This is a genomic window from Bacteroidota bacterium (assembly GCA_016194975.1).
GTDB lineage: Bacteria > Bacteroidota > Bacteroidia > Palsa-965 > Palsa-965.
Window position 1 is genome coordinate 1 of record JACQAM010000001.1, and the last position, 57671, is coordinate 57671.

Sequence of the window (57671 nt, forward strand, 5' to 3'; positions counted from 1 at the left end):
TGGAATTGTATTGGTCAATAAACCGGAACCACTTATTATTCCAGTTCCAATTACTATAGAATTATTTGCAGACGATGAAGTATTTACTTTTTGCCCAATCGCAATTGAATTTTGTCCATAAGCGTAATCGCCAATGCTTCCGATACCAAGCCCGCGAATGGGAGTTCCGTTGGGCAAGTACGCGGTGTTCGAATAAATAATATTGTGCGAACTCAAAACAATGGAACTGTCGCCGAAATGGATTTCGCTGTCGCCTGGCAATGGAACAATCCTGTAAGAATAAATTTTCCCGTTCACTCTTTCATCTCCATTCACATCTAATTTGTAAACAGGGTTCACCAAACCAATTCCAACATTTCCGCTCGTGCCCGTATTCATAATGGTATTTCCATTCGCACCCGCGTGACTTTGCAAAAGCAGATCGCCGCTTTTTGTGCACACACCCGCGAGCGCGCCTCCATCCATGCACAATTTATTATCCACTTCCATTTCCACATTTCCTCTAATAGTATCGCCACGAAAATTCTGCACGCCGGTAATTCCTGAAACATTTAAAGTTCCGGTGATGATTGCATTTCCATTCACCGAAAGTTTTTCTGAGGGAGAATTTGTTCCTATTCCAACATTGCCGGAATTGATGTTGTACAAATTTGTTCCGGTGTAAGAATTTGCAAACGCCCATCCGCTAATCGAAGAAATATTTTTGAAAGTTCCGTCGCCGCTCAGCACTTGGTTGGTATCACCGGAAAAATTTGTACGCGCTAAGTTCCCATTCACGTCGAGCGAAACAAAACCGTTTCCCGCGCCTGCGAGATTGTTCACGCGTAACGTGCCCGCGCTCGTGAGCGTCATGCGCGCGAGATTGTTCGTGCGGAAACGAAGATCTGCCGAGTTGGTGGAACCGAAAAAATCTGTGGAGGAAACATTATTTCCGTTGTTGCTCCAGAAAGGAAGATTCTGCGAGAACATGTTTGTGCTGCTAATTGCGAGTGCAATTACCAATGAAATTTTGAGAAATGGGGGGGTATGTGTCATGAGTTGGAGTTTTGTAACTGCAAGTTAATGCGGAAATTTATTAATGTCAAGTATAGTTGGCTTAATTCGACCAAAAAAGAAATTGATACGATGAAATAGAATGATTTCATAATCCGGATCACACCTCTCAATCGGGAGTGCTCAATTCTCAACTCCTTTCATTCTCCTATTCTTCCGTGCTCGAAATTTTTCCAACAAAAAACCCGCCCACAATGAAATAAATTTCTACTTTGGACGAAGATCGATTACTAGTGACACCGTTAACTGAACACGCTTATGAAAAAAATATTTTTCTCTCACTTCCTGCTGCCGGCGGCTTTTTTTTCCTGCCAAAACAATGAAACAACTCACGAATCATCTTCATTCGATTCTGCAAAAAAGAATGAGCCCGTAATGGTTGTGGATGAAACTGCGCATGACTATTTCAACCGTATTTACGGGATATTGCAGAACAATGATTCTTTGCACTGGAAAGATCAGTTCTCGCCGGCAATGCAATCGCATTTTCCTGACAACAAAGATGTGATGAAGAATTTCGATTTCTATAAAGACTTCTTCACGAAAATGGTGAAGAATGATTTCAAAGGAGATCCTTCATTGGTAAATATCAGTATCACGAAGAATGGTATGATCGCTATCGTTGATACCCTGCAGGGAACAGATAGCATGAAATTAAAAGTTGTGCGCGTGAATGGAAAGATACTGATGGATGAGAAGTGAGGTGAGAGTACGAAATACGAAAAGTGTACTAAAAGCTCGGATGGATTTCGTAACCATGTGCATTTCGTAACTTTTAGTAAACTTTTCCCGAATTAATTCGGGATTTAGTATTTCATACTCAATAAGGCCAAGTGCCCCTCTTCTTCTTATGACATTTCCTGAGATTAATTATTTTTTTTCCATTGATGTAAAATGAACGATGCGGTACAGAATGTTGTTTTCTCGTATAGCAGCAACAATCTTCATAAACAACTCCTTCGTATTTTCCATTCACAAATCGCGCGCGGAATGTAAGCCCGCCGGAATAGCCGTTGTATTTTTTTTGAACGCCGGTTTGTTTTCCATCTTTATCATACGTTCCTTCTTCGAGAAGAAATCCGTTCTCGGAATATTCCCTGTATTTTCCTACCTGCACATTTACGTAATATGAATAATCCTGGTATTGACTTTTTCGCGCAACTTCCTCGTAATAACTTTCCGTCAGTAATTTTCCGGTGTTGGCAGAATACGAACAGGTTTTGTCCAGCCAGCCGGATTGCGTACGGAAACTGTGCCAGGTGACAATATTATTTCTCGTGATCCATTTTGTTTCGCCGGGTAAAGAAATATTCGTGTTCGGGTTCATGAACCATTTTCCATTGGGAAGTTTCACATAATCCATCGCGTATTCCGGGTTCTCCCATTTTTCAGGAACACATTTTTCATTGAGATAATCATACGTCTTAAGCCGGTACCCTGTTCCGCTTATCTGCGAAAGAATAAGTCTTCCGTGATCTCCGAAATATTTTACCGTATCACCCATCCAGATGCTGCTGTCGATCTTCGTGCATAATTTTATTCTTCCCGGCATAGGGTAAATGAATCCGGCTGAACCGTAATAATTGTTCTGGTAATATGAACGGAAATCATTCTCATTCTTCTTTGTATATAATTTCTCTTCCTCATAATTTTCTTCGAGAATATCGCCCTGCACAGAATTTATTTTTCTTTTTATGATCGTCCCTCCTCTCACGTGAAACTCATACGAAGGAGAATATCGTTCCCCGGCGAAAACAGGAAACTCATATTTATGTTCATCATTGTAATATTCCTTATTGTAATATTCCACACCTGTTATAGAAGAATTACCGTTGAAATAAATGAACTGGTACACATAACCGCCTTCAGCAGTATCCATGATCAATCCGTCTTCATCACTTTTTCCATTCTTGCGGAATTCCCTGCGGCTTTGGAACCGGGGCTCCCGATAGATCGTATCGAAGCGCGTGATCTGTTTTTCAATTTCAGCAGAACGTGTTCCATTTTCATAATAGAAATGATCGAGTGGTTTTCCGAGCGAATCGAACGTGAAAAATAATCCCTGGAGTTTATTATTCACGTAATAACCGAGCGAAGCCATTCTTCCATTGGAAAAATACGTTTGCCACAATCCTGTTTTACAGAACGTATCTTCGCCTGCGCGCAGGTAAAATCCTTTTTCTTTTACTTTCCACTCATATTCCGTCCCGGGATAAAGCGATTCATAAAATTTTATTTCATTGATGGAGCTAAACGGATAATTCCTGTCAATAAGAATTTTCCCGGTGGAATCTGTTCTCGCGTAACGGGAAACATTTCCATCCGCATCAAAAAAATAATCTTCCCGCAAGCGGCAACCGTAAACAGAAACAGGCAAATGATCCCAGCTGGAAACAGAAAATATCTTCCCATTTGCATTGAATAAAGTTCTCCGCGTGTACCAGCCGTAAGTGGTGGAATCGGATGATGGCAATCCATTCGCAAAAAATTTTTTCTGGCTATAGCCGTAAGCGCTTCTTACGATTTCACGTGAAAGCAATCCACCCGGGTAGAAATAATATTCCTGGAAATTACTGTCGCCCGTTTTCAATCGCACATACTTCGCTGTCGAATCAGGATAATAAGAAATGGAATCGTAGTAAACGGAATTATCGGGATAGGAATCGGAATAATTTCCTGTTCTGAAAGAAAAAATAACTGGCAGAAAAAATAAAAGTGGGAAAATATTTTTCATCGGGACAACGGGGAAATATTTTATTAATTTATTTATCGCGGATCACATGAAAAAATCCTTTCATTGGTTTTTCAATGTAAGGCCCGGAAAGCACATAATAGTAAACACCATCGTTCACATTCGGCTTCCAGTCGTTCTGGTAATTATTGCTTTCGTAAATAAGATTTCCCCATCGATTATACACCAAAAGCGATGAGTGCGGACGTTTGTCGAGATTGGTGAACACGAGCACATCATTCACATTATCTCCATTGGGCGTAACTACATTCGGCGCAATAACAGGAGGCAAAGGAATTTCTGTTTGCACAAGATATAACTGCGACAAAGAAGCCGTGCATCCGCTTCCGACAGAAACAGTAAGTGTAACCGTGTACAAACTATCTGTTGCGTAAGTGTGCGCAGGATTCTGCAACGTGGAAGTATTTCCATCGCCAAAATCCCAGAGCCAGCTTGTTGCGCCGGGAGTATTGTCAGTGAATGTTACGGTTACGCCTGCGGGTTGCACAGGCGGTGGCCACATCGTGAAACTGATTGATGGAAAAGAAATAATATCAACGATCACATTTGCAGTAGTAGTTGCCGGCGGAGATCCGTTATCGGTTCCGGTGAGTGTGATCGTGTTGTAACCGGTGTTCACTGCATTCGCAATAAGTGTTGCAGAAATTACCGCAGGATTTCCGCTGGTGTTTGAAGTGATGGTCAATCCTGAAATGCTGCTGGTAATATTCGCAACGGTAATTTGTCCGTTCTCCGGCGAAAGAAAACTTGCATCAATGGCAGTGGTATCGCCAATGCAGAGAATGATCGTGTCGCACACCTCCGCTGAATTTAAAATAGGCGGCAAATTATTTCCGGAACCATTATTACAAACATCAAAATAAAATGTTTGGTTGTCGAGCCAGCTCACACCATCGGGATTTCCGAAGGGGCCATCATAATTTGTTCCCGGAGAATCGAACTGGCCGATCTGTATAAAATCAGTTCCATTCCCGCGATTCACGCCGACAGTTGCAGGCGATCCGCCGAAACCATTATTTCCGGATGAAGCATCGCCCGTTGTCCATTGCATATCGCCATAACAGAAATTCACATTGTTTCCCGAAGGAAGAATAGGATCGCTTCCATTGGTAATGATCAATTGAAAATCATTGTAGAGCGGTTGGTGCGCAGCGTTCTCACTCGGATCGGAATCATAGTAATCCACATTTTGCCAGCGAACGACCATGTAGGTTGATGTGATCTTGTAATAAACAATTCCGCTTGCAGGATTGCGCGTATCCACATCGCCCCAGAACGGAGCGATCATGATGAACGTAGAATCAGGAAAAGAATTCGCCGTGAAAGTTCCGTACGAAAGTCCGAATGAAATATTGCCATTGTTGTTGATGTAACAATTATTCATCGTTTGCCCGTAAAAACAAAAATTAAAAGGAAGCGTGATCTGCGGCGATGAACCGTCATCATTCCTGTAATCGGGTGGAATGATCGTGCTGCTCGCATCAACAAAAGGAACAACACTGAACGAAGCATCGATCGGGATCATACAATTGCACAGCACACTCGACGCCGGAGAAGGCATGATCTTCGGTTTCATCTGCATACTCATTGCGTGGTGATTGATGAAGACCACAGGCCCGTGTGGAAGCTTGCCTTCTTTTTTAAGCAATTCATATTGCGGAGAACCGATGTCGGGAAGAGGAACGAGTGAATCCTGCGCACAGCTAATTCCGGAAATGAAAAAGAAAATAAAAATTAAAGGAAAATAATTTTTTCTTCTCACTCCGTCTCCCGTTTTATTTATCTCGTTCTTCATGGAGAAGGATACACCGAAAAAAATATCAGCGTATCAGGTTAATGTGTCCCACGTAAAGATGATCGACGCCATCGATTCCGGTGAGCGCTATCCTGTAAACATAAACACCGGCTTCCACTTTCATGTCTTTGAAATATCCGTCCCATCCTTTTACAGGATCATGCGTCTGGAAAACCAAATTTCCCCAGCGATCGAACACCATGAAATTATATTGGTTCACATAAGCAGGATCACTGAACACAGGGAAAAACCAGTCGTTCTTCGTATCACCATTCGGCGTAAATGCATTCGGGATCCAGATGAGCAATTCCGGAAGTACGATCACATTCTCGGTGATCGTATCGGGACAAGCGCCGCCTGCACCTGATGCAATGAGTGTAACCTGGTAAGTTCCGGTGTCGGGATAAATGAAAGAAGGATCCTGTTGCGTAGATGTTGCACTTCCTGTTCCGAAATCCCAATACCATTGCAGCGGCGTCGGTGAAGACTGATCGGAAAAATAAACAGTAGGATCTGCCATCGTAACTGTTGCGGGCGTCCACGTGAATGCAGCTTGCGGTCCGGGAATTACATCAATGAAATTGTGAATGGAATCGGTGTAAGAACATCCCTGTGCAGAAGTAACAGTGAGCACAACGCTGTACCATCCGTTTGCATTGTAACAGTAAGAAGGATTTTGCAATGTATCTGTTGCTCCTGTTCCGAAATGCCATTGCCATTGCGCAGGTGTACTTCCCTGCACCGTGCTCGCGTCTGTGAAATTCACACACAGTGGCGCGCAACCTGAAGTTGGTGTTGCAGTGAAATTCACTTGCGGCAAATAATAAACCTGCACATTCTGAATTGCAGTATCGCGGCATCCGTTCGTGTCGGTCACTAAAAGTGTAACCGCATAAACTCCCGGAGAATTGTAAACATAATTTGCAGGATCAACATTCGAAGTATCATTCGTCATTGCAGCAATTCCAAAATCCCAATGAAGCGAACTCATTGGTGCGGTAGTAAATGTTGACGTGTTGGAAAAAGGCATAGGTGTTCCCGGACAAACTCCTTGCGAAGTGAACGAAGCTGTTGGCGCCCTCACTACATTGATCACAATTATTCCTGTTGTAGTTGCTGAAGGAGTTCCATTGTCTGTTCCTGAAACAATAATTGTGTTGATGCCAATGTTGGAAGGAAGCCCTACAAAATCTGCTGAGTAGTCCGCAATATTTCCGGGAGTAGAATTCACATTCGTCAAACCTGTTCCCGATGCAGTTGCACTTGCGATTGTTGTTTGTCCGAGTTCCGGCGAAAGATATTGCGCAGTGATGAGCAACGTATCGTTTTCGCAGAGTTGTATTGTATCACAAACCAGATTGCAACTCATGATCGGTGGAATATTTCCTCCGCTGCTGAGCGAACATACGTTCAGAAAAAATTGTTTGTTGTCGAGCCAATCTACCTGGCTTGGCGGACCGAACGGGCCATTGTAAGTTGTACCCGGTGCATTAAATTGTCCGAATTGAATGTAGTTGATACCATCACCGAGATTTGCGCCCACTGTTGCAGGCGTTCCGCCGAATCCGCCAACACCGGAAGATGCATCACCGGTTGTCCACTGCATGTCGCCATAACTTATTCCTATATTACTTCCAACAGGAAGTATCGGATCTGTTCCGTCGGTGATCACGAGTTGAAAATCATTCACAAGATTCGCATGCTGAAAATAATATCCGACATTATTCCAGCGAACCACTACGTGATGTGCAGCAACGCGGTAATAAACAATTCCACTCGCTGGCGCGCGCGTATCCGCATCCGCCCAGAAAGGCGCGATCATTTCATACGCGTTACTCGGAAAACCGGTAGAGGTGAAACTTCCATAAGGCAATCCGAACGAAACATTTCCATTATTGTTCACATAAAGCCCGGTCCACGTTTGTCCGTAAAAACAAAAGTTAAAAGGAAAATTTATGATCGGCGATGAACCATCGTCATTGCGATAATCCGGAGGAGTGCCGCCGACAAACGGAACAACATTGAAAGTAGAATCAATAGGAATGAGCCCGGTGCAATTGAGCGGAACAATTGTTGGATTTACGATGGGTGAAGCAGCTACTGACTGCGCGCTGTTTCCGTTTCCTACATAGAAATAAGAATGATTGAGTTGCCCGCTTTGTTTGAGCTGATCGTGATTCTGCGGCGTTATCATTTGCGGCTGCAAAATATTCTGCGCAAACGATCCGAACGGAAAGATCACGACAGAAAAAACGAGTATGAACAAACTGCGTTTCAAGTCTCGGAATATTTTTGCAGGAGGGAAAATAAAACGTGTTTGCCGGCACGCAAAATCCTGCAATTGAGCATTATCTAACAAAATAACGAAAAAAACCACGAAGGGGTTTCAGCATTTCCATTCTCGTTTTTAGAGCTTTGATTGTCAGTAATTTATGTTTACCCCCGATTGTTCATTATCCGGTGTTTTCCAATGCTTTTATGCGATCTCTCCTTTTATCTTTGGCACCCGAATTATGAAAACGCTCTCCTGGAAAAAACATTTATTGCAAACACTTTTTCTTGCGTTGCCGGTTTGCCTGAGCAATGTCGGGCACATCGTGGTGGATCTTGCTGATAATTTTTTCATCGGAATGCTCCCGGAAAAAACTACAGGGCAAGCCGCAGTGAGTCTTGCAGCTGCGTTGTACACAGCCATACTCGTACTCGCGATCGGAATTTCTTATGGACTTACACCGATCGTTGCAGAAGCAGATGTGCAGAAAAATAAAACGAAGATCGTCTCGCATTTCCGCCACGCATTTCTGTTGAATATTTTTTCTTCCGTAATACTATTTTTTGTGCTGATGATGTGCGCGCCGCTTTTGCATCATGCCGATAAACCTGCAGCGGTAACAGATCTTGCTGTAAAATATCTTGATGTGATGATGCTCTCGATGATCCCGCTGAGTTTATTTTTCACGTGCAAGCAATTTGCAGAAGGAATGTCGGACACGCGCGCGTCCATGTACATCACGATCCTCGCGAACGTGATGAATATTTTTCTGAACTGGATTCTTGTCTTCGGGAAATTCGGATTTCCCCGTCTTGGTGTAATGGGTGCATGCTGGGCCACTTTCATTTCAAGATGTTTCATGGCCGTAGCGATTGTCTTTTACATTTATTTTATTCCGCGTTACCGGGAATTCCGGGAAGCTTTCCGTTTGAAAAATTTTTCGCTGGAACCGATCAAAGAACAACTGCGAATTGGAATTCCATCGGGGCTGATGTTCGTGATGGAAGTTGCTGCATTCGGAGTTCCCACACTTTTTATTCCGGGAACGGATCAGCTTGCTGCGCATCGTGTGTCGCTGAGTCTTGCGGCAATGACTTACATGATCTCGAGCGGGCTCGGTGCGGCGGCAACCATTCGTGTAGGAAATTTTCTCGGGAGGAAAGATGAAACCGGTTTGCGTCGTGCAGGATTCAGCGCAGTTATTCTCTCGTTCATTTTCATGTTTGTCGCGGCAATTATTTTTATTCTCTTCCGCTACCGGCTTCCGGAAATTTTCAATAACGATCCTGATGTTTTAAAATATGCCGGGCCACTTTTACTTGTTGCTGCGGCCTTCCAGTTGTTCGATGGATCGCAGGTCACTGCACAGGGAGCATTGCGCGGACTGAAAGACACGATCGTTCCCGGTTTTATTGCATTCTTCGCTTACTGGTGTGTGGGATTGCCGATGAGTTATTTTTTCTGCGTGAAAGAAGGGCTCGGTGCGCTGGGAGTATGGTACGGATTTGTATTGGGATTATCGGTTGCGTGCGCTGGATTTATTTCGCGGTTTTATTTTTTGTCTTCGAAAGGGAGATGGATTCAGAGGACAACAGTGAGATAAAGTTCTCTTAAAATTCTTTCGTTCGTGGGACATGGTGGTTATAATTCCATTCTATTCCACAAAACACTCCCCAAAACAAAATGGCCCCTGCTACAGATTTGCTACCTGAACCTGGAATTTGTCCTGGCGGAGGCGGATTAGAAATGGCAATTTCTATGTAATCTTTCGAAAATTTATAATCACAGAATATATCAGCAATGAAATTTAGCCGATCATTCAGTTGCTTGTTGTATTCAAGGCCTAAGCGCAGTGAATTTCCACTTCTGTATTTGACTGGTATTTCTTCGTAGGGCGGAATTGTATTGTTTTTATAATACAGGATGTAGCTGTAATTCCTCGGAATATTGAATAGCAAGCCCGTATTAAGAAATAAATTGTTATCCAGACTATTTAACTTAAATAATTTAATTTTAATTAAAATCGGAATGTTAAAGTAATTCAAACCGGAAATCCTCTTATCAAAAGGGCTTGCTGCATCATATTTAATATTGGAATTACCAGTGTAGAAAAAGATTCCCGTTGAAACTTTGAACGGTTTAAATTTTTCAGATACTTCACCCCCTATGCCATAATTAAATTTATTAAAATCAAGCGGCGGGTACGGATATAAAAAATAAATTTCGGAAGAAAGAACAGGGTTTGTTTTCCCGATATTTTCCTGTGCAATACAAGAACCGCATGAAAAGAGAGCAAGAAAAGCAACAAGTGTTACAATCTTCATCAGTTGTAAATAATTTTGTTTACAAAAGCAGTTTTGTTCTTAACGTCGATAATTTTTAGCTCATAGATTCCTTTTACAAACCCGGCCATATTTATTTCAATTTTATTTTCTGCTATTGGTTTTAATGTACCAAGATCACTTAATAAAACTGTTGATCCATTATTTGCACCATCGTCAGAAGGCACCCATTGACCGGGAACAACCCGTGCAACATTAAAACCAATGTACGCGTCACTGAAAGTATTTGCCACTCCTGGAGCTCCGCCGATTGTAACTTTCGAGAATGAATCCCCAACCTGGAAATCTCCCTGCGGATTTGCAGTTCCTACTCCAACTTTTCCGCTTGTGCTTGTTGTCGCTGCCGGCCCTACAAAAAAACTCGGTACCGTAGAATTGAATCCGATCATCAATGAATTTGAAATTCCGTTCACAAGAATTCCGGAATTGTTGAGTGGCCCGCTGCCGATGACGATTGCGTGATCTGCGTTTGATGCGGTTTGAAGATTTGTTCCAATTGCAACTGATCTTGATCCGTAAGCATTAGAGAACGGTGAACCAACTACCATTCCCTTCACAGCATTGTTGTTAAATATTTTTGAATTCACATAATTCAAATACAAAGTGCTGTCGCCGAATTTAATTATACTATCGCCGGGCAATCCCAGAATCCTGTCCACATAAAATTTTCCTGTCACCCGTTCATCTCCATTCACATCTAATTTATACAGCGGATTTAAATTTCCAATTCCAACTTTGCCGCTGTTGCCCGCATTAAGAATTGTATTTCCCTGCGTATAACTTGATGCGCTTTGAATTAAAAGATCATTTGAATTGGTGTAAAGCTCATTCTGCGCTCCGGCAGAAATTACAAGGTTGTTGTTAATGGAAATTTGACTCAGACTCCGGATCGTGTCGGCCTGCACTTTGGTGGTGAGCACGAGTCCCGATGCAAAAATATTTCCAGAGAAATGCGCGTCGCCATTTACATCAAGCAAATATCCTGAAGAAGGAGATGAAGTTCCTATGCCCACTGTTCCTGAATTTGAATTGTAAATATTATTCCCGGAAAATTTCCATCCGCCAATGGAAGAAATATTTTTAAATGTTCCGTCCCCGCTCAGCACTTCATTCGTGTCATTGGTAAAATTCGCACGTAACAAATTTCCATTCACGTCGAGCGAAACAAAACCGTTTCCTGCGCCTGCGAGATTGTTCACGCGCAATGTGCCCGCACTGGTGAGCGTCATGCGTGCGAGATTGTTCGTGCGGAAACGAAGATCTGCTGCGTTGGTGGAACCGAAAAAATCTGTGGAGGAAACATTATTTCCGTTGTTGCTCCAGAAGGGAAGATTCTGCGAGAACATAGGAATGCTGCTAATTGCGAGTGCAATTACCAATGAAATTTTGAGAAATGGGGGGGGGTATCTGTCATGAGTTGGAGTTTTGCAAATGCAAGCTAATGCGAAATTTTTTCAAAAGCAAATTTGAACGCGAAGATTCAGATGGCGATTTATTACTGATCAAGCACAAACAAAAAAATAACGCCTTAGCTTATATTTTTACTTTCTTTAAAAAAAATGAATCGAAAAAAAGCAACAAACTATCTTGCATTTGTTCAGATTGCTTGCGTTTAAATTATGACAAAACATTTTTCAGACGACTTCTAATTATTTTTTATGTCTTCTCTTTTTTTCAAAAACAACTAACGTAATTCCAGTTCCAATTAAAACGCCTCCCAGTACAAATGTTAGTGGTTTCTGGTAATAGTGCGAGGAAGGTGATGTCGTCTGATATACTATTTCAGTAGCCACAATTGTGATTCCAGCGCCAATAAGACTATATCCAAAAACTTCCAGCCGGGAATAAGTTATGCCTGTGACGGGGTCGGCAACAGCATGCTGCGCATTTGCACGAAGTGCGGTAAGCAACAAAATAAAAAGCATTACCCTGATCTGCATAAATGCGTTATTAGTTTTTGCAGAGGGAATTCACAATTCCCTAAAATTATAATCGGAAAGCTTAGCGAATATATTATATCCCGAAAAAAATTTCTCAGTAATTATTCTCCCAGGGATTTCACAAAACATCCGCAAGATAAACTTCTCTTAAAATTCTTTCGTGGTGAATGTGATGCCCGGCAATAATGTACACGAGTGCACGCACACTCACATCATGTTTGTTGGCGAAACCTTTGCGGTCGAGATCATTTTTATTCATGGATTTGAAAAGTGCGATGGTTGCTTCGCGCACGGCGCCGAATTCATGGCCGATATTCAGCAGTGATCTTCTATTGAAATCGGCGCTCAAGACATAATTATTCTGATCAAACCCGGGAAGCGGTTGTGCTTCTCCTCTTGCAATACTCAGCGCACGAAAACACATGATACGTTCGGTATCGGTAATGTGGCCGATGACTTCTTTCACGGTCCATTTTCCATCTGCATATCGGAATTCTTCTTTCTCCGAAGGAATTTCAGACATGAGCGCTTTAAAATCGAGCACCTGCGCTTCGAGCACACGAACAGGATCTTTATCGCCGACCATGTCTATGTATTTTCCGAAATACGGAGCAAAAGTTGAAGCGTCTGGTTTTTCGATCATGCGATTTGAAAATTAAAGTTGATTCAATTCTTCTTTCACGAAAGTTACGAGTTCCCGCACATACGCACGCGAAAAATTGAATTCAATTCCGGCAGCTTCATAAATTCTGCCAATCGGTTTTGTGTAACCGAGTTTCAGTGCAGCTTCATATCCGCCAAGAGCGGCCTGTGGATCTTTTTTATAATTTCTCCAGAGGGCAATGGCGCCGAGTTGTGCCATTCCGTATTCGATATAATAAAACGGAACTTCAAAAATATGAAGTTGTTTCTGCCAGCTGTTGTTTTTTATTTCTTCAAGTCCATTCCAATTCACCACATCACTTTCAAAACGATCGCGCGTTTTTTCCCATGCTGCTCTCCGTTCATCAGCACTGTGTCCGTTGTTTTCATAAATCCAATGCTGAAAAGAATCAACAGAAACAACCCAGGGCAATGTCGCGAGAATTTTTTCAAGCTGTTCGCGTTTCGCACGGCGCAGATCGTTTTCATCAGCATAAAAAACATTCCAGTGTTCCATTGAAATAAGTTCCATACTCATACTCGCAAGTTCACAAACTTCAGACGGAGGATTTTTCAGCGCATTGATCGGTAAATGATTTTCAAGAAAAGAGTGAATGGCATGCCCGCCTTCGTGCACCATGGTCACCACATCGCGCTGCGATCCTGCAGAATTCATGAAAATAAAAGGAACACCTGTTTCTGCCAATGAATAATTATATCCGCCAGGCGCTTTTCCTTTTCTCGAATCAAGATCGAAATGATCCATGCCACGCATGATGGAAATAAATTCAGCGTATTGAGGTTTGATGCGATAAAAACATGCAATCGTTTTTTCCAGCAACTCTTTTCCATTGGAGAAAGGCTGCAAAGCAGCAAGCCCACTGGTGTCCACTTCCAGATCCCACGGACGAAGATCATCAAGCGCTAATTCTTTTTTTCTTTTTTTCTCCAATTCGCCAATGAAGGGAATCACTTCTTTTTCCACTGCATCGTGCAGATCGAAACAATCTTTCACCGTGTAGTCGAACCGTCCGAGTTCGGCGAAAGAATAATCGCGGAAATTTTCAAAGCCGGCATTCTCCGCCACCTCGTTGCGCAAATGGCAGAGCTGATCGAAAAGTTCATCGAGGTGATTTTTATCCTCCAGTCGTCTTTTCCATATCGATCTAAAAGCTTCTTCTCTTTTTTTCCGGTCAGTATGTTTAAAATAATTCGATGCTTGTTGAATCGTAAGTTCTTTTTCATCAATGACCACCATCATTTCACCGGCGATCTTTCCGTACTTCTGGCTGAGCTGATCGATGCGAGTGAAAAGCGGAATATTTTTTTCGCGGAACAAACTGATCTCATTTCTCACTGAACGTAGAAAAATGGAATACAGAGATGGATCGAGTGAATCGCGGAAAGGAGAACTGTCGATCTTTCTATTCAGTTTATCATCCCATGGAGCAACTCTGGGTTCAATCTCCGAAACAAAATGATCGAATGATTTTTCAAAAGATTCATTCGTGGTATCGCAGGTTGTGCGGATATAACGCCACGCGTATTCTTCATCAAGTACTGTTTCCAGTTCATTCACATCAAGCAGCCAGCGATAGAATTCTTCAGTTGAACCAATACTCCGTTCATCGAGTTCAGCAAAAAGCGGTTCGATATTTTCCCAGTGATCGAACGACAGACCGGGCGGAAGAAATTTCCTGCCGGATCCTGTTCCGGCATTTGACTTCACAACATCCATTTTTTCAGAGCGGGAATGTTCGGGATTAATGAACGATCAGGCGGTTCCTGTTTTACGGACTCCCTGAACTTTTACATGAGGCGCATTGGTTTTCAAAGCGGATTTACCGCTGAGATCTTTCTTGCCTGCATTCAGATTTTTCTTTTCATTCTCACTGAGCGATAATTTTTCTTCTTCTGTCGGTTCTTCGGCGGTGAGCAAACCGGAATCATGAAGAAGATTATACCAGGTGAGTAATTTTTTCAGATCGGAAAGATGTACGCGTTCCTTATCATATTCCGGAAGAAAGGAAGAGATGTAATCGCGCAGACTTTTCTCATCTAGCGATTTTACATCCGGGCATTTTTCGCTTTTTTCTTTTTCCATCAGTTTTTTCAGCACCTCTTTCAAAGGCATGTCTTCTCCCGTGGTGTAGATGCTGATATCATCGAGCGAACTTATTTTACTCGAACCGAAAGCAGGAAAACGTTTTTTATCGGTGAGTGATTCGACGATCACTCCGCTTTTCGATTGCCCGATAACTTTGTAGAGTCCGGGCATCCCTGAAATTGAAATCACTTTGGTAATATCCATTTTTGATTTTTGTTTTAACAAAATTAATAAAAGACCTTTCTCTGTGAATCGGTCAATGTCAAAAAAGAACGTCCCTGCAATTGCTCACAGGGACGCGCCTTGTATTTTTCCTTTTAATGAGCAATCACGACCTTTCTTGTAGAAACATTTCCATCACTGATGAACTGGATGAAATAAATTCCGTCGGTGAGAGAAGCTGCATCGAAACGCTCGATGTATTCGCCGGGTTGTTTTGTTCCCGAAGCAATTTCACGCACCAGTCGTCCCGATGCATCCATCAACCGCAATTCAGTACTGCCGGCTGTTGCAACGGAATAATGAATTTCAGTTTGACCTGAGGTCGGATTCGGAAATAAATTCAGAAGAGATGAACCGGTTTGATCCACTTCAACTGAACTGAGAGGAATTCCGTCATACATTGTTTGTGCATCAACAGCGCCCGATTGAAGATCGGCGAGATTATCACCGACAATTAATGCGAAAGCAACTTTTACAGAATCACCGGCAGCGATCGTGTAGGGTCCTGCGGAAACCACATCGCATACGTCATTACCAGTTCCTGCTCCGCCAGCTGTAGCCCGCCCGGTTGAAAGTGTGGTATATTTTTCTGCTGTTGAATATCCGTCGTAGATATTAACTCCACCACCACCTCCGGTCACATTATCAATTCCATAATGAACAAACGGTGCAGAAGTAGTGAGCAATTTGATGCCGCAATAATATCCGCCGGGATTCGTGCAATAAGCATAACCCATTCTCAGAGCAAGATCCTCATTGATCTTATCGAGCGCGTACGTTGACGCATCAATATCCCAATCAGAAAATACTCCGACATAAACACCACTCATAGAAGTTGCGCCGGTATTTTTTACAATGTACTGGAAGATGACATATTTCTGATGAGGAAAAGTTCCCCACGCATACGTAGTATGATGAACAGTACACGGTAGCGGCGCAGGAGAAACAGCATCGCTGAATTTTCCATCCGTATCAAAATCTGAAACAGGAACAGCAACCAACCGGACATTAGAAGTAGAAGAAAAATCAGCATCCGTTTGTCCCGGTGTAGCGCCACGCACCATATCATCAACAGCTGATGAAGATTTTCCAACCATGAAACTTGATTCATACATGAGTGTTCCGGTAGGAATCGAATGATAATCGAATCCGAGCCCTTGCACCTGATTAGGCCCGTTGTAACCGATCAATCCTTTCGAGGTATTGGTGGTCCAAACATCATTCACGGTGATGTTGATGTAATCGACATTCACGATCAAAGAAAAATATTGGTTGGCAGAATAAGATCCATCAGTCATTGTCAATTTAAAATCGATCTGCTGATTGATAGGAGCCGTTGGAAGAATTTTTACCTGAAATGGATCAGGAACATGAGTTGCAGTTCCCATTGTAGCGAGCGCTCCAACAGTAGTTGATCCGTCGAGTACGCTCACATAAGTTCCACCGGTTACAACAGATAAAGTTGCTACGAGATTTGTTGTTGTAGCAAGATAATTTGTGAATAGCCCGGTAATGCGCACCGTATCATTGGCAACAAATGCTTCATCATTGTGATCATCAAAATTTATATTTGAATAGATCACCGAAGGAGTTGTAGTAGGATCAGTAAGCGCGCGGTAAAGATTGATGCGTCCTGTTCCGAGTTTATCAGCATAGGTTGGCCCGGTATTTCCTGCAACAGAATAAATATTATCTGCAGTTTGTTTCAATCGCTCGCCGGTTTGCATCGCATTGTAACCGGGATAAAACGAACGGACAATTGCAGCACAACCGGAAGTGATCGGTGAAGCCATCGAAGTTCCGCTGTTAGCAACTGTGCTGTTGCTCGTCCACGTACTCAGAATATTTACGCCGGGGGCATCCACATCCACCGTGTAATTCCAATTGGAGAATGATGCGCGTGAATCACCGTTCTGTGTTGCAGCAACACTGAGAACGTAATCATACGCCGCCGGATAAAATGCTTCGTCGAGTCCATCGTTTCCTGCCGCACAAACCACCAACGCATCTTTATTTACAGTTGCATAAGTAATGATACTTTGTCCGTAAGATCCGCCACCTGTTCCGCCCCATGAACAATTGATTACTCCGCAACCGTGATCGGCAGCGTAAGTGATTCCTTCGTAACCTGCGGTGAGCGCTCCTGTAGCATCCGCAATTTTCACCGGCATTATTTTGCAATTGAATCCGGGGCCGGCAACTTTATTATTATTATTCACCTGTGCATCTGCATCACCACAAACTGCAACGCCGTGCGCATTTCCCTGCCAGGTAGCATCGTTATCATTCAAAGCTACGTCCCATCCTGTATAATTGTCAACGTATCCATCCAGATCATCATCAACTCCATTCACAGGATCAGCAGCGTTGTGTGCAAATTGATTCACGAGATCGGAATGTGTGAGTTCAGTTCCTGTATCGACAATACCAATGATGACAGAAGTACTTCCGGTACTGATATCCCATCCGCTCTGCGTTGAACCTGCTGCGTGAACAGTGTACAGGTAATAGGATTGAGCCTGCGTTGCCTGCGGATCATTCGGAACGAGCGTACATTTCGGAATGTAATGCGGTTCTACATATTCGCAGTAACCAAGATTGAACATTTTGCCGATCGCTTTATCGAGATCAAGTGCGCTGGTGAAAGTAACCTGATAGATCAGTGTGATGTCCACCATTTTCTGTCCATACTTATTGAATTTTGTTTCCGGTTGTTTTTCATTCGGATAAATTTTCTTCACTTGTACCGCACCGATCATTGTAAAGAAATCATTCAGTTCGGGAATATTGATATGTTCGTTACTGCATACACTCCTGAATTCCGGGAGCATATTAAATATCATGGTATTTGCCATGTATTCATCCGGAGCCAGTTTAGACACCGGTGTATGATTCTGATGGGGAGTAACGCTTGGCGCATTTCCGTTCCTTGCAGAAAGAGAAGTTGCAACCGCGAATGTGGTGATGATGGTAAAGATCCTTTTCATGGAATTTGATTAGGTCAGTTTGTGTTGAGTGAATTGAGAACTGTGAACTACGAATGTACACATAACAATCTGGAATTCAAAGACGATTTACCCGATGAAATGCGATTGTGAAAAGATTGGGAATAAAATGAGAAAATTCCATAGGAAAAACTTCAAATATTCCACACGAGGCCGGATCTCAATGTGAATATAACTGAGAATAGGACGGAAGTTCGGGAAGAAAAATATAATTCGCTGTCGAGTGATCCGCCTGACAGCAGAAGTGTTTCATTCCATTGGTAAGCAAAAACAGATTGGCACCGAGTGTAAGATTGTATCTCGCTGCCTGGTCAAAAACTTCCTGCGTAATTTCCACTTCCGGCGATTTGCATTCCACGATGAGCACCGGTTTCATTTCGTGCGACCACGCAACAATGTCGCATCTTTTATTGAGCCCGTTCACGCTGATGGATTTTTCCACGGCAAGTAATGATGCAGGAAATTTTTTTTCATTCACGAGCCATTTCACGGCATGCTGTCTCACCCACTCTTCCGGCGTTAACACGATCCATTTTTTTCTCACTTCATCAAATAACTCTTGCTTCGTTCCTGCATTGCGAAGGCGAAAAATGTATTCCGGAAAATTCAGCGGCGGCAGCATTGCAGGACAAGATTATGAATATTTTACTGTCGCATCAGAATTGCTCTCGTTATATTTGACCGCATATTTTCAGAAATTGACACTCGAAAAACTTATTTGTCCGCAATGCGGTGGAAATGACCTGGAGGAAACCGGTGATCTCCACTACAAATGTAATTTCTGCGGAACAGCTTTTCGCGATGAAGAAGTGGAAATAAAAAAAGATCGCTCCCTGCGGTGGATATAAAAAAATCTTCGCAGGCATCAAAGCTCGCGGAATACCGGCAGGAAGTGGCGGATGAAGAAGACCTCGGAAAAAAAACCAAAGCCATTGTTCTTGTTCTTGCTTTGATACTTCTCGCCTGCATCGCGGTGCTCTTTACCTGGTGAACATCAGGCGTGTTTTTATAAAAAAGTATTTCCCGGCCAATATTCCCAATTGAAAAAAAAGAATTTGCAGAATACAACCGATCTGCTTTCTATCTTCGCTCCACAAAATCCATTCATGAAAACAAAAGAAGAGATCGTTGCCAACTGGTTGCCGCGCTACACGGGAGTTCCGCTGGAGAAATGGGGGGAATACATTCTGCTCACCAATTTTTCCAATTATGTGAACCTGTTTGCAAAACTGCATAAAGTGAAAGTGCAGGGTGTGAATAAACCAATGCCGAGCGCACACGCAGGAGGAATTTCCATCATCAATTTCGGAATGGGAAGCGCAACTGCTGCAACAATAATGGATCTGCTCAGCGCCATACAACCGAAAGCCTGTCTCTTCCTCGGGAAATGCGGAGGATTGAAAAGAAAAAATAATCTCGGCGATCTTATTCTTCCTATTGCGGCGATACGCGGCGATGGAACCAGCAACGATTATTTTCCACCGGAAGTTCCGGCGTTGCCTGCGTTCAGCCTGCAAAAAGCAATTTCAACCACGATCAGGAATCACAAAAAAGATTACTGGACGGGAACGGTTTACACTACGAACAGGCGCGTGTGGGAGCACGATGAAGAATTCAAAGAATACCTGCGATCGATCCGTGTGATGGCCATTGACATGGAAACTGCCACTATTTTTTCAGTTGGTTTTCATAATGAAATTCCAACAGGAGCGCTGCTGCTGGTTTCCGATCAGCCCATGGTGGCAGAAGGAATCAAAACAGAAAAAAGTGACCGAAAAGTGACCGACCGTTTTGTAGAGTCGCATCTTAAGATCGGAATCGATTCACTGAAAGAACTGATCAATAACGGCCTTACGGTGAAACATCTTCGCTTCTGAGATCGTGTGCAGAATAATGAATGAAAAATAATTGGCTATTTTCGTTTCGTTATGCCCCGTGCATTTTTTCTCCTCATTCCTTTTTTTATTTTTTTGCTGGCAGATTGCCGTGGAGAAAAAATCTGCAGCGGGCTCAATCCCGAACTGGCTACTTACAACACCACGAAACGTTTGCGCAAAGGCGGCAGATCGCTGCACAGTGAACCCGAACGCGAGGCGCATCGCCACCGGATGAAAACCATGAAGAAAAAAAGTAAAACGAAATCAACCGGAGCTTATTCGGGGCATGGATTCTTTCATTTGAATCTTCATCTTTTCGGCGGACATGCGCATGCGTCCGGGCAGGCAAACGTGCGTGCGAAGTCGTGAGCTTTTTTTCTGAACAATTTTTACAACTTCATTTTCTGCTTTCTGTCCGCGCTTAATTTTGCAGTATGGAATTCAACGCTATTCTTTCCGATCTCAAAAAGAAAAATTACAAACCGGTTTACGTGCTGAGTGGAGAGGAACCGTTTTACATTGACAAAATTTCGGATTACATCGAGAAGAATGTTCTTGATGATGCAGAAAAAGAATTCAACCAGACCATTCTTTACGGGCGTGATGTGGATGTGAATACGATCGTGAGTGAAGCGAAACGTTATCCCATGATGGCCGAGCGGCAGGTACTGATCGTGAAAGAAGCGCAGCATGTGGAAGAAATTGAAGAGCTCGAAAGTTACGTGCAACAACCGCTCAACTCCACGCTGCTGGTGATCTGTTACAAATACAAAACGCTCGACAAAAGAAAATCGTTCGCGAAGTCGGTTTCAAAGAATGGTGTGTTGTTTGAATCGGAAAAACTGCGCGATTATAAAATTCCTGACTGGATCGCAGGTTTCCTGAAAGAAAAAAAATATTCTGCCGGGCCGAAAGCGTTGCAGATGCTCACCGATTATCTCGGCACCGATCTCGGAAAGATCGTGAATGAGCTTGAAAAAATAATGATTATCATTCCGTCCGGCGCAGAGATCACTCCCGAACTGATCGAAGCGAATATCGGGATCAGCAAAGACTATAATTCATTCGAACTCACGAGCGCATTTGCAAAGAGAGACATCCTGAAAGCAAATCGTATTGTGAATTATTTCGCCGATAACCCGAAAGAACATCCCTTCCCGGTGACAATGAGCTTGCTGTTCAATTATTTTTCGAAACTCCTGCGGTATCATTTTCTTACTGATCATTCCCGCGAGAATGTTGCGAAGAGTCTGGGCATTCATCCGTTTTACGTGAATGAATACGTGACGGCGGCTAATGCTTATTCCGTAAAAAAGATCAAAGCAGTTTTTTCTTTTTTGCGTGAATATGATCTTCGCTGGAAAGGAGTGGATAATGTGAATGCCGATGAAGGAGAACTGCTGAAGGAACTGACGTGGAAGATCATTCATTGAAATTCCAAAAAAAAGAAAATCCAAATTCCAAAATTCCTGTCAGGGGCAGGCAGGCAACATTGTAGGGTTCAGATTTGAGATTTGGAGCTTGGAAAGTTATTTCTGTTTTCCGGGAACTACGCGTGCTTTGGGATCGAGTGAGCGATACTTGAAGGGAATATCCACGATCTCGGAAAAAGTTTCTCCGTGATCTTTCATTTCCTCGTCATCTGAAAAATATTCCCAAGTCACTTCGAGCGGAATCTGCTTCGTATCTTTCACCATGCGCATATAATCCAGAAATGCTTTTGAAGAAAGTGTGTTCATGTATTCGAGCCGGAAGGTAAAAGAGAATTTCTTCACTTTTTCAGGATCGAGCGATTCGATGTATTCTTCAAGATGTCGGAAAAAAACGTAGGCATTTTCAGGAATGGAAACCCCCGAAATCGTTATAGATCCTGCATTTTCATCAATGATAACGAGTGGCGTGTGCCGGGTGGGTTGTATACGCATAGTTTTCGCATGCGGGGGTATGCCGCTCCAAAATTAAAAAAGTAATCGAGCTACGAAACTTTAATTCATCTTTGTTTCACAAATTATCCAATGAACTACTTTCTTGTAAAATCAGAACCCTCCGCCTACTCGTGGGAACAATTCGCTAAAGACGGAAAAGCACGATGGGATGGCGTGCGCAATTACGCCGCGCGCAATCACCTGCGCGCAATGAAAAAAAACGATGAAGTGCTGTTCTATCACAGTAATGAAGGAATGGAAATTGTGGGCATTGCGAAAGTTGCCAATGAAGCATACCGGGATCCTACTGCCGGCGACGATGATCGCTGGTCGTGCGTGGATCTTGTTCCATTGAGAAAACTGAAAAAAGCAGTCCCGTTCACATCTATAAAAAAAGAACACGCTCTGAAAAATCTTCCGCTCGTGCGCATACCGCGCCTGTCCGTGATGCCGGTAACGAAAGAAGAACTCGCTGCTATTCTCAGCATGTCGGAATGAGCCGACTGTTCCTTTATTGGAACCTCCTGTCTTCTCACATCTACCGCCTGTTAATGTAACGTCGGATGAATAAGGTTAACCCTTATTTTTGCCCACTATAAAAAACGCCTATACTATGCGCAAATTTCTGGCCTGCGCCGCATTTACAATTCTAAGCCCCGTTTTTATCATTGCACAGAACGCCACCATTCGCGGAACTGTGACCAGCGCCAGTACCGGTGAAGCGGTTCTGTTCGGTACTGTATATCTCGATGGAACTTCCTATGGCGTTACTACAGATATAAACGGATTTTATTCGCTCACAAAAATTCCTCCGGGAACTTACACACTCATTGCGCAACAATCAAATTATGAAAGCGGAAGTCTTAGTGTTACAGTGAAAGCAGGTGATATCACCACCCAGAATATTCAGCTCAAGCCACGCGTGATGAAAGAGGTCGTTATTTCCGCACACAAACAGGAACAACAGGAAAATCCGGGTGTTGGACATACTTCCATGAATGCAAAAGATATTACACGTGTTGTTGCTGTGGGCGGTGTGGCCGACGTTGCACAATCTGTGCAGGTTCTTCCCGGCGTGGTAAGTTCCGGTGACCAGGGCGGGCAACTTTACATTCGTGGCGGAACTCCGGTGCAGAATAAAGTGCTGCTGGACGGAATGATCATTTACAATCCCTTTCACTCGATCGGATTATTTTCTGTTTTCGATACCGACATCATTAAAAATCTTGACGTGTACACCGGTGGATTCAATGCCGATTACGGCGGAAGAATTTCTTCGGTAATGGATATCACAACGCGCGATGGAAACCGGAAACGTTTCGGAGGAAAAATCACCTTGAGCCCGTTCGGATCCAAACTCATGTTCGAAGGGCCTATCGAGCGCATGGACACGAGCAATAGACATGGATCAATCTCTTATGTTTTATCAGTGAAGAATTCTTACCTGCGGCAGACCTCGAAATTTCTTTATCCCTATGTCGACAGCACAAATGGACTTCCATTCAACTTCAATGATTATTACGGAAAAGTTTCTTTCAACAGCATCAACGGAAGTAAACTGAATCTTTTCGGATTTCTTTTTGATGATACAGTTACCAATTTCAAATCGGCGGTGAGTCTCAAATGGAAAGCAATGGGATTCGGAAGTAATTTCCAGGTGATCCCGGGATCTTCCACTACGCTCATCAAAGGAAATTTCGCTTACTCGCGTTACGCTATTGGAATGACAGAAAATTATTTTCAGCCGAGAAACAGTTCGGTTGACGGATTCAACATGGGTTTGAATTTTACTTATTTCCAGCGCAAGAATGTGATTAACTACGGTCTTGAAGTGCTCGGTTATTCCACCGATTTCTTTTTTGAAAATTCGGTGCACCGGACGATCGATCAGAAAGACAATACCACGGAATTTGCCGCTTACATGAAATACAAATGGATCTCGAAGAATTGGGGAAAAGATTCTACAAAAACGCGGAACCTTGTCATTGAACCCGGTTTCCGTTTTCAGTATTATGCATCGCTCAATGAAATGTCGCCCGAACCACGTCTCGCTTTTAAGGTGAATGTGAATGATCATTTGCGGATCAAAGGCGCTGCCGGAATGTATTCGCAGAATCTGCTCAGCGCTGTTTCCGATCGTGATGTGGTAAATCTCTTCTACGGTTTTCTTTCCGGGTCTGATAATATTCCATCGCATTTCACGAATCCCGATGGAAGCGTAGTGGAGGTGAAATCAAAATTGCAGAAAGCAGAACATGCGATCCTCGGTGTGGAATATGATCCTATCGACTCCACGCAGAAATGGGGAAATCTCGAATTCACACTCGAAGGTTACCTGAAAGATTTCACGGAACTCACGAACCTGAACAGAAATAAACTTTATGATGATGATGCTTCGAATGCCGACAAACCGGATGAACTTAAAAAAGATTTCATTGTGGAAACCGGTAAGGCGTATGGCGCCGATTTTGTCTGCAAATATGAATTCAATGATATTTATTTGTGGACCGTTTATTCTCTTGGTTATGTTACCCGCTGGGATGGAATAGAAAGTTATCGTCCGAATTTCGATCGTCGTCATAATATTAACGTGGTCGCTTCTTATAATTTCGGCCCGAGAATTTCTCATCGTGATACATTGACCGGAAAAAAAGTGAAGAGTGATGTGCACAATAAATGCTGGGAGGTAGATGCGCGCTGGAATTTCGGGACCGGATTTCCTTTCACGCCTACGCAGGGATTTTACGAAAACCTCGCCTTTAACAGTATCACTTCGAATTACACTTCACAGAATGGAACTCTCGGTATTCTTTACGGCCAGTTGAATTCTCACCAGTTGCCAACTTATCATCGCCTTGACATAACAGTTAAGCGCGTCTGGGAATTCAGTGATATGAACAAACTGGAAGTTGCGGCAGGTTGTACGAACGTTTACAATCGCGCGAACGTCTTTTATTTCGACCGTGTAACTTACAAGCGGGTGAACCAGTTGCCGATCATGCCGAGCATCAGCATGAACTGGGCGTTTTGATGTGTAATTTTTTGCTAACAAATCACCTATCTTTTTAAGAGTTTACCAAAAAACTGCATTCTGCTGGCCGCTTACTGTATCATCTTCCTTACATTTGTATCCCGGTTATCAGTTCTATTCTCCTATGTCATCCACCAAGTATGTTTTTGTAACCGGCGGTGTTTCTTCCTCTTTAGGTAAAGGAATTGTCTCGTCTTCTCTCGCAAAATTATTGCAGGCTCGCGGCTATACAGTCACGATCCAGAAACTGGATCCTTATATCAATGTCGATCCCGGTACACTGAATCCGTATGAGCATGGTGAATGTTATGTGACGGATGATGGTGCAGAAACCGATCTTGATCTCGGTCATTACGAACGTTACCTGAATGTTCCTACTTCGCAAGCGAATAATGTTACCACCGGAAAAATTTACAAAACAGTAATTGAAAAAGAAAGGCGCGGAGACTACCTCGGAAAAACAGTTCAGATCATTCCGCATATTACCGATGAAATAAAACACCGCATTCGTTTGCTCGGCAACACGGGACAGTACAATGTGATCATCACCGAGATCGGTGGCACAGTTGGCGACATCGAATCATTGCCTTATGTGGAAGCTGTTCGCCAGTTGCGATGGGAAATGCCGAAAGATGTACTGGTTGTTCATCTCACGCTCGTTCCTTATCTCTCCGCTTCCGGCGAATTGAAAACAAAACCTACGCAGCATTCTGTAAAACTTTTGCAGGAATACGGCGTCACTGCTGATGTGCTGGTGTGCAGAACTGAACATCCCCTGAGCAATGAGCTCAAACGGAAAGTAGCACTCTTCTGCAATGTGGAAAGCAACGCGGTGATCGAAGCGATGGATGCAAAAAGTATTTATGAAGTTCCGCTACTCATGGAAAAAGAACAACTCGATTCAGTAGTTCTCCAGAAACTCGGACTCTCCATTGACAAACCTGCGGATCTTTCCGGTTGGAAAGAATTTGTGAATCGTTTGTATCATCCGAAAAGTGAAGTGAACATTGGTCTCGTGGGAAAATATATTGAACTGAAAGATTCCTACAAATCCATTGCAGAATCTTTTATTCATGCAGGCGTTGCAAACGATTGTAAAGTGAATCTTTCCTGGATCCATTCAGAAAGTATTACCGAAGAAAATGTGCATCAGAAATTATCGGGCCTCACCGGCATATTGGTCGCACCCGGATTCGGCCATCGCGGAATTGAAGGAAAAATTTCTGCCATAAAATTTGCACGTGAAAATCATGTTCCTTTTTTCGGAATTTGTCTCGGCATGCAGTGTGCGGTAATTGAATTTGCGAGAAATGTACTTGGTATGAAAGGAGCGCATTCCACCGAGATGGATGGAAATACTCCGTATCCTGTTATTGATCTTCTTGAAGCGCAGAAAAAGATCACGCACAAAGGAGGAACCATGCGTCTCGGCGCCTATCCCTGCCAGTTGAGTGAAGGTTCAATTGCTTCCAGGGTGTATGCGAAACATACGATCTATGAACGTCACCGCCATCGCTATGAATTCAACAATGAATACCTGAATGATTTTGAAAAAGCAGGAATGCATGCGTCAGGAATAAATCCTGAAGGCGGACTCGTTGAGATCGTTGAGTTGTCGGGCCATCCGTGGTTCCTCGGTGTGCAATTCCATCCTGAATACAAAAGCACAGTGGATAATCCGCAACCGCTATTCGTGAATTTTGTGAAAGCAGCGGTGACTATGCGCAATGAACGCCCGGTGGGAAGCCGCCTCGAAAAAAAGTGATCAGCTTTTTTTTTTCGTTTCAGAAATTTCTCTTTTGTGTTTCCATCGTTTGTGGCTCCACAACCAGTATTCCGGCTGAGCAATAATATCTTTCTCCAGCAGCCGCGTTACTTTTTCTGTGATCTCCCCGTACGCTGTTGATTTCGGATCATCAGTCACAAGAGTGAGATCAAGTGAATAATATCCCCTTCTCACTTTATTGATCCTTGCATAGAGAACCGGCTGCCCGGTTTCTTTCGAGAATTTTTCCGTTCCGAAAAGTATCCCGGTTTCCTGATTAAGGAATTTCATCCAGTAACAATTCTTATTGGAAGAAGGCGATTGATCGATCGCGAAAATAGTTGCGGTAGGTTCTTTTTGTTTTTCCGCGAAAAATTTTTTCACCTCTTTTGCCGGGAGCATGATGGTTCCGTGTTCACTTCTCGTTTCCCTGAGTTTTCGATCGAAGAATTTATTGGATAGCGGCTGGTAAATGATGTACACTTTGTGTTTCATAAAAGAATCGATGCCGGCCAGAAACATTTCCCAGCTGTTGTAATGGCCGATGGCAATGATCACACTTTTATTTTTTGCAAAATATTTTTCTGCCAATTCCGGATTACTCAAATGCAATCTCCGGTGAAGTGTTTTCTCTGAGATGGTAAATGATTTGAATCCTTCGAGCAGCAGGTCGCCGAGGAACAGGTAGAATTTCCGCGCAATTTCTTTTCGTTCTTTTTCACTCCGATCAGGAAATGCATTACACAGATTTTCTTTCACCACTTTTTTCCGGTAACCGAAAACGGGGTAAAGAAAAAAATACATCACGCGAGCTATTCCGTGAAGAAAGAAAAATGGCATGCACGAAACAGGAACAAGAACAAGATAATAAAGCAGGAAAGGAAAAATATTCATTCGTGAAATATCCGGGAGATTATTTTCAAAACAAAGTTCGCAAAGAAAATGTATTCGCGCATGGCTTTCACGCGAGGTACAAATTGCCAATCAACACGAATATACCAATCACCGATTTTTTACAGTCACTGCACAACTGTTAATAATGCCAAAGATCATTTGATTTCCCAATAAGATCACTTATGATACGCACCAATGACCAATAACTAATTTCTGTATATTTGTGAATACCCAAATGGGTTCCCGAAATTCTGCTGAAAATGAAAATACAAGAAGGAATAGTGAATTCCACCGGAATGGAATATAACACGGAGCAACCGTCGATGGTGATCGCCGAATACGGGCGCAGCGTTTCCCGAATGATCGAATATTGTCTTTCGCTCAAGGATAAAGAAGCACGCTCCTACTGCGCGCGTTCCATTGTACGCGTGATGGGCATTCTCAATCCGCAGATCAAAGAGATCGTCGACTACGAACATAAATTGTGGGATCATCTTCACATCATGGCCGATTACAAACTGGATGTTGAATCTCCATTCCCGAAACCTGAAAAATCAAAAATGGATTCCAAGCCGGATCGCGTTCCTTATCCGCAAAGCGATATCAAATTCAAACATTACGGAAAAATCCTCGAAGATCTCATCAAGAAAGCGATGATGGAAAAAGACGAGAAGAACCGGGAACTTTTCACCGACCAGCTCGCGCAGCTTATGAAAAAGCAATACCTGAACTGGAACCGTGATTCGGTGAACGACCAGCTCATTGTTGAACAACTTGAAAATCTTTCAGGGGGAAAACTCAAAGTGAGCGAACAATTCCGCTTCCTGCACACGAGTGAAATTCTTCCCAAGAACGCTATTCCGCAAAACCAGATGCAGCATCATTCGAACAAGAAAAAAATGATGAACAAGAAAAAGAAAAAAAGATAATTCCAGTTGTCAGCACCAGTTGTCAGTGTTAAGCTTCACTTAGTTCTGCAACTGAACACTGACAACCGACAACTGACAACTGAATGTCTTCATTTGAAATTACAGGCGGAAAAAAATTAAAAGGCGAGCTTATTCCACAAGGCGCCAAGAACGAAGCGTTACAGATACTCTCTGCTGTTCTGCTCACTCCCGAAAAAATTACGGTCAGCAATATTCCCGACATCGTTGATGTGAATAAACTCATCGATCTTCTCCGCGATCTCGGCGTGAAGATTGAAAAGACAGGCCGCGAAGAATATTCTTTCCGTGCCGATAATGTGAATATCGATTATATAAACTCCGAAAAATTCAGAAATAAAGGCGGCGCGCTGCGCGGTTCGATTATGATTGTAGGCCCGCTCCTCGCGCGATTCGGAAAAGGTTTTATTCCCAAACCTGGTGGCGACAAGATTGGCCGTCGTCGTCTCGACACACATTTTATCGGTTTCGAAAATCTCGGCGCTAAATTCACTTACGATACGCAGAATGAATTTTACACCGTAGAAGCAAAACGTCTCAAAGGCGCACACATGCTGCTGGAAGAAGCATCCGTTACAGGCACTGCAAATATCCTGATGGCCGCTGTCCTTGCCGAAGGAAAAACCACGATCTATAACGCAGCCTGCGAACCTTACGTGCAGCAACTCTGTAAAATGTTGAACAGGATGGGCGCAAAAATTTCCGGCATCGGTTCTAATCTTCTCACTGTGGAAGGCGTAGAAAAACTCGGAGGAACAACGCACCGCTTGCTACCCGACATGATCGAAGTGGGAAGTTTCATCGGCCTCGCTGCTATGACGCAATCGGAGATCACGATAAAAAATGTTGCGCATGATGAACTCGGAATGATTCCCGGAGTTTTTCAACGGCTCGGAATTAAAATGGAAAAGCGCGGAGACGATCTTTTTATTCCGGCACAGGAATCGTACGAGATCGAAACTTTTATCGATGGATCCATTCTTACTATTGCCGATGCACCGTGGCCGGGATTCACGCCTGATCTTCTCAGCGTCGTTCTTGTTGTTGCAACGCAAGCGAAAGGAAGTGTGCTCATTCACCAGAAAATGTTCGAGAGCCGTTTGTTCTTCGTCGATAAACTCATTGACATGGGCGCACAGATCATTCTTTGTGATCCACATCGCGCAACTGTGATCGGCCTCGGAAGAAATCATAAACTCCGCGGCGTGACCATGACCTCGCCCGATATACGCGCAGGCGTGTCGTTGCTGATTGCAGCACTTTCTGCCAACGGAAAAAGCATTATTCACAACATCGAACAGATCGATCGCGGTTACCAGGACATTGACGGGCGACTGAAAAAACTTGGTGCAGAAATTGTGAGAAAGAACTGAGCAAACATTTTTTTTAAAACTGAACTGAAAAGATCGTCAATACATTTTATCATGAAAAAATATTTCTTTATTCCTTTCCTGGTTTTTATCACCCCGCTTTTTTCACAGACCGGGAATATGATCGGGCTCAACGTCGGGAATATTGCACCGGAGATCGCTGAAAGAGATACGAGCGGAGTCGATACACTCCGGCTTTCTTCTCTCCGAGGGAAAATGGTGCTTATCGATTTCTGGGCATCCTGGTGCGGGCCCTGCCGGCACGAAAATCCCAATGTGAGAAAAACTTATCTCGCTTATAAAGATTCTACGTTCGTCAATGGAACTTCACTCGAGATCTTCAGCGTATCGCTCGATCGCGACCGTGCTTCGTGGATCGCTGCCATCAAACACGATAGTTTGTTCTGGCGTTATCATGTGAGCGATCTCGGATACTGGGGAAGCAAAGAAGCGCAGCTTTACCAGGTGAATTCAATTCCCACCAATGTTCTCATTGACGGAAACGGCGTCATCGTTGCTAAAAACCTTCATGGCGATGAATTGCCGAAAGCTTTAAGCACGCAAACCATTCACCAGAAAAAAGGAAAAGCACATCACAAAAAACCAAAAAAGAAAAAAGAACCCAATTCAGGATGGATCGATCAGCCGGGAATGCTGGAAGAGAATGATCTTTTCCACTGAGAAATATTTTTTTCAGGCAAACCCGTTTCCTACTGACAGGAACGGGTTTTTTTGTCGCTTTTCCCCAATAAAATTCTCGCTTTCTGTCAGTATGACGCATTATCTTTGCGCGGTCTGAAATTTGAACAACTGCATTAATGAAAGATTTTTTTAAACGGAAGAAAATGAGTGATGAAAAAAATGAAACGCCGGTAGAAAAACAGGAAGTTTCGCCGGAGCATACTAAGGCGGAAGTTCAGAAGGATCTTCCGGGCATTCCCACAGATGAAAAAGAAAAACGCATTGCCGAACTGGAAGAACAACTTGCAGCGATCAATGATAAATACATCCGTCTCTATTCCGAATTTGATAATTTCCGGAAACGCACAGCGAAAGAGCGCATAGAAATTCTGTCAATGGCCGGCGCCGATGTGATTAAAAACCTGCTTCCGGTAGTGGATGATCTCGATCGCGCTATTGCCAACAATGAAAAAACGGCTGATGCAAAAGCGATGAATGAAGGAATTGTCCTCATTGCACAGAAATTCAAAAGTATGCTGGGAAAGAACGGACTCGAACCGATGGACTCAAAAGGAAAAATTTTTGATTCCGAAATTCACGAGGCAGTGACGAATATTCCCGCACCTACTGAAGATCTGAAAGGAAAAGTGGTGGAAGAAATTGAAAAAGGTTATTTGCTCAATGGAAAAGTGATACGCTTTGCAAAAGTTATTGTCGGTTCCTGAATGTTCAAGGTTTAATGTTCAAGATTTTAAATTCAATAATTGGGAATCAATTTAAATAAAATAATATGGTTTCATTTCAATCATCCGGAGAAATTGAATAATGAGTAAAAGAGATTACTACGAAATTCTGGGAGTTGGCAAATCAGCTTCTGCCGAGGAGATAAAAAAAGCTTATCGCCAGATGGCTATTAAATTTCATCCCGATAAAAATCCCGGTGATAAAGCGGCGGAAGAAAAATTCAAGGAAGCAGCGGAAGCGTATGAAGTGCTGAGCAACGCCGAGAAAAAAGCAAAATACGATCAGTTCGGTCACGCAGGCGTAGGCAGCAGCGCTGCAGGCGGGCACGCTGGCGGATTTTCAATGGACGATATTTTTTCTCAGTTCGGTGATATTTTCGGCGGCGCATTCGGTGGCGGTGGTGGATTTGGCGGAGGAACAAGAGGCGGCCGGCGTGTAAGCCGCGGACAAAATCTCCGTGTGAAAGTGAAAGTTACTCTCGAAGAAGTAGCGAATGGCGTAGAAAAAAAATTAAAAGTTCCGAAATATGTAAGCTGCGATAAATGTCATGGCACCGGCGCTGCAAATGGTTCTTCCACGAATACTTGTCCTACTTGTAAGGGAAATGGCCATGTGGTACAATACATGAACACGATGCTCGGCCGAATGCAAACAACTACTATTTGTCCCACTTGTCACGGAGAAGGACAAACGATCACCGACAAATGCAAATCATGTCACGGAGATGGAGTGGTGCGCGGCGAAGAACAGATCTCGGTGAAAATTCCTCCTGGTGTGCACGATGGAATTCAATTGAGTGTAAGCGGAAAAGGAAATGCAGGTCCGCGCGGTGGAGTTCCCGGAGATTTAATTGTGCTCATTGAAGAAATTCCGCACGAACATTTTACACGCGATGGAAATAATATTTTTTACGAACATCACATCAGCATTCCCGATGCAGCACTCGGCACGAGCATTGAAATTCCTACGCTCGACGGAAAAGCGCGCGTGAAAGTAGATGCAGGAACACAAAGCGGAAAAATTCTGCGGCTGAAAGGAAAAGGGTTGCCCGATCTGAATGGTTATTCGCGCGGTGACCTGCTCGTGAGTGTGCAGGTGTGGACGCCTACGCACCTGAATTCCGAAGAGAAAAAACTGATGGAGAAACTCAAAGATTCTTCGAGCTTCAAACCGAATCCCGGAAAGAAAGAAAAAAATTTCTTCGACAGGATGCGGGAATATTTTGAATGAGTGGGGAGAATGGAGGGAGGAAATCAAAGATCATTTTAATAAAGAATAATTTAAGGCGCGTTTACTTAGAGGCTGTCTAAATTTCATCCTTCTGTTTTGAACTGCCGGGCCTGCTTATTGCCCCGTCTGCTACTGATTGCAATCGCATTCGTCGGGCAAGATTTTCCATTCTCCATTCTTAATTTTTCCCAACTCTCCGCCTTTATTAAAATTTCGGCGGACAGGCACACTCCCAACTCCCAACTAACAGTTATCTTCGTTACCAATGGGAAATTTGCTGGTCACGAAAAATATTGTGAAGCGTTATGCCAACCATCTTGCGCTCGACGATGTTAGCATTTCAGTTCCCGATGGAACAATTTTCGGATTGCTCGGGCCGAATGGCGCAGGAAAGACAACGCTCATTCGCATCATTAACCAGATCACCGGCCCCGACAGCGGACAAATTCTTTTCGATGATCGTTTGCTCGAACCACGGCATGTGCAGCAGATCGGTTATCTCCCGGAAGAGCGCGGACTCTATCGCAAAATGGAAGTGGGCGAACAGGCCATTTATCTTGCGCGGCTGAAAGGACTTTCAAAACAGGAAGCGAAAAAAAGAATTGAAGAATGGTTCGAACGTTTTGAAATGAAGGGTTGGTGGAAAAAAAAGGTGGAGGAACTTTCGAAAGGAATGCAGCAAAAAGTGCAGTTCATTGTTACCGTGCTGCACGAACCGCGTTTACTTATTCTCGATGAACCGTTCAGCGGATTCGATCCGATCAATGCGGCGCTTATCCGCGATGAAATTCTTCGATTGAAAAAAAATGGCGCCACCATCGTCCTTTCCACTCACAACATGGGATCGGTGGAAGAATTGTGCGACAACATTGCGCTTATCAATCGCGCGAAAAAAATTCTCGATGGCAATGTGAAAGAGATCCGCAAAACTTACGCATCGCGCACTTACGATATTCATTTCAAGGGAAACATGATGGGTTTCACCAATGCGTTGTGGACCGGATCAGAGCTGGTGGAAAAAGGAGAACACGGCGGAATGAATTTTGCGCGGGTGAAACTCATTGGAAATACAACACCGAACCAGTTGCTGGATTCTGTTCTCCCGGTGAGCGAGATCCATTCTTTCAATGAAGTATTGCCAACGATGAATGATATTTTCATTTCCAAGGTGCAGGAGAATTCGGGCGCGGAAGAATCGAAAACAATTTTCGGGACAAAAAGTAATTTCACGGAATAATGGGAAAGATCGGCATCATCATGCGCAGGGAATATTTCACAATGGTGAAAAACAAAACGTTCATCGTAATGTGTTTTCTTGCGCCTGTATTTTTTGCCGGCGTTATTCTTGTTCCTGCTTTTCTTGCCGGGAGAAGTGCGCCGAACAGGAAAGTGGTGGTCGTGGATGGATCTTACGAAGGTGCGAATTGCATTCACTTCATGAATTACCCGGTGGTGTTCAGGGATTCGCTCAATATTAAATTCGATATTGATCACGTTGCGAATAAAATTTCCGACATAAAAAAATTATACCACGATTCCTCCGACTGTTCCATTCTTTACATCTATCCGCATTTTCTCGGCGCGTGCGATTCGCTCGACCAGGGCGATTACGACCTGAAAACAGATCTCTATTCGAATACGGATCCGAATCAAACCGTGATTAATTATCTGAAAGCGCAACTCAATGGCGTTTACCGCGAGATGATCTTCCTGCACGATTCTGTTCCGGAAGATGTGATCCAGAATACAAAACGTGAAGTGGTGGTGAATAATGTGGTACGCGGGAAAGTGACGAATTCCGAAGTGAAAGGCGCAGCTGGTTTGATCTTCGGGCTCATCATTTACATTTACATTTTACTTTTCGGCGTGGTGGTGATGAAAAGTGTGGTGGAAGAAAAAAATACACGCATCGTGGAAGTGATCGTTTCTTCCGTGAGGCCGTTCCAACTGATGATGGGAAAAATTCTTGCCGTGATGCTCGTGGGACTGACTCAATTCGCAGCGTGGGTCATCATTTCATTTTTCATTATTACTCCTGTCATCAACAAAATTCACGACAAGCAACTCGACTTCACCAAAGCGCAACCGCACAACATGACCACTGCGGTGGTTGTACCAGAACACAACAGCATGCTGAACTTCGATGTGAATGAAGAAACCGAAACCACAGTGAACACGATCATGTCCATTCCCTGGGGAAATTTACTTCCCTCCTTCGTATTCTATTTTATTTTCGGTTACCTCATGTACGCTTCCATTTTCGCAGCGATCGGATCGGCGGTGGATACGGATGCCAATACGAGCCAGTTCACTGCGCCGGTCACGATCCCACTGGTCATCTCCGTCGCATCATTTGTTTCCATCGTGAATGATCCTGATGGCCCTATAGCAAAATGGCTTTCGATGATCCCGTTCACTTCGCCCGTGGTCATGCTCATGCGCATACCTTACGGGGGCGTGAAAACGTACGAGATCTATCTGTCAATGGCAATTCTCGTTGCTTCTTTCTTTTGCATGACCTGGATAGCAGGAAGAATTTACCGTGTGGGAATTCTCATGTACGGAAAAAAAGTTTCGTGGAAGGAATTAGGGAAATGGATTTTCTATAAAGCATAAAATTCAAAATTTCAGATTCAAGATTCAAAACATCTGATAATTTAAAGAATCGTGAATCCTTGAATATGAGAACAGCTATCATCGATCTCGGAACAAACACTTTTAATCTTCTTATTGCGGAGATCAAAGCAGATCATTCATTCGAAACATTGTACCATGAAAAACTTGCGGTGAAGCTTGGAGAAGGCGGAATAAATAAAGATCTGATAGCCGAAGCTGCATTCCTTCGCGGGCTTGAAGCAATGGAAAATTATTTTTCTGTGACAAAGCAATGGAACGTTGATAAAATCCTGGCATTCGCAACCTCCTCTATCCGCAATGCAACGAACGGAAAAGAATTTGTGGATGCGGTGAAAAGCAGAACAGGAATTGATATTGAAATTATTCCCGGAGAAAAAGAAGCAGAACTCATTGCAAAAGGTGTTAAGCTCGCCGTGAAATTATCGGATCATCCGTCGCTCATCATCGACATCGGAGGGGGCAGCACTGAATTCATTATCATGAACAATGAAAAAATTCTGTGGAAACAGAGTTTCGAGATCGGCGCATCGCGATTGCTGCAGAAATTCAATCCTTCGGACCTCATCACGGAAGAAGAAAGAAAAAAAATTTTCGATTATCTCATTGACGTGCTTCAACCACTCTGGATCGCGGGAAAAAAATATGGCGTGAATGAACTCATCGGCGCTTCCGGATCTTTCGAATCGCTTGCATCGATCGTAAATGCAAAACACGGTTTGTTTCCGGATATTGATGAGATCACCGAATGCGAATTTGAAATGGAACAATGCGCGGTGATACACGAAGAAATTCTCGCATCCACGCGCGCGCAACGTATGCAGATGAAAGGACTCATTGCCATGCGCGTCGATCTCATTGTGATTTCAGCGATACTCGTGGAAACGGTGGTCACACAACTTGAAATAAAAAAAATGCGTTACTCTGCTTATGCTTTGAAGGAAGGTGTTTTGTCTGAACTCCTGCAACAACAAAAAAATTCAGAACATTGACAGCACATTTTTTTTGCCAAAAAATTATTTACCATCTCTTAACTCAAAACCCAAAACTCAAAACCCATAACCCATAACCCATTACTTTTTAGTATTTTCGCACCCCTGAACAATTTTAATCTCTAACCAAAATGTCGCTTTCAAAGATCAAAGAAATTCTTGGGGCACAGGCTGACGGCCTCCTCAATCATTCCTGCAAAACGATCAGCAAAGATCAGCTTCATTTGCCGGGACCGGATTTTGTGGACAGGATTTTTGCGCCCAGCGATCGTTCTCCTCAAGTGCTGCGGAGTTTGAAGGCGATCTATGGAAACGGGCGGCTTGCAAATTCAGGATATGTTTCTATTCTTCCGGTTGATCAGGGAATCGAACATTCGGCAGGAGCATCTTTTGCACCGAACCCGATGTATTTCGACGGAGAGAATATTGTGAAGCTCGCTATCGAAGGAGGATGCAACGCAGTCGCCACCACTTATGGAATTCTCGGATCTGTTTCGAGAAAATATGCTCATAAAATTCCTTTCATCGTAAAAATAAATCACAACGAGTTTCTGAGTTACCCGAATAAATTTGACCAAATCATGTTTGGCTCTGTGCAGGAAGCGTGGAATCTGGGAGCAGTTGCAGTGGGAGCGACAATTTATTTCGGATCTGCAGAGTCGGCGCGTCAGATTGTAGAAGTTGCGCAGGCATTCGAGCGCGCACATGAACTCGGAATGACAACTGTGCTCTGGTGTTACCTGCGTAATCCCGGTTTCAAAAAAGACGGAGTGGATTATCATTCTGCTGCTGATCTTACCGGCCAGGCAAATCATCTTGGCGTTACCATCAAAGCAGATATCATCAAACAAAAACTTCCCTCTAATAACGGAGGATATACTGCAACCGGCCACGGAAAAACAAATCCGAAAGTTTATTCTGAATTATCATCTGATCACCCGATCGATCTTTGTCGCTACCAGGTTGCAAATTGTTACATGGGAAGAATGGGATTGATCAATTCGGGAGGAGAATCGAAAGGAGCATCCGATCTTTCTGAAGCAGTTGCGACAGCAGTGATCAACAAACGCGCCGGCGGGCAAGGACTCATCTCGGGAAGAAAAGCATTTCAGAAACCAATGAAGGATGGCGTGCAGTTACTCAACGCAATTCAGGACGTTTACCTTTCAAAAGAGATCACAATCGCGTAAACAGTTGTCAGTGGCAGTTGTCAGTGGCAGTTGTCAGGTTTGAACTGACGACGCGAAACTGAAACTGACAACTGAAACTGACAACTGAAACTGACAACTGAAAAATGAGCTGGTTCAAGAGAATTAAAGAAGGCATCACCACTTCCACCAAGGAAAAAAAAGAAACTCCTGAAGGGCTGTGGCATAAATGTCCATCGTGTAAAAAAGTTTTCCCTTCTCAAGAGCATACCGCGAATTTTTATGTCTGCCAGAATTGCGGCCACCACGATCGTATCGGGTCTGCAGAATATTTTTCCATTCTCTTCGATGAGAATCAATTTGAAGAACTCGATCCGAATCTTATTTCCGGCGATCCGCTCGAATTCGAAGACACAAAAAAATATCCTGATCGTCTTTCTGATTCCATAAAAAAAACAGGTTTGCACGATGCCCTGAGATCGGCGCACGGAAAATGCAATGGGAATGATCTTGTAGTTTGCTGCATGGATTTTACTTTCATCGGTGGTTCGATGGGGTCTGTGGTGGGAGAAAAAATTTCACGCGCCATTAATTTTTGTATTGCCAATAAATTTCCGTTGCTTATTATTTCCAAATCGGGTGGTGCGAGAATGATGGAAGCTGCGCATTCACTGATGCAGATGGCGAAAACTTCAGCGAAACTTTCTTTGCTTGCTGATGCAAAACTTCCGTTCATTTCTTTGCTCACTGATCCGACAACAGGTGGAGTAACTGCTTCTTATGCTATGCTTGGCGATGTGAATATTGCAGAACCCGGCGCACTCATCGGTTTCGCAGGCCCGCGCGTAGTAAAAGAAACGATCAAAAAAGATCTCCCCAAAGGATTCCAGACTTCTGAATTCGTTCTTGATCATGGATTTCTCGATGCCATTATTAATCGGGGTGAATTGAAAACCACCCTTTCCCGCCTCATCGAAATGATGAAAATTTAAGCTTTTTCATAGGGAAAAACGCTTATCTTTGCCGTCCCTGTTAATAGAGGGAAAATCAATAAAAATTAACTTAATCCACAAACAGCCGTTATGTACCTGACGTCGGAAATTAAGAAAGACATCTTCAAGAAATTCGGAAAATCGGATAAAGACACCGGTTCTGCCGAAGGACAGATCGCTCTCTTCACCCATCGCATCAATCACCTCACCGGACATCTTAAACTGAAACCGAAAGATAAAAGTTCAGAGCGTTCATTGGTTCTCCTCGTTGGAAAACGCAAAGCACAACTCGACTTCCTGAAGAAAAATGATATCGTCCGTTACCGCGAGATCATCAAGAAGCTCGACATCCGCAAATAAAATGCGAAGAATAAAAATTTACGGAAGGCATCCCTTAAAGTCAGCAGGGATGCTTTCTTAATTTTAAGCAACCCGCTGACTCACGAAGAAGATCATGCTGATTTCTTCGCGCAATCAAAAGCAGCAGAAAAAAGAAAAACAAAAACAAAAAAATGAAACCAATTACAAAAACATTTGACATCGGCGACGGTCGCACTATTTCGCTTGAAACCGGAAAACTCGCTAAGCAAGCCGATGGATCAGTAGTATTGAAATTCGGAAACACCATGTTGCTCGCAACGGTTGTTTCAAATCCTGAAGCGAAACCCGGCGTGGATTTTATGCCACTCACCGTTGATTATCGTGAAATGTTTTCCTCGACAGGAAAAATTCCAGGAAGCTTCTTCAAACGCGAAGCAAAACTTTCCGATCTCGAAGTGCTCAACTCAAGAATCGTAGATCGTGCGCTTCGCCCATTATTCCCTGATGATTATCATGCCGACACACAAGTCCTCATATACCTCATCTCATCCGACAAAACTATTCTTCCCGATTGCCTCGCTGGCCTTGCAGCTTCTGCGGCACTCGCTGTTTCTGACATTCCGTTCAACGGACCGATCTCAGAAGTACGTGTTGGACGTGTAGACGGAAAATTCATCGTGAATCCTACCATTGAGCAAATGGCTCTTTCCGACATTGATATGATCGTTGCCGCAAGCGCGAAAGATATTTTGATGGTGGAAGGTGAGATGAAAGAAGTGAGTGAAGCAGATATGCTCGAAGCGATAAAATTCGCGCATGAGAAAATCAAACTCGCGATCAACGCGATCAATCAACTCGCAGCTGAAGTAGAGAAATCAAAAACAAAACGCGTTTACTGCCACGAAGTGCACAACGAAGATCTCCGTGAAAAAGTAAAAAAGGAATGTTACGACAAAGCGATCGCTGTAGCGAGAAAAGGAAATCCGAATAAACACGAACGCGCTGCTGCATTCAAAGCGGTGTTTGAAGAATTCTGGAATTCACTTCCTGAAGAAGAAAAAACAGATGAGAAACTCGCGCACGCGAAAATTTATTATCACGATGTGGAAAGAGATGCTGTGCGCAACATGGTACTCGCTGACAAAAAACGTCTCGATGGCCGCAGCACAACTGATATTCGCCCAATCTGGAGTGAAGTGGATTATCTTCCAATGGCGCACGGATCTGCAGTATTCACACGCGGCGAAACACAATCACTGACCACCGTTACACTCGGAACAAAAATGGATCAGCAGTTGATTGACACTGCGATCATCGCAGGCGATGTGAATTTTATGCTGCATTATAATTTCCCTCCATTCTCCACCGGCGAAGCGCGTCCAATGCGCGGAACAGGCCGTCGTGAAGTAGGACATGGAAATCTTGCATTGCGCGCATTGAAAAATCAGTTGCCTGATGGAAATCCTTACACGATCCGAATTGTTTCTGATATTCTCGAATCAAATGGTTCTTCATCCATGGCGACAGTTTGCGCAGGAACACTTGCGCTGCTTGATTGCGGTGTGAAGATCAAAAAACCTGTTTCCGGAATTGCGATGGGATTGATCACTGACAACAGTGGAAAATTCGCAGTGCTTTCTGATATTCTCGGCGATGAAGATCACCTCGGCGATATGGATTTCAAAGTGTGCGGAACAAAAGACGGTATCACCGCTGTACAAATGGATCTGAAAGTGGATGGACTTCCTTACGAAGTAATGATGCAGGCGATGGAACAAGCGAAAGCAGGCCGCGCGCACATACTCGGAGAAATGATGAAAACACTTTCCGAGCCGCGTGCCGAATTCAAACCACACGCACCACGCCTCGTTCAACTTACTATTCCGCGCGAATTCATTGGCGCTGTTATCGGACCTGGTGGAAAAATTATCCAGGAAATGCAGCGTGAGACAAATACAAAGATCATGATCGAAGAGGTTGGCGAATTCGGAATCATCGACATCGCATCTGCGAATAAAGATGACATTGATCGCGCAGTTGCACGCATAAAAGGAATTACCACGATGCCGGAAGTTGGTGAAGTGTATGATGGAAAAGTAAAAAGCATAATGCCATTCGGCGCATTCGTTGAATTCCTTCCGGGAAAAGACGGGCTGCTTCACATTTCTGAAATTGACTGGAAACGTATCGAAACGATGGACGGAGTTTTCAAAGAAGGAGATGCAGTGAAAGTGAAACTCATCGAAGTGGATGAGAAGACCGGAAAATTCCGCTTGTCGAGAAAAGTGCTGATGGAAAAACCGGAAGGTTATGTAGAGCGTCCGTCACGTCCTCCGGGGCCGCCACGCAGAGAGCATACAGAAAGAAAATAATTTTTTGTTTTTTAGAAATAAAGATCCCGTTCGCAAGAGCGGGATTTTTTTGTTTTTGCATTTTCAAATCCGAAAACTATCCGTTTTGAAACGCTTAACAACCGATTAGTGGAATTGCAGCAAGAGAATTTATAACTTTCCTTAAAACTAACGGCATGACACTCCCCGGGTTTCACACTTACCATTTTTACAGTAAGGCGATCGGAACGATCTGCTTTACTGTCCTGCTGTTCTTCACTTCCCTGGACGCGCAGCGCGATACGTGCGCGATAAAACTCCGATCTGTTCAGGCGGATTATGGTTTCAACATCTACGCGGTTCCAAATCTGAACATAGAAGAACAACAAAGTATAACACCGGGTTCTTCGCTGTTGCGCCAGAATTTCGGAACCTACAGCTACCATCTTAGTGGAACAGACTTTTTTTCTGCGCATGTTTTTTCTGCAGGAACGGAATTCAACTTCTATAACAGGAAGAAAAATAAATACGGGGAAAGGTTTTCAGCCGGTATGAATTTTTCTTACGAAAATTTTTCACCGGGAGATTACGGAAGTTTTATCAAAACGACCGGCGGAAGATCAGACACGACTTATTCTACTGTTTATGATGGCATGGGAAATCCTCATCCTGATACCATCGTCCACGATACGCTCTCGCAATATTTCCGTCGTTTTGCGTGGAAGGAATCTATTTGCACTATTGGTATTCATGTTTCATTTCACACAGAGGAGAATCAAATCCTTTCCGCCGGAACTGGTTTGGGAATTCAATTTGGTTTGGGCCTCGCAGGAAAAACGGATATCTATTCTTCAGTAAGTCCATGGACATTTGATTCGTCTATTGTCACACGATCGCACACACTTCATGATGACGGCTCTACAGTTTCCATCACATCAGAAAGTTTCAAAACGAAACCAAATATTATGATGTCAGCCATCATTCCATTATATCTGCAATTACGATTTCCGGAAAAATGGGATCTCCTGCACAGATTCGCCTTCACCATTGCCGTGCACCAGGGACTTTATTTTATTACGATCCCCGGAGTAAGCACACATATTTTTTCGCAACCCGGAGCTTCGGCTGGATTGAAATTCTATTTCGAATAGTGTGAGAAACACTTGTGGGTAAAACTATTCATACATCATTCAAACTTATTTTCCCAATGAAAAATCCCGCATCCTTCGACTTCGCTCAGGACGGGATTTTTTTTAGCACACTTCTTGATGAGAAGAACTGAAACCGTTCTTATAAGAGTTTTCAACAAGAAATCCAACACCATGTAACCTTTTCCATTGCTATCCGTAGACGTACAGAATTCCACACACATTATAGAATTTGTATTAACCCTTTAGCATAACCCATGATGCGTCAACTAAAAATTTCAAAACAGGTCACCAACAGGGAAACCGCTTCACTCGACAAATATTTACAGGAGATAGGCCGTGTGGACCTGATCACCGCAGAAGAAGAAGTGGATCTCGCCCGCAAGATCAAGCAGGGCGATCAATTTGCATTGGCAAAAATGGTGAATGCCAATCTCCGTTTCGTCGTATCCGTTTCCAAACAATACCAGAATCAGGGATTGAGTTTGCCCGATCTTATCAATGAAGGCAATCTTGGTTTGATCAAAGCTGCACAGCGTTTTGATGAAACACGTGGTTTCAAATTCATTTCCTACGCTGTATGGTGGATACGCCAGAGCATTCTGCAGGCATTGGCAGAGCAATCACGAATTGTGCGTTTGCCGCTCAATAAAATCGGCTCCATCAATAAAATAAATAAAACTTTCGCACGTCTTGAGCAGGAATATGAGCGTGAGCCGAGCGCCGACGAAATAGGTGCTGCACTGGATCTTTCTCCGGAAGATATTAAAGAAGCGATGCGAAATACCGGCCGTCACGTGTCGATGGATGCACCGCTCGCTACCGGCGATGAGAACACAAGCAATATGTACGACGTGATGCAGAGTGAGGATACGCCGAGCCCCGAGAATTCTCTCATCAGCGAATCATTGCGCAAAGAAATCGAACGCGCATTGTGTACGCTCACTGCACGCGAAGCTGATGTGGTTCGTCTCTATTTCGGATTAAGCGGAACACATGCATTGACGCTCGAAGAGATCGGCGAAAAATTCGATCTCACCCGCGAGCGCGTGCGCCAGATAAAAGAAAAAGCTATCCGCAGGTTGAAACACACGTCACGCAGCCGTCTGCTGAAAACATACCTCGGATAATTTTGCAAACCATGTATAGAAAGAAAACCAGTCGCGAGGCTGGTTTTTTTATTTTTTACCAATGAGAGTTCCCTATTCCTCATAGGTAAACATTTCCCTGAAATACGATTTTCCCAATGAAAATGCATTTCGCCAGTGAAAAACGTCATTCTCCCAATGAAAAAAAGGGCAAGGCATACCTAAAATGGCGTTTTCTCCAATGAAAAAAGAGCTTTCCCCAATGGAAAAAGAACTTAAAAATGAGTTCCCCCAATGAAAAAAGCAGGTTGAAACAGCCAAAAAGCCGATTTTCCCAATGAAAAGACGAGTTTTCAACAATGGTGGATTTTCGCATTACTGGATTTCTTCTTGTTTTTCCCCAATGAAAAAAGTGATTTCCCCAATGAAAAAACGAATTTTTGAGCTCATTTTCCCAATGAAAACCGGAAGCGTCAAAAAAGCGACTTATTGACAATTCGTGAATTTTCCCAATGAAATTTGTCGGGCGTATGTTTATAGTATTACTTTTGGGTCACTCAATTAATTGAACAACCAATAATAAAAATCAAACATGGCTAAAAAAGCAAAAGCGAAAGCAAAGAAAGCGGCTCCTAAAAAAGCTGCAAAGAAAAAAACAGCACGCAAACCAAATGCTGCATTCATGAAACCTCTCATGCCGAGCGCTACTCTCGCTGAAGTGGTTGGCAACAAAGCAATGCCACGCACTGAGATCGTGAAAAAAATCTGGGATTATATCAAGAAGAACGGTCTCCAGGACAAAAAGAACCGCCGCATGATCAACGCGGATGCGAAACTCAAAACAGTATTCGGAGGAAAAGGACAGATCTCTATGTTCGAACTCGCGAAAGTTGTTTCTAAACACGTAAAATAATTCTTACGTTTTTCGCAAAAGAAAAAAAGGTCTCCGCCAGGGGGCCTTTTTTTATTGGGGGAATTTATCAGTCATAATGAGGAAATATTGCCACCAATTCTCACTGATTAACACTGATTATTTTTTACTGTCAATTGGCCATTGGCAATCGGCAATTTTACCTCGCGGCTTTCGGTATCAGCACAAAGTTCATCTTCTGGTTTTTCCTGTCCACATTCACGATCAATCGCATTCCGGAAGCAGAGGCATCCAACTGCGTGCACTGGTTGAGCGGTTTTCCCTTGCATCCGAGCTTATGAAAAGTTTTCTGCAATTGGCTCAACGCCGAATCGATACTATTATTCCCGCTCACATCAATGAAAACATATTCCAGTTCGCCGTCGCAGAATTCATATTGAATGGACGAGGCCGTAAAACCAGTCAACTGCATCTCCTGCGTTCTCCTGAAATAAGTCTGGCATCGCGTGTTGCGCATGTAAACCGCCGTGTCTTTGTAAGCGGAAGTGGAATCGAGAATGACTGTTTTGTCAGGCATGTCGGCCGATTTCATTCCGAAAGAAATTCCTTTGAGACCGATGAAATCAAGTTTCTGCGCGTGCGAAGAAGTAAAAATGAAAATGAAAAATATACACTGGAAAAAAATGCGTCGCATCGTTGGCGAAGTTACGGACTTTAGCGCTTTCACTTTGAGTTGAGGCCGATGAGATGAAGGAATGCTTTATTGTTCGGTTCGCGCCCGAGAAAATCAGTGACCAGGTTGATCGCATCATCGCTTCCTCCTTTCGCCAGCACTTTTTCCCTGTAACGTTTTCCTGTTTCAGGATCGAGCGGAGAAGTTTTTTCAAATTCAGAAAACATATCAGCAGCATACACAAGCGACCACAGGTAACCGTAATAACGCGATCCGTAACCGGTGAGATGCCCGAATGTTCCTGCAAAATGTGTTCCTTCCACCCAGGGATAAAACGTGATGCTGTTCTGCAGTTCTTTTGTCTTCGCCACAATATCGGCTGATGAAGCAGGTGCAAACCCGTCGTTGAAAGTGAAATCAAGCGTTCCGTAAAAAACCTGTTGCAACGTGAGCAAACCTGAATTAAGATTTCTCGCAGCGATCATATTATTCAGCAATGAATCGGGGATCACATTTCTATTCTTGTAATGTTTCGCAAAAAGCGAAAGCACATTTTTCTGCCACGCCCAGTTCTCCATGATCTGCGACGGCGCTTCCACGAAATCAGTTGCCACATTCGTTCCTGCATCGTACGAAAGTTCTGTTTCCGAAAGCATATTGTGAATGAGATGTCCGAACTCGTGAAAAAAAGTGACCACCTGCGAATGAGGAAGCAGTGAAGGATGATCTTTGGTTGACGGAGGAAAATTACAAACGAGTGCGGCCGAATGAAGTTGCGAAGTTCCATCGGGATAAGTTTTGGAACCGGTGATGCTGAAACATCCGAAGTGATTGTATTTATTTTCTCTCGGGTAAAGATCGAGATAGAAATAACCGATGCGCGTTTTTTTAGCATTATCAAAAACCGTGTACGCTTTTACATCGCTGTTCCAAACGGAGGGAGATTTATCCTCTACAAAACTGATATTGTAAAGTTTCTGGTACACCTGGAAAATTCCGCCGATCACATTATTCATCTCGAAATATTCCTTCACCTTTTCCGGATCCACATTGTATTTTGATTTCAGCACTTCATTGGCATAAAATAAATTTTCATAAGGAAAAATAGAGCTGGCGGCTGTTCCGGTCATTTTAGTTTTCATGGCCAGCATAACATCCAGGTCCGCCTGCGCCTTAGGACGAAGATCAGCAGCAAGCCCTTTCTCGAATTTCCACACGGTCTCCGTATTTTTCGACATGATGTCGCTGGTAGAATATTCAGAATAAGTTTTGAATCCGAGCAGTTGTGCTTTCTGCGTACGGAGTTTAATGATCGTGACGAGTAATTTTTCATTCGCACCTCCCCCAACATTCATTTTTGCGAGATACATTTTTTTTCTCGATTCGGTATTCGTGCACTCAGTCATGAATTCGTTGTAAGTGGGCGTTGAAAGATCAAAGGAATAAATTTTCATCGGCGGATTATTATGATCATCCGGTGCGGCATAAACACAAAAGTTTTTTAAAAAATTATCAGGCAGCCCGGCTAATTCCTCCATATACAAAAATTCACCTTCAAACCTGACTTTCGTGGTATCACTGGCAATATTTTTTCCGAATGCAACACCAAGATCATTGAGGCGGTTATTGATCGAGATGAGTGTATCACGGTCTGTTTTTTTGAGCATCATCCCGTTCAACTGGAATTCCTTTAGAATACGATCTACGAAATGAAATCTTTCCCCGGTAAGTTTATTCGCTTCATCGGTCACCGCAAAATCGTTTACTGCTTTATAAAGTTTTTCATTTTGCAGGAGTTCATCAGTTTCCGAGGTGAATTTTCCAAGCATAGCTCCGGAAAGATCACGGATATTTTTGTCGGTGGAAGTTTCCATCATCAACTCATCCACAGAAGTTGCTTTCTGCAACACATTGTAAACTTCATCGAGCGGAAGCATGGTATTCTCAAATGATCTTTTTCCATCAGCAACAGCAAAAATCTTTTCGAGTATTTCGTTCACATTTTTCTCTGCTGCCACGCTTGCATTTTTTATCGCATTCGTATCCACGTGCGCAAAATCATAAAGTTCGCCTGGCCCCGGCTGAAGTGCGCCATGCGTTGAGAGCGGCGGCTTATCAGTTGCCATTATTCCCGGATCAAAACCGACAGCAACGTTCCGGTTTGAAAGTGAAATGCAGAGCAGGATGAAAGCCGGGAAAATAAAACGGAAGTTGTTTTTCATAGGGGAAAGCTTTGATGCAATATAGGAAAATGTAATCAGAAGTCATCTTATTAAATCCAACGGCGTCAAAAACAAACTATAAATGAAAAAGGCCTCCGGACTGAAGACCTTTTTCACTGATAAATTTTCTATTTACGCTTTCACACGGAAAGCGTGGATAGTTCCGATGATGGAAAATGTAAGCGAGATCACTCCGAATAAAACGTACAACGCTCCCACTTCGTCGAATGAACAAGCCGAAGGTGAAGAGATGGGAACGAAAGAAAAGAAAACAAGCAGGGTGGTCAATGCCATCCCGATGATGGAAAGAATTTTCATGGTCTTCGTTTTTATTTTCAGTAAGGAAAGCAGGAAGAACACGTCGATGATCGCGAGCATCACCATGCAGAAGAGTGTACCTGCCATTGTTCCATCTGCTGCTTTGCCGCGATACAGATCATAAGAAGAATTTTCTACGTCTGATGTACGGGGTGAACTGTACGTATTCAGTGAATCGCCGTACCCGCCTGAAGAATACGAATTGGAAGAATACGAATTGTCGCTGTAGGACGATATGAGTTCGAGTGAAGCCATCGACCGGTAAGAAGAAACGCTCATGATAAAAATGGCGGATCCGATGATGAGAACAAGACTGAACACAATTGCTATTATGGAAATTACGCGCATCATGGTTTTTTGGGTTTTAGTCCCGATAGCTATCGGGATTGTTTATTTTTTTTGTTGATCATGAATTGATCCGTAAGATCTGCATCATGATTTTTATTTTCCACCGAAATGGAAGATGTAATATTTCCCGAGGTAAACTTCGTCGTCATTCATTGCTTTTTCTGCTTCGTCTTCCGCGGAATGAAATTGTGCTGCAATTGCTTTTGTATTTTCATACTCGCCGATGAGTTTTCCCTCGATGGAAAATACGATCAGTTCCGGGGGTTTATGCTTTTCTTTCTGCGTCATGGGTTTTGATTTTTTCTTTCTTTTCATTTCAGGTTCATGATCCTTTTATTCTTGTGAAAATTGTTTGCTTTATTCCATTTGAACAGGACAAATATGCGCCTCTTCACTATTCAAGTCAAATTGAAATTCCGGCTTTCGTAGAAACCGGTTTCAGCACCCGTTTGAATGGCCTTTTCCGTATTTTCCCAATGAAAAATGTCATTTACATCGTATATTGACGGGCTCCAAACGTAGGAACCGATGACCCCGAAAGACGACCTTTTCCGGCTTATAAAATCACTTTCACGGAATGAAAAAGGATATTTCCGTAAAGATTCGCAGGCCACTGCAGGAACATCGGGAAGTAATTACCTGCGTCTTTTTGATGCGATCGATCTGCAGGATGAATATGATGAAGCTGCATTACGGAAAAAATTCAGCGGTGAAAAATTCGTGAAACAATTCCACGTCGCCAAGAATTATCTGTTCAATCTTATCCTGAAAAGTTTAGAATCCTATCATTCCAGTGTCGATTCGGAATTACAGAGCCAACTGCACCGTATCGAAATACTTTATGAAAAAGGATTCTTCGATATGTGCGCCGATCTTCTTCCGCGCCTGAGGGAAAAAGCGATCACGCACGAGCGATTTGCATACCTGCTCAATTGCTTTGAGTGGGAAAGAAGAATCCTCCTCACGGGTGGCAGGTCCCAGATAAAAAAAGAAGAACTGGAAGAGATCCTTGAGCAGGGAAATGCAGCGTTGCGGAAAATGGTGAATCACCACGAATATCAATCCATCTACAACCGGCTTTTCTTTTTCATTATGCGCACGGGCCGCCTTCGCACGAAGGAACATCAGAAAGAATTTGAACTACTTTCTTCCTCTCCCCTGCTGGAGAACGAAGCCCTCGCACTTTCTCACCGCACGCGATTGCTTTTCAACAGCATTCATTATTTCTGCAGTTTCTATTCGCACAATGAAACAGGAGTGAATGCCGGAATAAAATTTCAACTCAGGCGATTGCAGCTCATCGAAACGCATCCTGCCGGTATCCGCGAAAATCCGAAAGAGTATATCATTATTCTCTGTGATCTGCTCGCACACTTTGGCGATCAGTGCCACGATGATTTTTTTATTTACCTGGAAAAAATCCGTTCCGTGGAAAAAGATTATGAGATAAAACTCCCGCCGGAACTCCGCGCAAAGATTTTCTTTTGCGCCTATTCTGCAGAATTGAATTACTATTCTCTTTGCGGTGAATTTTCAAAACTGGCCACGCTCCTGCCGGAAATTGAAAAAGGGATCAGCAGCTTTGATAAATTCTATTTCAGCCCGACCAAACTCTCGCTTCACTTCAACATTGCTTATTGTCATTTCGGTTGCGGCGAATATCGCGCGGCAATGAAATGGCTCAATTACATGGTGAATGATACAACAAAAGGTATTCGTCCCGATCATCATTGCATCCCCAGGATCGTCCTGCTTATCGTGCATTACGAACTCGGAAATACCGATCTTCTCAGCTATGCGATCTCTTCTACGGAAAGATATTTCTTAAAGAACAAACGCATGTACAAAGGAGAATCATTGTTGCTTGAACTTTTCAGGAAAACACTGAAAGCAAAATCGGGCGCCGATGAAAAAAAACTTTTTATTTCCATGAAAGTAAAACTGGAAGAGCTGATGAAGGATCCGTACGAACGCAACGGAATTTATTATTTCGATTTTCTTTGCTGGCTGGAAAGCCGGATCACCGGCAAACCATTCTCAGCATTGGTAAAAATGAAACACGCTGCTAAAACGCAAACTGCATTTTGACAATCAGATTCATTTGGCTAAATTGCTGAATCATTAACCCCACTCTCATGAAAAACCCTGTTTCTTTTTTGTTTGTCTTTCTCTTTCCATTCGTGATCAACGCGCAGAATACATTCACGAAAGAATACGAGATCTGGAATGAATTTTCCATGAATAATTTTCAGCAGACCAGTGATGGCGGATATATTCTCTGTACCGATGCCGATCCTGAAATGGATACTGCCACTTCACTCGACCAGGGTTATCTCATTAAAATGAATGTGCAGGGCACTACAGAGTGGATAAAAAAATATGCCAAGTCCACGATCAGCATCAAAGCCAATGACGGAAATTCTGTTTTCCAAACCGCCGACGGAGGTTACATCGTTGCTACAGTTTATTATTATAATTCCAGTGTCGGTACCATTCATCTAATGAAAACTGACAATGTCGGAAATATTTCCTGGGAAAAACTTTACCCGGCTTACCAGTTGAGCAGTGCTTTCTGCGTGAAGCAAACTTCAGATCTCGGTTACATTATTTGCGGTGGGACTACAGATACTTTATCTATGTTTCCGTATTACACGCTCCTGCTGAAAACAGATAATTTGGGAAACGTACAATGGGGAAAAAAATTTCTTGAAACTTCCATCGGGCAATCCGGCCCCGCTTTTTGCGTGAACCAGTCGGCCGACGGAGGATATATTCTTTGTTGCACCTCCGGAACAGGAACAGCAATCATCAAAACCGATGCAACCGGAAATATTCAGTGGAACAAAATCATTTCTACTAATGGCTATGATGGGTTTTACGACGTTCATCAAACAACAGACGGAGGATACATTGCAACTGGGTATTCTCTTGATGCGGTCACCTCTTATGGTTATGCTTTTCTTTTAAAACTAAATGCGTCCGGAAATTTTCAGTGGGGAAAAAAATACCAGGACCCAACAAATTACCTGACCGGATTTTCCACCAGGCAGACTTCCGACGGAGGTTACATTATTTCTTCCGGTGACGCCAATTATTTTTCCTCATTGATAAAAACGGATAGTACCGGAATCCTGCAATGGGTTCGCGATTACAATCCATTAGTATGTTTTAATACATCGGAGGTAACGCTCACTTCCGATCATGGTTATGCTTTTGTAACCGGATGGGCAAGCGGCACGTGGTCGGATTGGCGTGTAGCTATTGTGAAAACAGATAGTCTTGGGCACACAGCAACCTGTGGTGAAGCGAGTCCGAATTATTATACGCTTAATTATTCACCGGCCTTTACTTCCGGATTTTCAACCGATACTGCAACAGTCACGCTTGGTGTTGCCACAACTTTTGGAATTTCCAATGTGGCGGAATATCTTCCTTGTTATTCTTTTTCGGAATCGGGTGTGATAGAAAATCAAATGGAAAATAACGGCATCAGTATTTTCCCGAATCCTTCTTCCGGAAAATTCACCGTGCTGCTTCCTTCAGGAAATTGTTCGCTACTAATTTATGATGTGACCGGGAAACTGATCAGGAAAAAATTTCTGAATGAAAAGAAGAACGACATCGATCTTAGCAGCGAAGCTCCGGGAATGTATTTTTACCGGATCGCGAATGAAGAAAAAATTTCAGCGCAGGGAAAAATCATCATCGAATAATAAATCATTCCTTTCAATAAAATATTATGCTGCTCAAAAACGGATCTACAGGCGAAGAAGTAAAAACAATTCAGAAAATACTGGGATTAAATCCTGATGGAATTTTCGGCGGAGCGACTAAGCGCGCTGTGCAGGACTGGCAAAAGAAAAACGGGCTCGGCGCCGATGGAATTGTGGGTGACAAAACGTGGAATGCGTTGACAAAAATTTCTTCCGCCGCAACTTCGCCGGCGATCCCCGCTCCTGCTCCAACAACAATTTCTTCCCCGATGAATTTCGAAAATGTGGTTTCGCTGGTGATCGATCATCTCGAAGGAGGATACTATCATCCGAAAATGCTGCTCGACGGAAGAATGCGCACCGATCGGCCGGATCTTTTTACGACTTCGGGTGAAACGATGTTCGGCCTCGACCGGACTGCAGGCCACGATCTTTTTTATTCTACACCGCAGAAAAAAAACATAACGGTGAAAGATGATGTGGCGCTTATAGAGGCGCGTGCCTACGCGTACAAGAGCGATGCTGCGAAAAAATTCTGGAATGTGATGGATAATGCAAATGCGAAGATCAACTGGAAATGGAATTATCGCGGAGGAGAACAGGAAGCGGATCTTCGTGCGCTGACCATCGTAATCATGAAACCCTATTTCGACAATTTGTGCGCACACTATCTCGGGCAGAATTCTACTTTGGTACTCGCAGATCCGCGTCTCACTTTTCATTTTGCTTATGCCTGCTGGAATGGAGCAGGATGGTTTAAAAAATTCGCGGAGAAAATAAATACGGCCATCGCTTCCGGAAATACAAATGTGAATGAACTCGTGCAGGTGGCTATTGATTCGAGAATGAGTGAAGGATTCAAACGCGGAAGCAAACCGAATGAACTCATTGCAAAAGGCGGAAAAAAAATCCAGGAACTGTTCAAAGGAATGAACGGCTGATCAGATCAACCGGTCTTCAGCCTGAAGCTATCTCAAAATATATTTCCCTTTCCGATCTGTTTTCTCGGCACGGTACATTCTATAAATACGATCTCAAAATATTTTCGTTTCATCATTTACCTGTAACCTTTTCAGACATTATCACCGGGACTGTGATCCACAGCAGGTTATAAGTTATTATTCATGCATAAGATTTTTATGAACCGTTTCTCATTGGTGAAAACGGTTATTCAGGTGGAGAAATAAGTGAACAGTTTCTGCATCGGTTTCGTTGAATATTATAAACACTACGGAATGGAGCTACACCATGAAAACGAAACTACTCGCACTCCTCCTCCCCTTACTGCTGATGGCAAACGGGATGAAAGCAAGAACCGGCGCACTTGAGATTTCCTGCTCCTTATCGGAAAAAGACGTTCCGGTAAAAGATTACACGATCATGATCCTGCGCAACGGGCATTTGTTCGATTCTGTTTTTGCAGAAAAAGCGCTGCCCATTTTTATCATGATGGATGTGAACACAGATTATTCTCTGCGCTTCATCAAAAAAGATTTCCGCGACCGAATCGTGATCGTGGAAACAAAAGTTCCGGTAGGAAAAGAAAAACAACATTACTCTTACGATTTCGATATCGAGATGATCCGGAAAGATTCTGCACCGAATACCATGGCCGATCTTCCGATCGCATTCATCAGCTACGACACGATCACAGGAGGATTCGAATACAGCGCAACTTATGCAGCCAGCATCGCGCACATGCCCGCGTCACCCGACGTGAGCGCCGCAAAAAATAATACCAACGCGCAGTCGGCAGAAACTGCTAAACGGAATTCGAGGAAGAAAGTGCGGAAGGGGATTTGAGAGTGAATTTGAAAAAACCTTACGGATTTGCGACGAAAGAAGAAGTACGCAAACTTGGAAAAAATATTCAGACGCTGCCCCTGTAATTTGAAAAACTGAAAACGGAATTACATATAAAGCTGGTGAAGGCGAAAAAGAAATAATCCTGAAGTTTTTATTTACCCTCTCTTATTTTTTCCAACTCAATAATGTCCTGCATATCCTTCGGTCTTCCCAAAGTTTTCTTTTCTTCAATGAGATCATTGATGTGCAGAAATTTTACTGGAATACCACTGACGATCGCAACGGGAGCAATCCGGTAACATTCCTCAAAAGATTCCGAAGGAAATCCTTTCAACGACGACATAAGGTCGAGTTCAAATCCGGATTCGAGCAGAATAGTTGACCGGCCCGGAACAAACTGCATCGTTTCAATTCCCTCTATCTCTCCCAAGCCGATTTGCGTCAATGCTTTTTGCAGATTTTTTCTATTGGAGAGTTCATCCTTTATCCAGAGATCGAGATCTCCTGTAAATCTTGAATAACCATTGAAGTAAACTGCAAATCCACCCACAAGAATATACATTACATTATTCTCGAGAAGCGTTTTCCACAACGCAAGAATTTCCTGGTCTTCAGAATCCACCAATAGGTTTTAAGAATTTTTCTCCGGGTAAATGATCTTCGCCCTGCTCATCATTTTCCCAATTCTGATCAAACGCATTAGAAAATGAAATCGTTCCTCCGGACTGCGCTTCATCGCGATCCTCCGCTTATCATCCTCAGAAAGAGATAAAACTTTTTTCTTTTCCACGAGCAACTTTTTGAATCTGTAATTTGTAATCTAACAATCTGTAATCCCTTTACGCTTTCACCACCCCGATCTTCTTCTTGATCCCTTCGGTAGTGATGGAGCCCGGGCGTTCTATCGGGTGGCCAAGTGCACGATCCCAGATGAGTGATGCGAGTACACCCAACGCACGCGACACGCCGAAGAGTACGGTGTAAAAATCAAATTCTTTAATTCCGAAATGCATGAGCAGCGCGCCGCTGTGTGCATCCACATTCGGCCACGGATTTTTTATTTTCCCTGTTGACTCAAGGATCGGCGGCGCCACTTTGTAGATCATCTGCACGATCTCGCACAGCGGATCAACTCCTTTTACATTTTTGATATAACGATTATAAAAATCCTGTTGCGCCACAAATCGCGGATCGGTTTTTCTCAACACGGCGTGGCCGTATCCCGGAACAACTCTTCCATCAGCAAGCGTTTTTTTAATGTAATCTTCAATTTGTTTTTCACTCGGAAGATCAGTTCCTATTTCTTTGCGCATGTTCAGTATCCACTGGATCACTTCCTGATTTGCGAGTCCATGCAGTGGGCCGGCGAGTCCGTTCATTCCTGCAGCGTAAGCGAGATAAGGATCGCTCAATGCAGAACCGACAAGATGCGTAGTGTGCGCTGAAACATTTCCCCCTTCGTGATCCACGTGAATCGTCATGTACAAACGCATCAAACGTTTCACATCGAATTCATCGTAACCGAGCATGTGTGCAATATTCGCAGCCCAGTCAAGTTTCGGATCGGGTTCAATGTGTTCGTTGTTCTTGTATTTTTTCCGGTAGATGTAGCAGGCAATTCGCGGCAAACGCGCAATGAGATTCATGGAATCTTCATACGTATAATCCCAATACTCTTTTTTGTTTATTCCTTCGCGGTAAGCTTTTGCAAAAAGAGATTCTGTTTGCATCGCCATCACTGCAATGCTGAACATCGTCATGGGGTGCGTGGATGCAGGAAGTTTATCAATGGTATCGAAAACATGTTTGGGAACGATCGCTCTTCTCGCCCAGTTATTACTGATGTTGTACACTTCTTCGGTAGTTGGCAAATCACCCACGAGCATGAGATAAAAAATTCCTTCGGGAAGCGGCTCTGTACCGTTCGGCGCTTTCGGAAGTTTTTCCCGCAATTCAGGAATGGAATATCCGCGGAAACGAATTCCTTCATCCGGATCGAGCTTCGAAGTTTCCGTTACAAGTCCTGTTATACTTTTCATTCCCTGGTAAACCTGCGCAACGGTGTACTCTCCTAATTTTTTATCACCATGTTCTTTGATGATGGCTTTCACTTCTGCTGCCATCGGCTTTGCCTTCGCAATGAATTTTTCCTTGAGCGTATCCATAATTTTATTTTTTATTGCCGTGCTTTTTCACAGCGGGAGTCATTTAAATCTTGTCTTGCTCTAAATTAGGAAGTTTTCAGCTTGTAAAATAAAAGTTGCGCAAGAATAATAAACGTGATCAGGAGCGCACCGTTCAGCGCTTCGAATCCTCTCCTGTTCCGCTGCACCCCGAGTGCCCGGGTCACATTCGGCTAATGATGTTACGGCTGCGCAATAAATCCACACGAGAACAGATGTGCCCTGCTAATATTTTTTCAAAATATTTTTACTTGCCATTTCGGAAATTCTTTCCGTGAAATCTGGCGGATGCTCCCAGTTGTTCTTCAATTCTGAGGAGCTGGTTATATTTTGCGATCCTGTCTGAGCGCGAAGCCGATCCTGTTTTTATTTGTCCGCATTGCAGCGCCACAGCAAGATCAGCAATCGTGGTGTCTTCCGTTTCTCCGCTTCGGTGACTCATTACACTTGTGTATGCATTCGTATGCGCCAGCGTCACCGCGTTTATCGTTTCCGTAAGTGTGCCGATCTGGTTCACTTTTATGAGAATGGAATTTGCAATATTATTTTTTATTCCTTTCGAAAGCCGATCCGTGTTGGTCACAAAAAGATCATCGCCCACGAGCTGAACTTTGTCGCCACATTTCTTCGTGAGTTTTTCCCAACCACTCCAGTCATCTTCCGCAAGTCCGTCTTCAATGGAAACAATCGGATATTTTTTTATCCACGAAGCCCAGTAGTCCACCATCTCCTCGCTGTTTAATTTTTTTCCATCCGATTTTTTGAAAAAATATTTTTTTGTTTTCGCGTCGTAGAATTCCGATGCCGCCGCATCCATCGCAATGGAAATATCACTTCCGGGTTTGTAACCTGCATCTTCGATCGCTTTCAAAACATATTCTATTGCTTCTTCATTGTTTTTTATATTCGGAGCGAATCCGCCTTCGTCACCCACGTTTGTAGCAAGCCCTTTTTCCTTGAGCACTTTTTTCAATTGGTGAAAAACTTCTGCGCCCATGCGCAGCGCCTCTGAGAATGCATGCGCGCCTATGGGCATGATCATGAATTCCTGGAAATCAATTCCGTTATCGGCATGCGCTCCTCCATTGAGAATATTCATCATTGGCACAGGAAGCAACGTTGCATTCACTCCACCCACATAACGATAAAGCGGCTGACTCGCTTCCTCTGCTGCAGCTTTTGCACAGGCGAGCGAAACACCGAGAATTGCATTCGCACCAAGATTTCCTTTGTTAGCTGTACCATCGAGTTCTATCATCTTCGTATCGATAGCGCTCTGATCGAAAACATAGGCGCCATTCAGTTCTTCGCGTATCGTTGTGTTCACATTATTCACTGCCTTCAACACTCCTTTCCCCAGATAACGTTTCTTGTCGCCGTCGCGCAATTCCATTGCTTCATGCGTACCTGTAGATGCGCCGGAGGGAACGGCAGCGCGCCCGAGTGTTCCGGAATTGGTAATGACGTCAACTTCTATTGTAGGATTTCCTCTCGAATCGAGAATTTGCCGTGCCTGGATCTGTGCGATGAATGACATAGAAAAAAATTTGAATGTTGATTTTAGATTGTTGATTTTCAAAACATGATTGTCAATTCAACAATCAAAATTCAACAACCAAAAATTATTTATACTGATACTTTCTTTTTTACCGAATTCATCATCTTCATAAAATCATCGAACAGGTAACGCGAATCATGCGGGCCGGCCGAAGCTTCAGGGTGATATTGAACCGAAAAAATATTTTTCACTTTGTGACGGATACCTTCGATCGTTTTATCATTGAGGTTGACGTGTGTCACTTCTATTTCATTATTCTTTTCCACATCTTCTGCTTTTACCGAGAAGCCATGATTCTGTGAAGTGATCTCGCTTTTTCCGGTGATAATATTTTTCACCGGATGATTTATGCCGCGATGTCCGTTGTGCATTTTGTAAGTAGAAATTCCGAATGATTCTGCCAATAACTGATGCCCGAGACAAATTCCGAAAACAGGAACATTGGTAGTTGTGAGTTGTTTCACTGTTTCAATTTCATCTTTCATCACGGAAGGATCGCCGGGGCCGTTGGATAACATGATGCCATCGGGTTTCCATGCGAGGATTTCTTTTGCCGGAGTTTTCTGCGGAAATATTTTTACATAACAACCACGTTCAACAAGGCATCGGATGATATTTTTCTTCACGCCTACATCAATGAGTGCAACTTTTTTTTCTGCATTCGGATCACCCACTGAATAAGATTCTTTCGTGGAAACTTTCGATGACAACTCGAGTCCGGCCATAGAAGGA

Annotated in this window: 51 protein-coding genes (1 of these 51 running past the window's edge); 29 read left to right on the forward strand and 22 right to left on the reverse strand. The window is 43.4% G+C overall.

Annotated elements, in window-relative coordinates:
* Window positions 1-1035, reverse strand: a 1035-nt coding sequence (locus HY064_00005; protein MBI3509014.1) for a hypothetical protein, incomplete at its 3' end; no start/stop codon positions are given.
* Between the two features lie 276 nt (window positions 1036-1311).
* On the opposite strand from HY064_00005, the gene HY064_00010 reads away from it, so the two are divergent.
* Window positions 1312-1755, forward strand: coding sequence for a hypothetical protein (locus tag HY064_00010; GenBank protein ID MBI3509015.1), 444 nt, complete (start codon window positions 1312-1314; stop codon window positions 1753-1755).
* A 118-nt stretch (window positions 1756-1873) separates the two neighbouring features.
* Here HY064_00010 and HY064_00015 read toward each other — a convergent pair whose 3' ends face one another.
* From HY064_00015 to HY064_00025, 3 genes are read right to left on the reverse strand one after another with little or no spacing between them, the layout of a single operon-like run.
* Window positions 1874-3787: a hypothetical protein gene (locus HY064_00015; GenBank protein ID MBI3509016.1), complete on the reverse strand. Its 1914-nt coding sequence runs from the start codon at window positions 3785-3787 to the stop codon at window positions 1874-1876.
* A 28-nt stretch (window positions 3788-3815) separates the two neighbouring features.
* Entirely contained in the window at window positions 3816-5600 is a 1785-nt protein-coding gene (locus HY064_00020; protein ID MBI3509017.1) for a gliding motility-associated C-terminal domain-containing protein, read from the reverse strand.
* 25 nt (window positions 5601-5625) lie between these two features.
* Window positions 5626-7878 carry a gliding motility-associated C-terminal domain-containing protein gene (locus HY064_00025; GenBank protein MBI3509018.1) on the reverse strand — a complete coding sequence of 751 codons (2253 nt, stop codon included), beginning with the start codon at window positions 7876-7878 and terminating at the stop codon, window positions 5626-5628.
* A 235-nt stretch (window positions 7879-8113) separates the two neighbouring features.
* On the opposite strand from HY064_00025, the gene HY064_00030 reads away from it, so the two are divergent.
* Entirely contained in the window at window positions 8114-9475 is a 1362-nt protein-coding gene (locus tag HY064_00030) for an MATE family efflux transporter (GenBank protein ID MBI3509019.1), read from the forward strand.
* A gap of 7 nt (window positions 9476-9482) precedes the next feature.
* On the opposite strand, the gene HY064_00035 is transcribed toward HY064_00030, so the two are convergent.
* From HY064_00035 to HY064_00070, 8 genes are all read right to left on the reverse strand, one after another.
* Window positions 9483-10196: a hypothetical protein gene (locus tag HY064_00035; protein MBI3509020.1), complete on the reverse strand. Its 714-nt coding sequence runs from the start codon at window positions 10194-10196 to the stop codon at window positions 9483-9485.
* The gene (locus tag HY064_00040) at window positions 10196-11560 is read right to left on the reverse strand and encodes a hypothetical protein (protein MBI3509021.1); all 1365 of its coding nucleotides are present in this window, start codon (window positions 11558-11560) and stop codon (window positions 10196-10198) included. The genes HY064_00035 and HY064_00040 overlap by 1 nt, the downstream gene beginning before the upstream one ends.
* Window positions 11561-11863: 303 nt before the next feature.
* Complete coding sequence (locus tag HY064_00045) at window positions 11864-12154, reverse strand: hypothetical protein (protein MBI3509022.1); 291 nt, start codon at window positions 12152-12154, stop codon at window positions 11864-11866.
* 118 nt (window positions 12155-12272) lie between these two features.
* Window positions 12273-12797 (reverse strand): DinB family protein, encoded by a 525-nt coding sequence (locus HY064_00050; protein MBI3509023.1) that lies wholly within the window; start codon window positions 12795-12797, stop codon window positions 12273-12275.
* A 12-nt stretch (window positions 12798-12809) separates the two neighbouring features.
* Window positions 12810-14534: a M3 family oligoendopeptidase gene (locus HY064_00055; protein MBI3509024.1), complete on the reverse strand. Its 1725-nt coding sequence runs from the start codon at window positions 14532-14534 to the stop codon at window positions 12810-12812.
* A gap of 36 nt (window positions 14535-14570) precedes the next feature.
* Entirely contained in the window at window positions 14571-15107 is a 537-nt protein-coding gene (locus HY064_00060; protein ID MBI3509025.1) for a DUF5606 domain-containing protein, read from the reverse strand.
* A gap of 113 nt (window positions 15108-15220) precedes the next feature.
* Window positions 15221-18112 carry a S8 family peptidase gene (locus HY064_00065; protein ID MBI3509026.1) on the reverse strand — a complete coding sequence of 964 codons (2892 nt, stop codon included), beginning with the start codon at window positions 18110-18112 and terminating at the stop codon, window positions 15221-15223.
* A 178-nt stretch (window positions 18113-18290) separates the two neighbouring features.
* A complete protein-coding gene (locus HY064_00070; protein ID MBI3509027.1) occupies window positions 18291-18749 on the reverse strand; it encodes a type I restriction enzyme HsdR N-terminal domain-containing protein in 459 nt (152 codons plus the stop codon).
* A 79-nt stretch (window positions 18750-18828) separates the two neighbouring features.
* Here HY064_00070 and HY064_00075 point away from each other — a divergent pair, with 79 nt between their 5' ends.
* The 5 genes from HY064_00075 (at window position 18829) to holA (ending at window position 21440) form a co-directional block, all read left to right on the forward strand.
* The gene (locus tag HY064_00075) at window positions 18829-18978 is read left to right on the forward strand and encodes a hypothetical protein (protein MBI3509028.1); all 150 of its coding nucleotides are present in this window, start codon (window positions 18829-18831) and stop codon (window positions 18976-18978) included.
* Complete coding sequence (locus HY064_00080; protein MBI3509029.1) at window positions 18969-19121, forward strand: hypothetical protein; 153 nt, start codon at window positions 18969-18971, stop codon at window positions 19119-19121. The genes HY064_00075 and HY064_00080 overlap by 10 nt, the downstream gene beginning before the upstream one ends.
* Before the next feature lie 115 nt (window positions 19122-19236).
* On the forward strand, window positions 19237-20007 hold the full coding sequence (locus tag HY064_00085) for an AMP nucleosidase (GenBank protein ID MBI3509030.1): 771 nt from the start codon (window positions 19237-19239) through the stop codon (window positions 20005-20007).
* 51 nt (window positions 20008-20058) lie between these two features.
* Complete coding sequence (locus HY064_00090) at window positions 20059-20376, forward strand: hypothetical protein (GenBank protein MBI3509031.1); 318 nt, start codon at window positions 20059-20061, stop codon at window positions 20374-20376.
* Window positions 20377-20441: 65 nt separating this feature from the next.
* Window positions 20442-21440 (forward strand): DNA polymerase III subunit delta, encoded by a 999-nt coding sequence (gene holA / locus HY064_00095; GenBank protein MBI3509032.1) that lies wholly within the window; start codon window positions 20442-20444, stop codon window positions 21438-21440.
* 96 nt (window positions 21441-21536) lie between these two features.
* On the opposite strand, the gene HY064_00100 is transcribed toward holA, so the two are convergent.
* Entirely contained in the window at window positions 21537-21932 is a 396-nt protein-coding gene (locus HY064_00100) for a DUF1987 domain-containing protein (GenBank protein ID MBI3509033.1), read from the reverse strand.
* A 90-nt stretch (window positions 21933-22022) separates the two neighbouring features.
* Between HY064_00100 and HY064_00105 the strand changes: the two genes are divergently transcribed.
* From HY064_00105 to HY064_00115, 3 genes are all read left to right on the forward strand, one after another.
* Window positions 22023-22430, forward strand: a complete 408-nt coding sequence (locus HY064_00105) for an EVE domain-containing protein (protein ID MBI3509034.1) — start codon at window positions 22023-22025, stop codon at window positions 22428-22430.
* 115 nt (window positions 22431-22545) lie between these two features.
* The gene (locus HY064_00110) at window positions 22546-24963 is read left to right on the forward strand and encodes a carboxypeptidase-like regulatory domain-containing protein (GenBank protein ID MBI3509035.1); all 2418 of its coding nucleotides are present in this window, start codon (window positions 22546-22548) and stop codon (window positions 24961-24963) included.
* A 124-nt stretch (window positions 24964-25087) separates the two neighbouring features.
* Window positions 25088-26728, forward strand: coding sequence for a CTP synthase (locus HY064_00115; GenBank protein MBI3509036.1), 1641 nt, complete (start codon window positions 25088-25090; stop codon window positions 26726-26728).
* Here the strand turns inward: HY064_00115 and HY064_00120 are convergent, their stop codons facing one another.
* Window positions 26729-27622, reverse strand: coding sequence for a lysophospholipid acyltransferase family protein (locus HY064_00120; GenBank protein MBI3509037.1), 894 nt, complete (start codon window positions 27620-27622; stop codon window positions 26729-26731). It abuts the gene before it with no gap.
* A gap of 260 nt (window positions 27623-27882) precedes the next feature.
* Here HY064_00120 and HY064_00125 point away from each other — a divergent pair, with 260 nt between their 5' ends.
* The 15 genes from HY064_00125 to HY064_00195 all read left to right on the forward strand — a co-directional run bounded on the left by HY064_00125 (window position 27883) and on the right by HY064_00195 (window position 44160).
* On the forward strand, window positions 27883-28551 hold the full coding sequence (locus HY064_00125; protein ID MBI3509038.1) for a DUF4290 domain-containing protein: 669 nt from the start codon (window positions 27883-27885) through the stop codon (window positions 28549-28551).
* Window positions 28552-28634: 83 nt separating this feature from the next.
* On the forward strand, window positions 28635-29942 hold the full coding sequence (gene murA / locus HY064_00130; protein MBI3509039.1) for a UDP-N-acetylglucosamine 1-carboxyvinyltransferase: 1308 nt from the start codon (window positions 28635-28637) through the stop codon (window positions 29940-29942).
* Between the two features lie 51 nt (window positions 29943-29993).
* Entirely contained in the window at window positions 29994-30620 is a 627-nt protein-coding gene (locus HY064_00135; GenBank protein ID MBI3509040.1) for a TlpA family protein disulfide reductase, read from the forward strand.
* 137 nt (window positions 30621-30757) lie between these two features.
* Entirely contained in the window at window positions 30758-31345 is a 588-nt protein-coding gene (locus tag HY064_00140; protein MBI3509041.1) for a nucleotide exchange factor GrpE, read from the forward strand.
* A gap of 100 nt (window positions 31346-31445) precedes the next feature.
* Complete coding sequence (gene dnaJ / locus HY064_00145) at window positions 31446-32594, forward strand: molecular chaperone DnaJ (protein MBI3509042.1); 1149 nt, start codon at window positions 31446-31448, stop codon at window positions 32592-32594.
* A 265-nt stretch (window positions 32595-32859) separates the two neighbouring features.
* Window positions 32860-33831, forward strand: a complete 972-nt coding sequence (locus tag HY064_00150; protein ID MBI3509043.1) for an ABC transporter ATP-binding protein — start codon at window positions 32860-32862, stop codon at window positions 33829-33831.
* On the forward strand, window positions 33831-35210 hold the full coding sequence (locus HY064_00155; protein MBI3509044.1) for an ABC transporter permease: 1380 nt from the start codon (window positions 33831-33833) through the stop codon (window positions 35208-35210). Before HY064_00150 ends, HY064_00155 begins: the two co-directional genes overlap by 1 nt.
* Window positions 35211-35275: 65 nt before the next feature.
* The gene (locus tag HY064_00160; protein MBI3509045.1) at window positions 35276-36220 is read left to right on the forward strand and encodes a phosphatase; all 945 of its coding nucleotides are present in this window, start codon (window positions 35276-35278) and stop codon (window positions 36218-36220) included.
* Window positions 36221-36351: 131 nt separating this feature from the next.
* Complete coding sequence (locus tag HY064_00165; protein MBI3509046.1) at window positions 36352-37410, forward strand: class I fructose-bisphosphate aldolase; 1059 nt, start codon at window positions 36352-36354, stop codon at window positions 37408-37410.
* Between the two features lie 104 nt (window positions 37411-37514).
* A complete protein-coding gene (locus HY064_00170; protein MBI3509047.1) occupies window positions 37515-38360 on the forward strand; it encodes an acetyl-CoA carboxylase carboxyltransferase subunit beta in 846 nt (281 codons plus the stop codon).
* A gap of 90 nt (window positions 38361-38450) precedes the next feature.
* Window positions 38451-38720 carry a 30S ribosomal protein S15 gene (gene rpsO, locus HY064_00175; protein MBI3509048.1) on the forward strand — a complete coding sequence of 90 codons (270 nt, stop codon included), beginning with the start codon at window positions 38451-38453 and terminating at the stop codon, window positions 38718-38720.
* Between the two features lie 152 nt (window positions 38721-38872).
* Window positions 38873-41053 (forward strand): polyribonucleotide nucleotidyltransferase, encoded by a 2181-nt coding sequence (pnp, locus tag HY064_00180; GenBank protein ID MBI3509049.1) that lies wholly within the window; start codon window positions 38873-38875, stop codon window positions 41051-41053.
* Between the two features lie 155 nt (window positions 41054-41208).
* On the forward strand, window positions 41209-42162 hold the full coding sequence (locus tag HY064_00185; GenBank protein ID MBI3509050.1) for a hypothetical protein: 954 nt from the start codon (window positions 41209-41211) through the stop codon (window positions 42160-42162).
* A 257-nt stretch (window positions 42163-42419) separates the two neighbouring features.
* On the forward strand, window positions 42420-43289 hold the full coding sequence (locus HY064_00190) for a sigma-70 family RNA polymerase sigma factor (protein MBI3509051.1): 870 nt from the start codon (window positions 42420-42422) through the stop codon (window positions 43287-43289).
* Window positions 43290-43839: 550 nt separating this feature from the next.
* Window positions 43840-44160 (forward strand): SWIB/MDM2 domain-containing protein, encoded by a 321-nt coding sequence (locus tag HY064_00195; protein ID MBI3509052.1) that lies wholly within the window; start codon window positions 43840-43842, stop codon window positions 44158-44160.
* Between the two features lie 157 nt (window positions 44161-44317).
* Here HY064_00195 and HY064_00200 read toward each other — a convergent pair whose 3' ends face one another.
* From HY064_00200 to HY064_00215, 4 genes are all read right to left on the reverse strand, one after another.
* A complete protein-coding gene (locus tag HY064_00200) occupies window positions 44318-44812 on the reverse strand; it encodes a hypothetical protein (GenBank protein ID MBI3509053.1) in 495 nt (164 codons plus the stop codon).
* Between the two features lie 29 nt (window positions 44813-44841).
* The gene (locus tag HY064_00205) at window positions 44842-47013 is read right to left on the reverse strand and encodes a Zn-dependent oligopeptidase (GenBank protein ID MBI3509054.1); all 2172 of its coding nucleotides are present in this window, start codon (window positions 47011-47013) and stop codon (window positions 44842-44844) included.
* A 132-nt stretch (window positions 47014-47145) separates the two neighbouring features.
* Entirely contained in the window at window positions 47146-47682 is a 537-nt protein-coding gene (locus tag HY064_00210; protein ID MBI3509055.1) for a hypothetical protein, read from the reverse strand.
* A gap of 90 nt (window positions 47683-47772) precedes the next feature.
* Entirely contained in the window at window positions 47773-47994 is a 222-nt protein-coding gene (locus HY064_00215; GenBank protein ID MBI3509056.1) for a hypothetical protein, read from the reverse strand.
* A 213-nt stretch (window positions 47995-48207) separates the two neighbouring features.
* Here HY064_00215 and HY064_00220 point away from each other — a divergent pair, with 213 nt between their 5' ends.
* The 4 genes from HY064_00220 to HY064_00235 all read left to right on the forward strand — a co-directional run bounded on the left by HY064_00220 (window position 48208) and on the right by HY064_00235 (window position 53195).
* Entirely contained in the window at window positions 48208-49767 is a 1560-nt protein-coding gene (locus tag HY064_00220) for a hypothetical protein (protein MBI3509057.1), read from the forward strand.
* 47 nt (window positions 49768-49814) lie between these two features.
* Complete coding sequence (locus tag HY064_00225; protein MBI3509058.1) at window positions 49815-51392, forward strand: T9SS type A sorting domain-containing protein; 1578 nt, start codon at window positions 49815-49817, stop codon at window positions 51390-51392.
* Window positions 51393-51418: 26 nt separating this feature from the next.
* Window positions 51419-52333, forward strand: coding sequence for a peptidoglycan-binding protein (locus HY064_00230; GenBank protein ID MBI3509059.1), 915 nt, complete (start codon window positions 51419-51421; stop codon window positions 52331-52333).
* Between the two features lie 307 nt (window positions 52334-52640).
* Complete coding sequence (locus HY064_00235) at window positions 52641-53195, forward strand: hypothetical protein (GenBank protein MBI3509060.1); 555 nt, start codon at window positions 52641-52643, stop codon at window positions 53193-53195.
* A 154-nt stretch (window positions 53196-53349) separates the two neighbouring features.
* Here HY064_00235 and HY064_00240 read toward each other — a convergent pair whose 3' ends face one another.
* The 4 genes from HY064_00240 to carA all read right to left on the reverse strand — a co-directional run.
* On the reverse strand, window positions 53350-53820 hold the full coding sequence (locus tag HY064_00240; protein MBI3509061.1) for a hypothetical protein: 471 nt from the start codon (window positions 53818-53820) through the stop codon (window positions 53350-53352).
* Window positions 53821-54037: 217 nt separating this feature from the next.
* A complete protein-coding gene (locus HY064_00245) occupies window positions 54038-55363 on the reverse strand; it encodes a citrate (Si)-synthase, eukaryotic (protein ID MBI3509062.1) in 1326 nt (441 codons plus the stop codon).
* 265 nt (window positions 55364-55628) lie between these two features.
* Window positions 55629-56918 (reverse strand): phosphopyruvate hydratase, encoded by a 1290-nt coding sequence (gene eno, locus HY064_00250; protein ID MBI3509063.1) that lies wholly within the window; start codon window positions 56916-56918, stop codon window positions 55629-55631.
* A gap of 89 nt (window positions 56919-57007) precedes the next feature.
* Window positions 57008-57671: the 3' portion of a glutamine-hydrolyzing carbamoyl-phosphate synthase small subunit gene (carA, locus tag HY064_00255; protein MBI3509064.1), read on the reverse strand. The gene runs 488 nt beyond the window's last position; the window shows 664 of its 1152 coding nt (coding positions 489-1152); its start codon lies off the right edge, out of view — the gene reads right to left on this strand; it ends in the stop codon at window positions 57008-57010.

Bases quoted from the DNA above. Each gene is read 5' to 3' on its own strand.
- eno (MBI3509063.1), bottom strand. From the start codon at position 56,918: ATGTCATTCATCGCACAGATCCAGGCACGGCAAATTCTCGATTCGAGA.
- HY064_00190 (MBI3509051.1), top strand. From the start codon at position 42,420: ATGCGTCAACTAAAAATTTCAAAACAGGTCACCAACAGGGAAACCGCT.
- HY064_00105 (MBI3509034.1), top strand. From the start codon at position 22,023: ATGAACTACTTTCTTGTAAAATCAGAACCCTCCGCCTACTCGTGGGAA.
- HY064_00185 (MBI3509050.1), top strand. From the start codon at position 41,209: ATGACACTCCCCGGGTTTCACACTTACCATTTTTACAGTAAGGCGATC.
- HY064_00215 (MBI3509056.1), bottom strand. From the start codon at position 47,994: ATGAAAAGAAAGAAAAAATCAAAACCCATGACGCAGAAAGAAAAGCAT.
- HY064_00010 (MBI3509015.1), top strand. From the start codon at position 1,312: ATGAAAAAAATATTTTTCTCTCACTTCCTGCTGCCGGCGGCTTTTTTT.
- HY064_00140 (MBI3509041.1), top strand. From the start codon at position 30,758: ATGAAAGATTTTTTTAAACGGAAGAAAATGAGTGATGAAAAAAATGAA.
- HY064_00040 (MBI3509021.1), bottom strand. From the start codon at position 11,560: ATGTTCTCGCAGAATCTTCCCTTCTGGAGCAACAACGGAAATAATGTT.
- holA (MBI3509032.1), top strand. From the start codon at position 20,442: ATGGAATTCAACGCTATTCTTTCCGATCTCAAAAAGAAAAATTACAAA.
- HY064_00170 (MBI3509047.1), top strand. From the start codon at position 37,515: ATGAGCTGGTTCAAGAGAATTAAAGAAGGCATCACCACTTCCACCAAG.
- HY064_00135 (MBI3509040.1), top strand. From the start codon at position 29,994: ATGAAAAAATATTTCTTTATTCCTTTCCTGGTTTTTATCACCCCGCTT.
- HY064_00090 (MBI3509031.1), top strand. From the start codon at position 20,059: ATGCCCCGTGCATTTTTTCTCCTCATTCCTTTTTTTATTTTTTTGCTG.
- HY064_00200 (MBI3509053.1), bottom strand. From the start codon at position 44,812: ATGCGACGCATTTTTTTCCAGTGTATATTTTTCATTTTCATTTTTACT.
- HY064_00165 (MBI3509046.1), top strand. From the start codon at position 36,352: ATGTCGCTTTCAAAGATCAAAGAAATTCTTGGGGCACAGGCTGACGGC.
- pnp (MBI3509049.1), top strand. From the start codon at position 38,873: ATGAAACCAATTACAAAAACATTTGACATCGGCGACGGTCGCACTATT.
- HY064_00220 (MBI3509057.1), top strand. From the start codon at position 48,208: ATGACCCCGAAAGACGACCTTTTCCGGCTTATAAAATCACTTTCACGG.
- HY064_00065 (MBI3509026.1), bottom strand. From the start codon at position 18,112: ATGAAAAGGATCTTTACCATCATCACCACATTCGCGGTTGCAACTTCT.
- HY064_00155 (MBI3509044.1), top strand. From the start codon at position 33,831: ATGGGAAAGATCGGCATCATCATGCGCAGGGAATATTTCACAATGGTG.
- dnaJ (MBI3509042.1), top strand. From the start codon at position 31,446: ATGAGTAAAAGAGATTACTACGAAATTCTGGGAGTTGGCAAATCAGCT.
- HY064_00100 (MBI3509033.1), bottom strand. From the start codon at position 21,932: ATGCGTATACAACCCACCCGGCACACGCCACTCGTTATCATTGATGAA.
- HY064_00060 (MBI3509025.1), bottom strand. From the start codon at position 15,107: ATGGATATTACCAAAGTGATTTCAATTTCAGGGATGCCCGGACTCTAC.
- murA (MBI3509039.1), top strand. From the start codon at position 28,635: ATGTCTTCATTTGAAATTACAGGCGGAAAAAAATTAAAAGGCGAGCTT.
- HY064_00125 (MBI3509038.1), top strand. From the start codon at position 27,883: ATGAAAATACAAGAAGGAATAGTGAATTCCACCGGAATGGAATATAAC.
- HY064_00055 (MBI3509024.1), bottom strand. From the start codon at position 14,534: ATGGATGTTGTGAAGTCAAATGCCGGAACAGGATCCGGCAGGAAATTT.
- HY064_00085 (MBI3509030.1), top strand. From the start codon at position 19,237: ATGAAAACAAAAGAAGAGATCGTTGCCAACTGGTTGCCGCGCTACACG.
- HY064_00110 (MBI3509035.1), top strand. From the start codon at position 22,546: ATGCGCAAATTTCTGGCCTGCGCCGCATTTACAATTCTAAGCCCCGTT.
- HY064_00210 (MBI3509055.1), bottom strand. From the start codon at position 47,682: ATGATGCGCGTAATTTCCATAATAGCAATTGTGTTCAGTCTTGTTCTC.
- HY064_00015 (MBI3509016.1), bottom strand. From the start codon at position 3,787: ATGAAAAATATTTTCCCACTTTTATTTTTTCTGCCAGTTATTTTTTCT.
- HY064_00245 (MBI3509062.1), bottom strand. From the start codon at position 55,363: ATGGATACGCTCAAGGAAAAATTCATTGCGAAGGCAAAGCCGATGGCA.
- HY064_00225 (MBI3509058.1), top strand. From the start codon at position 49,815: ATGAAAAACCCTGTTTCTTTTTTGTTTGTCTTTCTCTTTCCATTCGTG.
- HY064_00045 (MBI3509022.1), bottom strand. From the start codon at position 12,154: ATGCAGATCAGGGTAATGCTTTTTATTTTGTTGCTTACCGCACTTCGT.
- HY064_00050 (MBI3509023.1), bottom strand. From the start codon at position 12,797: ATGATCGAAAAACCAGACGCTTCAACTTTTGCTCCGTATTTCGGAAAA.
- rpsO (MBI3509048.1), top strand. From the start codon at position 38,451: ATGTACCTGACGTCGGAAATTAAGAAAGACATCTTCAAGAAATTCGGA.
- HY064_00030 (MBI3509019.1), top strand. From the start codon at position 8,114: ATGAAAACGCTCTCCTGGAAAAAACATTTATTGCAAACACTTTTTCTT.
- HY064_00230 (MBI3509059.1), top strand. From the start codon at position 51,419: ATGCTGCTCAAAAACGGATCTACAGGCGAAGAAGTAAAAACAATTCAG.
- HY064_00150 (MBI3509043.1), top strand. From the start codon at position 32,860: ATGGGAAATTTGCTGGTCACGAAAAATATTGTGAAGCGTTATGCCAAC.
- HY064_00195 (MBI3509052.1), top strand. From the start codon at position 43,840: ATGGCTAAAAAAGCAAAAGCGAAAGCAAAGAAAGCGGCTCCTAAAAAA.
- HY064_00120 (MBI3509037.1), bottom strand. From the start codon at position 27,622: ATGAATATTTTTCCTTTCCTGCTTTATTATCTTGTTCTTGTTCCTGTT.
- HY064_00115 (MBI3509036.1), top strand. From the start codon at position 25,088: ATGTCATCCACCAAGTATGTTTTTGTAACCGGCGGTGTTTCTTCCTCT.
- HY064_00035 (MBI3509020.1), bottom strand. From the start codon at position 10,196: ATGAAGATTGTAACACTTGTTGCTTTTCTTGCTCTCTTTTCATGCGGT.
- HY064_00160 (MBI3509045.1), top strand. From the start codon at position 35,276: ATGAGAACAGCTATCATCGATCTCGGAACAAACACTTTTAATCTTCTT.
- HY064_00235 (MBI3509060.1), top strand. From the start codon at position 52,641: ATGAAAACGAAACTACTCGCACTCCTCCTCCCCTTACTGCTGATGGCA.
- HY064_00020 (MBI3509017.1), bottom strand. From the start codon at position 5,600: ATGAAGAACGAGATAAATAAAACGGGAGACGGAGTGAGAAGAAAAAAT.
- HY064_00205 (MBI3509054.1), bottom strand. From the start codon at position 47,013: ATGAAAAACAACTTCCGTTTTATTTTCCCGGCTTTCATCCTGCTCTGC.